Annotated in this window: 42 protein-coding genes (2 of these 42 cut by a window edge); 23 read left to right on the top strand and 19 right to left on the bottom strand. The window is 68.4% G+C overall.

The genetic code is table 11. The annotated features are described in order from the left end of the window. The 8 genes from HUW53_RS05565 to coxB form a co-directional block, all read right to left on the bottom strand. A protein-coding gene (locus HUW53_RS05565) for an SURF1 family protein (RefSeq protein WP_237344759.1) crosses the window boundary here: on the bottom strand, positions 1 to 398 show its 5' portion. It extends 346 nt beyond the left edge of the window; only the first 398 of its 744 coding nucleotides appear in the window; the start codon lies at positions 396 to 398; its stop codon lies beyond the left edge, outside the window. A gap of 160 nt (positions 399 to 558) precedes the next feature. Further along, complete coding sequence (locus HUW53_RS05560) at positions 559 to 948, bottom strand: DUF983 domain-containing protein (protein WP_237344758.1); 390 nt, start codon at positions 946 to 948, stop codon at positions 559 to 561. Positions 949 to 962: 14 nt separating this feature from the next. Continuing rightward, on the bottom strand, positions 963 to 1,832 hold the full coding sequence (locus HUW53_RS05555; protein WP_237344757.1) for a cytochrome c oxidase subunit 3: 870 nt from the start codon (positions 1,830 to 1,832) through the stop codon (positions 963 to 965). Between the two features lie 56 nt (positions 1,833 to 1,888). Further along, positions 1,889 to 2,464, bottom strand: a complete 576-nt coding sequence (locus tag HUW53_RS05550) for a cytochrome c oxidase assembly protein (RefSeq protein ID WP_237344756.1) — start codon at positions 2,462 to 2,464, stop codon at positions 1,889 to 1,891. Between the two features lie 15 nt (positions 2,465 to 2,479). Next, positions 2,480 to 2,767 (bottom strand): hypothetical protein, encoded by a 288-nt coding sequence (locus HUW53_RS05545; RefSeq protein ID WP_237344772.1) that lies wholly within the window; start codon positions 2,765 to 2,767, stop codon positions 2,480 to 2,482. Then, positions 2,761 to 3,732, bottom strand: a complete 972-nt coding sequence (gene cyoE / locus HUW53_RS05540; protein WP_237344755.1) for a heme o synthase — start codon at positions 3,730 to 3,732, stop codon at positions 2,761 to 2,763. Before cyoE ends, HUW53_RS05545 begins: the two co-directional genes overlap by 7 nt. A 94-nt stretch (positions 3,733 to 3,826) precedes the next feature. Further along, on the bottom strand, positions 3,827 to 5,431 hold the full coding sequence (gene ctaD, locus HUW53_RS05535; protein WP_237344754.1) for a cytochrome c oxidase subunit I: 1,605 nt from the start codon (positions 5,429 to 5,431) through the stop codon (positions 3,827 to 3,829). A gap of 219 nt (positions 5,432 to 5,650) precedes the next feature. Then, positions 5,651 to 6,487, bottom strand: coding sequence for a cytochrome c oxidase subunit II (gene coxB, locus HUW53_RS05530; protein ID WP_237344753.1), 837 nt, complete (start codon positions 6,485 to 6,487; stop codon positions 5,651 to 5,653). 678 nt (positions 6,488 to 7,165) lie between these two features. Between coxB and HUW53_RS05525 the strand changes: the two genes are divergently transcribed. From HUW53_RS05525 to HUW53_RS05515, 3 genes are all read left to right on the top strand, one after another. Further along, positions 7,166 to 7,642 (top strand): invasion associated locus B family protein, encoded by a 477-nt coding sequence (locus HUW53_RS05525; protein ID WP_237344771.1) that lies wholly within the window; start codon positions 7,166 to 7,168, stop codon positions 7,640 to 7,642. A 281-nt stretch (positions 7,643 to 7,923) separates the two neighbouring features. Continuing rightward, positions 7,924 to 9,765, top strand: a complete 1,842-nt coding sequence (locus HUW53_RS05520) for a monovalent cation:proton antiporter-2 (CPA2) family protein (protein ID WP_237344752.1) — start codon at positions 7,924 to 7,926, stop codon at positions 9,763 to 9,765. A gap of 294 nt (positions 9,766 to 10,059) precedes the next feature. Next, entirely contained in the window at positions 10,060 to 11,118 is a 1,059-nt protein-coding gene (locus HUW53_RS05515; RefSeq protein WP_237344751.1) for a DUF937 domain-containing protein, read from the top strand. An 85-nt stretch (positions 11,119 to 11,203) separates the two neighbouring features. On the opposite strand, the gene HUW53_RS05510 is transcribed toward HUW53_RS05515, so the two are convergent. Beyond that, the gene (locus tag HUW53_RS05510) at positions 11,204 to 11,530 is read right to left on the bottom strand and encodes a DUF1127 domain-containing protein (RefSeq protein ID WP_237344750.1); all 327 of its coding nucleotides are present in this window, start codon (positions 11,528 to 11,530) and stop codon (positions 11,204 to 11,206) included. Positions 11,531 to 11,844: 314 nt separating this feature from the next. On the opposite strand from HUW53_RS05510, the gene HUW53_RS05505 reads away from it, so the two are divergent. The 4 genes from HUW53_RS05505 to sseA all read left to right on the top strand — a co-directional run bounded on the left by HUW53_RS05505 (position 11,845) and on the right by sseA (position 16,346). After that, positions 11,845 to 12,726, top strand: coding sequence for a LysR substrate-binding domain-containing protein (locus tag HUW53_RS05505; protein WP_237344749.1), 882 nt, complete (start codon positions 11,845 to 11,847; stop codon positions 12,724 to 12,726). 125 nt (positions 12,727 to 12,851) lie between these two features. Further along, positions 12,852 to 14,288: a cryptochrome/photolyase family protein gene (locus HUW53_RS05500; RefSeq protein ID WP_237344748.1), complete on the top strand. Its 1,437-nt coding sequence runs from the start codon at positions 12,852 to 12,854 to the stop codon at positions 14,286 to 14,288. Positions 14,289 to 14,365: 77 nt separating this feature from the next. Continuing rightward, complete coding sequence (locus tag HUW53_RS05495) at positions 14,366 to 15,394, top strand: cysteine synthase A (protein ID WP_272903773.1); 1,029 nt, start codon at positions 14,366 to 14,368, stop codon at positions 15,392 to 15,394. Positions 15,395 to 15,506: 112 nt separating this feature from the next. Further along, positions 15,507 to 16,346 (top strand): 3-mercaptopyruvate sulfurtransferase, encoded by an 840-nt coding sequence (gene sseA, locus HUW53_RS05490; RefSeq protein WP_237344747.1) that lies wholly within the window; start codon positions 15,507 to 15,509, stop codon positions 16,344 to 16,346. A 12-nt stretch (positions 16,347 to 16,358) separates the two neighbouring features. Here the strand turns inward: sseA and HUW53_RS05485 are convergent, their stop codons facing one another. Continuing rightward, entirely contained in the window at positions 16,359 to 18,131 is a 1,773-nt protein-coding gene (locus tag HUW53_RS05485) for a capsular polysaccharide export protein, LipB/KpsS family (RefSeq protein ID WP_237344746.1), read from the bottom strand. Positions 18,132 to 18,560: 429 nt separating this feature from the next. Between HUW53_RS05485 and HUW53_RS05480 the strand changes: the two genes are divergently transcribed. The 5 genes from HUW53_RS05480 to HUW53_RS05450 all read left to right on the top strand — a co-directional run bounded on the left by HUW53_RS05480 (position 18,561) and on the right by HUW53_RS05450 (position 31,878). Beyond that, the gene (locus HUW53_RS05480; RefSeq protein WP_237344745.1) at positions 18,561 to 19,703 is read left to right on the top strand and encodes a polysaccharide pyruvyl transferase family protein; all 1,143 of its coding nucleotides are present in this window, start codon (positions 18,561 to 18,563) and stop codon (positions 19,701 to 19,703) included. An 11-nt stretch (positions 19,704 to 19,714) separates the two neighbouring features. Further along, on the top strand, positions 19,715 to 21,034 hold the full coding sequence (locus tag HUW53_RS05475) for a glycosyltransferase family 4 protein (RefSeq protein ID WP_237344744.1): 1,320 nt from the start codon (positions 19,715 to 19,717) through the stop codon (positions 21,032 to 21,034). A gap of 578 nt (positions 21,035 to 21,612) precedes the next feature. Beyond that, positions 21,613 to 29,124: a type I polyketide synthase gene (locus HUW53_RS05470; protein ID WP_272903772.1), complete on the top strand. Its 7,512-nt coding sequence runs from the start codon at positions 21,613 to 21,615 to the stop codon at positions 29,122 to 29,124. Beyond that, complete coding sequence (locus HUW53_RS05455) at positions 29,121 to 30,512, top strand: aminotransferase class I/II-fold pyridoxal phosphate-dependent enzyme (RefSeq protein WP_237344743.1); 1,392 nt, start codon at positions 29,121 to 29,123, stop codon at positions 30,510 to 30,512. The genes HUW53_RS05470 and HUW53_RS05455 overlap by 4 nt, the downstream gene beginning before the upstream one ends. Positions 30,513 to 30,588: 76 nt before the next feature. Then, positions 30,589 to 31,878, top strand: a complete 1,290-nt coding sequence (locus HUW53_RS05450; protein WP_237344742.1) for a glycosyltransferase family 4 protein — start codon at positions 30,589 to 30,591, stop codon at positions 31,876 to 31,878. Positions 31,879 to 32,193: 315 nt separating this feature from the next. Here the strand turns inward: HUW53_RS05450 and HUW53_RS05445 are convergent, their stop codons facing one another. After that, entirely contained in the window at positions 32,194 to 33,726 is a 1,533-nt protein-coding gene (locus HUW53_RS05445; RefSeq protein ID WP_237344741.1) for an LTA synthase family protein, read from the bottom strand. A gap of 769 nt (positions 33,727 to 34,495) precedes the next feature. Between HUW53_RS05445 and HUW53_RS05440 the strand changes: the two genes are divergently transcribed. The 7 genes from HUW53_RS05440 to HUW53_RS05410 all read left to right on the top strand — a co-directional run bounded on the left by HUW53_RS05440 (position 34,496) and on the right by HUW53_RS05410 (position 42,131). Further along, positions 34,496 to 35,689, top strand: a complete 1,194-nt coding sequence (locus HUW53_RS05440) for a glycosyltransferase family 2 protein (RefSeq protein WP_237344740.1) — start codon at positions 34,496 to 34,498, stop codon at positions 35,687 to 35,689. Beyond that, positions 35,686 to 37,077, top strand: a complete 1,392-nt coding sequence (locus tag HUW53_RS05435) for a cytochrome P450 (RefSeq protein WP_237344739.1) — start codon at positions 35,686 to 35,688, stop codon at positions 37,075 to 37,077. Before HUW53_RS05440 ends, HUW53_RS05435 begins: the two co-directional genes overlap by 4 nt. A 7-nt stretch (positions 37,078 to 37,084) precedes the next feature. Further along, complete coding sequence (locus HUW53_RS05430; RefSeq protein ID WP_237344738.1) at positions 37,085 to 38,080, top strand: class I SAM-dependent methyltransferase; 996 nt, start codon at positions 37,085 to 37,087, stop codon at positions 38,078 to 38,080. A 101-nt stretch (positions 38,081 to 38,181) separates the two neighbouring features. Continuing rightward, positions 38,182 to 39,243 (top strand): dTDP-glucose 4,6-dehydratase, encoded by a 1,062-nt coding sequence (gene rfbB / locus HUW53_RS05425; RefSeq protein WP_237344737.1) that lies wholly within the window; start codon positions 38,182 to 38,184, stop codon positions 39,241 to 39,243. Continuing rightward, positions 39,243 to 40,133: a dTDP-4-dehydrorhamnose reductase gene (rfbD, locus tag HUW53_RS05420; protein ID WP_307500038.1), complete on the top strand. Its 891-nt coding sequence runs from the start codon at positions 39,243 to 39,245 to the stop codon at positions 40,131 to 40,133. The genes rfbB and rfbD overlap by 1 nt, the downstream gene beginning before the upstream one ends. 137 nt (positions 40,134 to 40,270) lie before the next feature. Then, positions 40,271 to 41,047 carry a ferredoxin--NADP reductase gene (locus HUW53_RS05415; RefSeq protein ID WP_237344736.1) on the top strand — a complete coding sequence of 259 codons (777 nt, stop codon included), beginning with the start codon at positions 40,271 to 40,273 and terminating at the stop codon, positions 41,045 to 41,047. A 172-nt stretch (positions 41,048 to 41,219) separates the two neighbouring features. Then, complete coding sequence (locus HUW53_RS05410) at positions 41,220 to 42,131, top strand: NAD(P)/FAD-dependent oxidoreductase (RefSeq protein ID WP_237344735.1); 912 nt, start codon at positions 41,220 to 41,222, stop codon at positions 42,129 to 42,131. A 15-nt stretch (positions 42,132 to 42,146) separates the two neighbouring features. Here the strand turns inward: HUW53_RS05410 and HUW53_RS05405 are convergent, their stop codons facing one another. The 3 genes from HUW53_RS05405 to HUW53_RS05395 are packed head-to-tail and all read right to left on the bottom strand — an operon-like array spanning position 42,147 to position 44,754. After that, entirely contained in the window at positions 42,147 to 42,929 is a 783-nt protein-coding gene (locus tag HUW53_RS05405) for an ABC transporter ATP-binding protein (RefSeq protein WP_237344734.1), read from the bottom strand. Positions 42,930 to 42,932: 3 nt separating this feature from the next. Beyond that, positions 42,933 to 43,742 (bottom strand): ABC transporter permease, encoded by an 810-nt coding sequence (locus tag HUW53_RS05400; RefSeq protein ID WP_237344733.1) that lies wholly within the window; start codon positions 43,740 to 43,742, stop codon positions 42,933 to 42,935. A 10-nt stretch (positions 43,743 to 43,752) separates the two neighbouring features. Then, positions 43,753 to 44,754, bottom strand: a complete 1,002-nt coding sequence (locus HUW53_RS05395) for an ABC transporter substrate-binding protein (RefSeq protein ID WP_237344732.1) — start codon at positions 44,752 to 44,754, stop codon at positions 43,753 to 43,755. A 176-nt stretch (positions 44,755 to 44,930) separates the two neighbouring features. Between HUW53_RS05395 and HUW53_RS05390 the strand changes: the two genes are divergently transcribed. Beyond that, the gene (locus HUW53_RS05390; RefSeq protein ID WP_237344731.1) at positions 44,931 to 45,827 is read left to right on the top strand and encodes an amino acid ABC transporter substrate-binding protein; all 897 of its coding nucleotides are present in this window, start codon (positions 44,931 to 44,933) and stop codon (positions 45,825 to 45,827) included. A 116-nt stretch (positions 45,828 to 45,943) separates the two neighbouring features. Then, positions 45,944 to 46,927, top strand: coding sequence for a zinc transporter ZntB (locus tag HUW53_RS05385; RefSeq protein WP_237344730.1), 984 nt, complete (start codon positions 45,944 to 45,946; stop codon positions 46,925 to 46,927). 190 nt (positions 46,928 to 47,117) lie between these two features. Here HUW53_RS05385 and HUW53_RS05380 read toward each other — a convergent pair whose 3' ends face one another. Further along, on the bottom strand, positions 47,118 to 48,758 hold the full coding sequence (locus HUW53_RS05380; RefSeq protein WP_237344729.1) for an ArnT family glycosyltransferase: 1,641 nt from the start codon (positions 48,756 to 48,758) through the stop codon (positions 47,118 to 47,120). A 376-nt stretch (positions 48,759 to 49,134) separates the two neighbouring features. Then, positions 49,135 to 49,731, bottom strand: coding sequence for a superoxide dismutase (locus tag HUW53_RS05375; protein WP_237344728.1), 597 nt, complete (start codon positions 49,729 to 49,731; stop codon positions 49,135 to 49,137). 253 nt (positions 49,732 to 49,984) lie between these two features. On the opposite strand from HUW53_RS05375, the gene HUW53_RS05370 reads away from it, so the two are divergent. Then, a complete protein-coding gene (locus tag HUW53_RS05370; RefSeq protein WP_237344727.1) occupies positions 49,985 to 50,935 on the top strand; it encodes a hypothetical protein in 951 nt (316 codons plus the stop codon). A gap of 280 nt (positions 50,936 to 51,215) precedes the next feature. Here HUW53_RS05370 and HUW53_RS05365 read toward each other — a convergent pair whose 3' ends face one another. Both HUW53_RS05365 and HUW53_RS05360 read right to left on the bottom strand, forming a co-directional pair. Next, entirely contained in the window at positions 51,216 to 51,869 is a 654-nt protein-coding gene (locus HUW53_RS05365; protein WP_237344726.1) for an invasion associated locus B family protein, read from the bottom strand. 756 nt (positions 51,870 to 52,625) lie between these two features. After that, positions 52,626 to 53,030 (bottom strand): HesB/IscA family protein, encoded by a 405-nt coding sequence (locus HUW53_RS05360; protein ID WP_237344725.1) that lies wholly within the window; start codon positions 53,028 to 53,030, stop codon positions 52,626 to 52,628. Positions 53,031 to 53,253: 223 nt separating this feature from the next. Here HUW53_RS05360 and HUW53_RS05355 point away from each other — a divergent pair, with 223 nt between their 5' ends. Further along, the gene (locus HUW53_RS05355; protein WP_237344724.1) at positions 53,254 to 56,934 is read left to right on the top strand and encodes a sensor domain-containing protein; all 3,681 of its coding nucleotides are present in this window, start codon (positions 53,254 to 53,256) and stop codon (positions 56,932 to 56,934) included. A gap of 411 nt (positions 56,935 to 57,345) precedes the next feature. Here HUW53_RS05355 and HUW53_RS05350 read toward each other — a convergent pair whose 3' ends face one another. Then, positions 57,346 to 57,671: the 3' portion of an SUF system Fe-S cluster assembly protein gene (locus HUW53_RS05350; protein ID WP_237344723.1), read on the bottom strand. 85 nt of this gene lie beyond the right edge of the window; the window shows 326 of its 411 coding nt (coding positions 86-411); its start codon lies off the right edge, out of view; its stop codon occupies positions 57,346 to 57,348.

Below are 57,671 nucleotides of genomic sequence, written 5' to 3'. Positions count from 1 at the left end.
GGCCGGGTTGCCGGGTCGCGCCGCGCCTCGGGTACAAAGCCGCGATTGACCAGGATCGGGGGGCCGTCCGCGCGCATCAGCGGCGTGATGACAAGCGCCCCCGGCCCCTGCGGCGGCCCCGCGTCACCGCCACGGACGGTGAAGACCAAGGTTTCGCGGGCGTGGTCGAAGACGCCGCGCAGGTGCACATGGCGGTATTCGTCGCCATCGCGGGTCAGCGCCGGCCATTGCGCCACCGGCGGCACCTCCTGGGCCGGCGCATGGGCCCGTGCCGCCACCATGCCGATGAGATGCGCCTTCCAGGCGCCGCGCTGCATCTGCCAGGTGCCGAGCCCCACCAGCAGCAGACACGCGACGGCCACCGTCGCCGGAGCCACCAGCCATCCGCGCCGCCTCATGGCACACGCCACGGCCCGATGCCGGGCTGCGATGACGCCTTTGACGGCCCGATGCCGGGCCGCGATGACGCCTTTGACGGCCCGATGCCGGGCCACGATGATACCTTTGACGGCCCGATACCGGGCCGCGATGACGCCTTTGACGGCCCGATACCGGGCCTCATGGCGGCCCGCCCCGGTCGAACCGTCCCTCCGCTGCCCGGTTGCGATACTGAAGCGCCACCATCACCCCCTTGAGCGGGCGCAGCAGGCCGAGCGTCACCGCCAGGATGGCGGGAATCCACAAAAGCGCGTGCACCCATAGCGGCGGCGCATAGGTCGCTTCCACCCATAGGGCCAGCGCCACCACCACCCCGCCGCCGATGAGGATGACGAACACCGCCGGCCCGTCCCCGGCATCGGCAAAGCCATAGTCGAGGCCGCAGACATCGCAGCGCGGGGCAAGGTTCAGGAAGCCCTTGAACAGCCGTCCCCGGCCGCAGCGCGGGCAATGCCCGGAAAGGCCCGCCGCGAGCGGAGAAGCGCCGTGCGGGTCGAAAGAGCCGGGCATGGATGGCACCCTCTTCAATGGGCCGAACCGCCGATGGAACCCCAGACATAGATGAAGGCGAACAGGAACACCCACACCACATCCACGAAATGCCAGTACCAGGCCCCCGCCTCGAAGCCGAAATGGCGCTCCGGCGTGAAATCCCCCCGGTACGCCCGCAACAGGCAGACCGCCAGGAACACCGTGCCGACGATCACATGGAAGCCGTGGAAGCCGGTGGCCATGAAGAAGGTGGCGCCATAGATGTTGCCCGCGAAATCGAAATGGGCGTGCATGTATTCATAGGCCTGGACCAGCGTGAACAGCGCGCCGAGCCCCACCGTGCACCACAGGCCCCATTTGAGCCCGTCGCGGTCGTTCTCGATCAGGGCATGGTGCGCCCAGGTCAGCGTCGTGGCGGAGGTGAGCAGGATCAGGGTATTGAGCAGCGGCAGATGCCAGGGGTCGAGGGTCTCGATGCCCTTGGGCGGCCACAGGCCCCCGGTCACCTCGGTGCGCTGGAAATTGATCGCCTCGCCCGGAAACAGCGACGCATCGAAGAAGGCCCAGAACCAGGCCGCGAAGAACATCACCTCCGAGGCGATGAACAAGATCATGCCATAACGCAGGCCCAGCACCACCACCTGGCTGTGAAAGCCCTGGTGCCCCTCGCGGATCACGTCCCGCCACCAGCCCACCATGGTCAGGAGGATGCCGAGCCCGCCCAGCGCCATGAACGCCGCGCTGCCGCCATGCATCCACACCACCGCGCCGGCGGTGAGCACCAGCGCCGAGACCGAGCCAAGGATGGGCCAGGGGCTCGGATTGACGACGTGATAATCGTGCCCCTTGAGGTGCCCATTGGCGTGCCCCTCGGTATGCGCCTCGACATCCGTGTGAGCCATGGCGAAGGTCCTCCGTGCCTTATGTTCCCGGCGTCGCGCCGGCATCCTTCAGGCCCCTACAAGGGCTTCTTGTCCCGCGCGCTTCCCGCCGATGCCTGCGTCCGCGCCGGGAAGAAGGTGTAGGACAAGGTGATGGCCGGCAGTGTCCTCAGGTCCGGATCGTCGAGGATGGCCGGGTCCACATAGAAAGCGACCGGCAGCTCCGCCGCCCCGTTCGGGCCCAGGTGCTGCGCCTCGAAGCAGAAGCACTGCATCTTCACGAAATAGGCGCCGGCCTGAGGCGGGGAGACGTTGTAGCTGGCGCTACCCGCCGTCTCCCGGCCGGAGGCGCTGCGCGCGCGATAATAGGCAAGGCTCGGCGCGCCGATCTTCACCACCATCTCCCGCGCATCGGGCGCGAAGGTCCACGGCAGGCCTGAAGCCACGTTGGCATCGAAGCGGATGGCGATCTCGCGCTCCGCCGCCTGCCGCGGCGGAGCGGCGGCCACGCGGGTGCTGCCGCCGAAGCCGGTCAGGGTGCAGAAGGCCGCATAAAGGGGCACCGAGGCATAAGTGACCCCCACCATGGCGGCGATGAAGGCCGCCAGGCCCAAGGCCACCAGCCGCCCCCGATCCGTCCCGTTGCATGCCATCGCCGCCTCCTTTGCTCACAACGGCCGGTTCAGCACGCCGGGGCCGAGCTTCACGAGGGTCACCGCGTAGAACAGCACCACCAGCGCGCCGAGCACCACGGCGATGGCGAGGGAGCGCGCCCGGCGGCTCCGCTGCTGCTCGGGGGTGAGCACCACGCCCGCCTCCGCCCCGTCCTTGCGCGGCAGGGGGATCACCACGGCCACCCGCGCCCCGTCATGAGGGCCACCCTGGGGGCCATCCCGGCGCTCATCCGCGCCGGTGAAGGCCGGTCCCGGTATCACCTTCCTGCTGCGCGTCACCATGGGAGAGCCTCCGCAACCTGCGGCGCCAGCGCTTCCCCGAGCAGGGTCGCGAACAGCGCGAAGAGATAAAGGATGGAAAAGCCAAACAGCCTTTTGGCCGCCGTCACCGCCGCCACGCCCTGCCGCTGCCGGAACACTTCCCACGCAAGGCGCACCATGACCGCCCCGCACGCCAGGGCCACGGCGCCATAGGCCGGACCGGCGAAGCCCAGCACCGCGGGGCTGAAGGCCAGGGGCACGAGAAACAGGGTGTAGAGCAGGATCAGCAGCCGCGTCTGGTCCGGCCCCGCCACCACCGGCAGCATGGGCACGCCGGCCCGCGCATAATCGTCGGTGCGGAACAGCGCGAGCGACCAGAAGTGCGGCGGGGTCCAGAAGAAGATGATGGCGACCATCAGCATCGGCTCGAGCGACACCGTGCCCGCCGCCGCCGCCCAGGCCACCAGCGGCGGCAGGGCACCGGCGAGGCCGCCGACAACGATGTTCTGCGGCGTCACCCGCTTCAGCCACATGGTGTAGACCCCGACATAAAAGGCGATGGTGAAGGCGAGCAGCGCCCCGGCCACAAGGTTCACCAGGAGCCCCAGCGTCACCACCGAAAACGCCGCCAGCAGGAGCCCGAAGGCCCGCGCTTCCCCGGCCGACACCCGGCCGGCGGGAATGGGCCGCCGCCGGGTGCGGTCCATCACCGCGTCGATATCAGCATCCCACCACATGTTGAGGGCGCCCGCCGCACCGGCACCGGTGGCGATGCACAGGAGCGCGGTGAAGGCGAGCAGGGGATGCAGATCACCCGGCGCCCGGACCAGGCCCACCACGGCGGTGAACACCACCAGCGACATCACGCGCGGCTTCATGAGGGCCAGATAATCGCCCGGCGTCGCGAGCCCCTCGGCGAGCTCCTCGGCGTGCCCCGCGCTGAGGCCGCCGCGGGGAATGGAATGGCCGATGCCCAAATCGCTCATGACGGAGATCCTCGCGACACGCCTTCACGGCTTGCGAAACGGGAGACTGGGAAGCGGCGGCGTCTGCCCGCGCCGTCGCTTCCCCTCGCCATCCTCAGCGGATCCGCGGCAACACCTCGAACTGGTGGAACGGCGGCGGCGAGGACAAGGTCCACTCAAGCGTGGTGGCGCCCACGCCCCAGGGGTTGTCGCCGGCCTTCTCCTTGCGCAGGAAGGCGAGCGTGGTCCCGGTCAGGAAGATGAGCACCGCCACCCCGGAGATGTAGGATCCCACGGAAGAGACGAAGTTCCAGGGCGCGAACGCATCAGGATAGTCCGCATAGCGGCGCGGCATGCCGGCGAGCCCGAGGAAATGCTGGGGGAAGAAGACGAGGTTCACCCCGACGAAGGTGACCCAGAAGTGCAGCTTGCCCCAGAACTCCGGGATCATGTAGCCGAACATCTTGGGGAACCAGTAGTACCATCCCGCGAAGATGGCGAACACCGCCCCGAGTGACAGCACATAATGGAAATGCGCCACCACATAATAGGTGTCGTGCAGCGAGCGGTCGATGCCGGCGTTGGAGAGCACCACGCCCGTCACGCCGCCCACTGTAAAGAGAAAGATGAAGCCGATAGCCCACAGCATCGGGGTGCGGAACTGGATGGAACCGCCCCACATGGTGGCGATCCAGGAAAAGATCTTCACCCCCGTGGGGACGGCGATAATCATGGTCGCGGCCACGAAATAGGATTGCGTGCCGGCGGAAAGCCCCACCGTGTACATGTGGTGCGCCCAAACCACGAAGCCCACCACCCCGATGGCCACCATCGCATAGGCCATGCCCAGATAGCCGAACACAGGCTTGCGGGCGAAGGTGGACACCACATGGGAGATGATGCCAAACCCTGGCAGGATCAGGATGTAGACTTCCGGGTGACCGAAGAACCAGAACAGATGCTGGAACAGGATCGGATCGCCGCCCCCGGCCGGATCGAAGAAGGTGGTGCCGAAGTTGCGGTCGGTGAGCAGCATGGTGATGGCCCCCGCCAGCACCGGCAGCGACAACAGCAGCAGGAAGCCGGTGACGAGCTGCGACCATACGAACAGGGGCATCTTGTGCAGCGTCATGCCCGGCGCGCGCATGTTGAAGATGGTGGTGATGAGGTTGATGGCCCCGAGCAGCGACGACACGCCGGCAAGGTGCAGCGCGAAGATGAGCAGGTCCATGGCCGGGCCGGGGTGGCCCACCTTCGACGACAGGGGCGGATAGATGGTCCATCCCCCGCCGAAGCCGTTGGAGCCCGGCGCGCCTTCCACGAACAGGGACGAGAAGGCCAGGATGAAGGCCGGCGGCAGCAGCCAGAAGGCGATGTTGTTGATGCGCGGAAAGGCGGTGTCGGGCGCGCCAATCATCAACGGCACGAAGTAATTGCCATAGCCGCCGATGAGCGCCGGCATCACCATGAAGAAGATCATGATGAGCCCATGGCCGGTGGTGAAGACGTTGAACACCTGCGGGTCGGAGAAGATCTGCAGGCCCGGCTGCTGCAACTCCAGCCGGATGCCGATGGAGAGCACCCCGCCCACGATCCCCGCCATGATGGCGAAGATCAGGTACATCAAGCCGATGTCCTTGTGATTGGTGGAGAACAGCCAGCGCCGCCATCCGGTGGGGATGGCGGCGTGATCGGTGCCGGACACCGCATATGTCGACATGCCCGTCTCTCCCTTGGTGGGTGTTCCCCAGTGGGTGTTCCCCGGATGCGGGCGCCGCGCCCGCCGGGGTTTCGGGGCTCCTCGGGATCTTACGCCCCGATGGAGCCCCGCCCCTCTGCCGTGACTGACTTCGCTCCGTGGCGCCGCCGACCAGCGGACCGGCCGCGGCACCTCCCGAAAGCCTCAAGGCGCGGGCCGCACCTGCGGCGCGCGCCCTCTTCAGCGCGCGTCCACGAGGCGGCCCTGCGCGTCGGATGACGCGGCAAACCTGCCCTTGGCGCTCGCCGCCCAGGCCTCGAAATCCTTTTCGCTCAGCGCCCGCACGGCGATGGGCATGAAGGCGTGGTCGCGCCCGCACAATTCGGAGCACTGGCCGTAATAGACGCCCTCGGTGGTGATCTTGAACCAGGTCTCGTTGAGGCGCCCCGGCAACGCGTCGATCTTGATGCCGAAGGAGGGCACCGCGAAGGAGTGGATGACGTCGGCGGCGGTGACCTGCATGCGGATCACCTTGTTCACCGGCACCACCAATTCGTTATCCACGCTGAGCAGGCGCGGCTGCCCCGCCTTCAAATCCTGGTCCTGCAGCAGCATCGAATCGAAGCCGAACCCGCCATTGTCCGGATATTCGTAGGACCAATACCACTGGTGCCCCACCGCCTTCACGGTGAGGTCGGCGGCCGGCACCCGCAATTCCAGGTGCAGCAGGCGGAACGAGGGAATGGCGATGGCCACCAGGATCATCACCGGCACCACGGTCCACGCCACCTCGATCAGCGTATTGTGACTGGTGCGCGAGGGGACCGGATTGGCCCTTTCATTGAAGCGCACCGCCACGATGGCGAGCAGCACCAGCACGAACAGCACGATGGAGATGATGATGACGAGCAGGAACGTGTTGAAAGAGCGGATGCTCTCCATCACGGGCGTGGCGGCGCCCTGCAGGTTCATCTGCCAGGGAGACGGTTGACCGGTGCCCGCGAGGGCGGCCGGAGCGAGAAACAGCGCCGCGGAGAAACTCGACGCGACGCAAGCGGCAACGCCCTTGCGCGACATCTCTTGTTCGCCCCTTCCCTGCCTCGGCTATTGATTGCCGATGAGCGTGCCCGTTTCGGGCGTTCCGGCTTTCGCCGCAATTGCCGGATCTTCGCCGGTCATGCTCAGGCTGCCACTATCGAGAAAGTTCGGCAAACACATTCGTTTGTGCTTCGCAATGAGCGACGGCAAGTTTGCACTGCGACACAGTACCGCTTTCGCTTGGAGAGGCTGGACCGGGCGCCGAGCGGCCCCGCCCCACGCAAAAATCCTTCAATCCAGACAAACACCTATCGCGAAACGCGCCATTCCGTAACGCTCGGACCCGCCGCCCACGCCAAGCCTTAGCGAGACAATTTACCGCAGAGCAACCCATCAAATCTGGACCGCGGGCGCTCCCACGCCTCACGGAGACGCGATAAGCCCCCTCTTCCGCCACCGGGCGCGCCAGCGGGGAATCGCCCCATTGTTGACAGGAACGCCTGAGCATTAAGGCAATCGTTGCGAAATGCCGCTATTCGAGATGGAGCTCGGCCCGAGGTCGAGGCGCCCGCAGCTTCCGGAGTCGTGTTGATGGTCGTGTCGTCCCGTGGTCTCCCCCTTTTCCCGGCTTCGCGTGGCGTGGCCTCGCACGGCGGAGCCGGGCGGTGGACGTCGGCCTTCGCCGCCTCCGGCCTGTTCAAGGGCCTGCTGCTGGCCATGCTGCTGCTCGCCGGCGTGCTCGGCCTGTCGCGTCCCGCGGCCGCTCAGGGCGTGGTGAAATCGGTGCATGGGGAATGGCAGATCCGCTGCGACACCCCGCCCGGCGCCCAGGGCGAGCAATGCGTGCTGCTCCAGTCGGTGCAGGCCGAGGACCGGCCCAACGTGGGCCTGACCGTGATCGTGCTGAAGACCGCCGACCAGAAGAGCCGCCTGCTGCGCGTGCTGGCGCCCCTCGGCGTGCTGCTGCCCGCCGGCCTCGGCCTCAAGATCGACGACCAGGATGTGGGCCGCGCCGGCTTCGTGCGCTGCCTGCCCAACGGTTGCGTCGCCGAGGTGGTCATGGATGACACCCTCATCTCGCGCCTCAAGACCGGCAAGCAGGCCACCTTCATCATCTTCCAGACCCCCGAGGAGGGCATCGGCGTGCCGCTCAGCCTGGAAGGCTTCGGCCCCGGCTTCGACGCGCTGAAGTAGCGCCCGCACGAGAGCCCCTTGCGGCCGGACACCGTGTCCATACTGCCGCACCGCTCGCGTTTCGGGACAGCGCCCCCGGCCTGCCCCATCCTCGGCACGGTTTGGACACGCTTTGATGCGCTGTTGGTCGGCGCCGGGCGCACGACATGTCATAACGACAGGGTATCTCGCGTTTCGGATCCGCAGGACCTCCGCCGGACCTTGTCGCCGGTGTCCGGCCCTTCGGACGAACAACGCATGGTGACGGGTCCGCCCGACGCGGCGGCACGGGAGAGTGACGGATGCACGGGGAAGATCACGCGCTGTTCGTTTCAGCGCTCGCGCTTCTTTCAGCCGCGGTGATCTCGGTTCCCCTCGCCCGGCGGCTTGGCTTCTCTCCGATCGTGGGCTACCTGCTGGTGGGCATCGCCATCGGTCCGGTGGGCCTCAATGTGGCCGACCCGTCCGTGGTGTCCACGGTGGCCGAGCTCGGCGTGGTGATGCTCCTGTTCCTCATCGGCCTGGAGCTCAAGCCGTCGCGGCTCCTGTCCATGGGCCGCTACATCTTCGGGCTCGGCGCGGCGCAACTGCTGCTGAGCGGGCTCGCCTTCGCGCTCCTGGCCTATTTCGTGTTCGGATTCGGTGTCGCGGCGGCGCTGGTGAGCGGCATGGCGCTCTCGGTGTCGGGCACGGCGATCGCCCTCCAGCTGCTCAACGAGCGCAACGACCTCACCTCCCCCTATGGCCAGCGCACCTTTTCCATCCTGCTGTTCCAGGATATCGCGGTGGTGCCGCTGCTGGCGCTGGTGCCGCTGCTGGCGCCGGGCGAGAGCACCCTGGCCCAAGACCCCATGGCCGCCCTGCTGCGCGCGGGCACGGCCATCGTCGCCCTCGCCGTGATCGTGGTGGCGGGGCGCTATCTGCTCAATCCGCTGTTCCGGGTGCTGGCGCGGTCCGGCGCGCGCGAGGCCATGACCGCGGCGGCGCTGCTGGTGGTGCTGGGGGCCGCCGGGCTGATGGAAGCGGTGGGCATGTCCATGGCGCTCGGCGCCTTCCTCGCCGGGCTGCTGCTGTCGGAATCCACCTTCCGCCACGAGCTGGAGGCCAATGTGGATGCCTTCCGCGGCCTGCTGCTCGCCATGTTCTTCATGAGCGTGGGCATGTCGCTGAACGTGGCGGTGGTGGTCCACAACATGGGCCCGCTGCTGATCGCCACGCTGCTGGTATCGCTGACGAAGTGCGCGGTGGTCTATTCCGTCTTCCGCAACGACAACATCCCATCGCCGCAATCCGCGCTGGCGGCGGTGGTGCTTCTGCCGGCCGGCGAGTTCGCCTTCGTCTTGTTCCCGCTCGGCCTGAGCACCGGCATCCTGAAGCCCGACCAGGCCGACCTTCTGATCGCCATGGCGGCGCTGACCATGATCATCGGCCCGCTGCTGTTCGCCGCCATCGCCCGGCTGCTGCCGCGCCTGGCGCCAGCCGAACCGGAGCCCGAGGCCGATGATTTTTCCGATGCCGACGGCTCGGTGCTGGTGATCGGCTTCGGCCGCTTCGGGCAGATCGTCTCCCAATGCCTGCTGGCGGAGGGCGTGAGCGTCACCATCATCGACAACGATGTGGAGATGATCCAGAGCGCCGGGCGTTTCGGCGTGCACATCTATTATGGCGACGGCACCCGCCTGGACGTGCTGCGCGCCGCCGGGGCCGAGAGCTGCAAGGTCATCTGCGTGTGCGTGGACGACAAGGAGGACGCCAACCGCATCGTCGAGGTGGTGAAGGCCTCCATGCCTGGAACCGAGCTGTTCGTGCGCAGCTTTGACCGTATTCATTCCATGGAGCTGATGCGGCTCGGCGTGGATTTCGAGATCCGCGAGACCCTGGAATCGGCGCTCGGTTTCGGCGGGCGCACCTTGCAGGCCATGGGCGTCAGCGCCGAGGCGGCCGGCGCCCGCGTTGCCGATGTGCGCGCCCGCGACCGGGCCCGCCTCGAACGGCAACTGGAGGAAGGCATTTTCGCCCCACCCGAACCGCAGCGCCCGCGCAAGGTGGAGCCGGAACCGCTTCACATCCCCGAAAAGCCGGCGCGCCCGCTCAATGCGGAAGCCCAGGACATTCTGTCCCACGAGACGGAATTTTCCGGCTGATCGCCGGGCGACGATACATTCGTGCTTTTGACGCCCCTTTGGCGTACTCTCGCTCTCGGGCCATGCGGAGATTGCATTCCCGAACGGAACCGCGCCGGTGGCGATGGGCCGGGGGAGCGCCGGAGCCGTGTGGCCAGGGCTTCCCCCCCATCGCCGGCAAGCCGATTTGACCGGTTGCAAAGAACGACGCGGCGCACCATTCAGGTGTAAAGGCCAGCGAGTCGCGGCGCGGAAACAGACCGGAACGGCCGGAGGCATGACAGCCCTTCGGTGACAGCCGGCGAAGGAGGGGGGATGGATCAGTTCGTGGAGCTGCTGCGCGCGGCTCAAGGGGGACACGGGATGGAGAATCTTGCACGGGTCTACGGCCTGTCCACGCAACAGGCCAAGGCTGTCGCCGATGCCCTGATGCCCGCCTTCGCCGACAATTTTCGCCACGTCACCCAATCGCCGGAAGCCATGGCCTCGCTGATGGCTTTGATGCTGAACGGCCCCTACGGCGCCTATTACGGCAACCCGAACGGCTTCGGCGCGCCTTACGGGACGCAGCAGGCGCCGCCGCCGCCCCCCCGCCAACCGCAGCCGGACATCAACCAGATGGGAATGGACGCGCTCAACGCGGTGTTCGGCTCCAGCGAGGTGAGCCGCGCGGTGGCCAGTCAGGTCGCGGCCACCACCGGGCTCGGCATCGCCATGGTGCGGCAGATGATGCCGACCTTCGCGAATCTGTTCGTCGGCGGCCTCGCCAAGTCGCTTGCGGCGTCGGGCGCGCTCCAGACCGTGACCGCGGCGCTGCTCAGCCGGCTGCCCATCGGCCAGCCGGAAGCCCGGCCGGCGCCCATCTCCTCCGGCAATCCCTGGATCGACGCCTTCCTCGCCTTCTCCGCCACCAGCGCGAGCGCCCCCTCTTATTCTTCGGGCAACCCCTGGGCGGATGCGTTCGCGCGGGTGATGTTCCAGCAGGCGGCGCCGGCCTCGCCGCAGCAGCGCGCCAATCCGGCCAACGCGTGGCAGGACGTGGTGAACGCCATGGCGAGCACCCTCGCGCAGACCGGCGCGCCGGCCCCCAGCCCGGTGGCCCCACCGGCGCCGCCCGCGCCCTCGCCGCAGCCTTACGCGCCGCAGGACGCCGCAGCCAACCCGCTTCAGCCGTTCCAGGAGTTTTTCGCGAAGATGTTCGCCCAGGGCTTTCCGCCCAACTTTCCGGGCGCGGCGAATCCGGAGCGGCCGCCTTACACCTTCCCGGAATTTTGGATGGACGTGCTGGCCCGTACCCGCCAGCCGGGGACCGAGGCGGAAATCATCCCCCCGGAAAAGCCTCGTCTGGTGAAGAAGGACGGCGACGAGAAATAAATGAAAAAGGACCCGCGCCGGTTGCGGTCGGCGCGGGTCCAGATACGGCGGACCCGAGGGGCGTGCCCGCCGAAATCGTCAGCGCTCAGCCCAGGCCCAGTTCGCGGCGGGCGAGCTGCCGGGCCGCGCGGCGCTCGCTCACCCGCAGCACGAGCAGCCGGGTGGGATCGGCGCCGAGGGGCGCCGACACCGCATCGCGCACATCAGCGCGGGTGATGCCGATATCCTTGAGCATGTGATCGTCGAGGGTGGCGAGAGCGGCCATCGCGCGGCGGCGTTCGAGCATGTGGCCGAGGGCGTCGGCCCGGCGCTTCGCACCATAGGCAGCCGCAACCGTCATCATCAGCAGCGATGCCAGGGCCTCAGCCACCGGGGCGACCACCAATCTGCGCGTTTCGCCAGACATGCTCATGACCATCTCCCTCACTGCGACACGGATGCCGCACTCCTCTGCTCGAGCGTTCTCCGTTCGCCTTGGCGCACGTCATCGGCCCTCGGTTTTGCATCGATGCATTTTCTTCACGCGAACCGGAAACCACTTCGCTTGAAAATGCTCCAGGTCGCTTCTTCTGGATCAAGACCCAGAGCGTCGCCACCCGATTCCGGCCGCCTCAGCGACGGCACGGCCTCTTGTGCCGCGCCTGGAAAGATCACACTAGCGAATGTTATTCATTCCAGATATCAGTCTGCGTGATGAATGAACCGAAAGCCGCCGCGGAAGCCGCCATGACCGTTCTGCTCGACCCCGACCAGTTGCGCACGTTCGTCGCCATCGCCGAGACCGGCAGCTTCACCCGCGCGGCGGAGGTGGTGCACAAGACCCAGTCGGCCGTGTCCATGCAGATGAAGCGGCTGGAAGATCGCGTCGGCCGGCCGATCTTCGCCCGCGACGGGCGCGCCTCGCGCCTCACCGAGGACGGCGAACGGCTTCTGGACTTCGCCCGCCGCATCGTGCGGCTGAACATGGAGGCGGTCACCAGCTTCGCCGATGCGGAGCTGTCGGGGCGGGTGTGCCTCGGCGTGCCGGACGATTATGCGGACCGCTACCTGCCGGACATCATGGCGCGCTTCTCGCGCACCCACGCCTCGGTGGAGCTGACGGTGATCTGCGAGCCCACCAACGAGCTGGTGCAACGCATCGCCGCCGGCACCATCGACCTTGCCATCATCACCGCCACCGAGATCACCGCGCGCAACGCCCAGGTGATCCGGCGCGAGCGGCTCATGTGGGTGACATCGGCGCGCCATGCGGTGCATCAGGAGCCGGTGGTTCCCCTGGCGCTGGGGCGAACCACCTGCCAGTGGCGCGACATCGCCGTGACGCGCCTCGCCACCGCCGGGCGCGGACACCGCATTTTGTATTCGAGCCCCAACAGCGGGGCGGTGGCGGCGGCAGTGCTGGCCGGGCTCGCGGTTTCGGTGTTTCCCGAATCAGCATTGCGGCCGGGCATGCGGGTGCTCGGCACCGCCGATGGCTTTCCGGCGCTGCCGCCCTGCGATATCGGCCTGCTGCGCAACCGCCACGAGGCTTCTCCGCTGGCCGACGCCCTGGCGCAACATGTGATCCAGGGCCTCGACAACCTGACCGAACAGGACGCCGCGCAATAGTCCGGTGACGCTGGCGCGCATCGGGCACACGCTGCATGCCTTAGCGTAGCCGCTTCTTGCGCTGGCCCCCTTGCGCGGGCGACCGAACAGCGGAACTCTCATCGCCTGCCCGATGCGAGCGATCGATGACCCGCCATCCCGCCTTGATCTGGTTTCGCGACGACCTGCGCCTGTCCGACAATCCCGCTCTTCTGGCCGCGGTGGCCAGCGGTCGGCCCCTCGCCGCCGTGTTCGTGCTGGACGAGGAGGCGCCGGGCCTGCGCCCGATGGGCGGGGCGGCGCGCTGGTGGCTGGCGGGCGCGCTGCGCGCCCTTGCGGCGCAATTGGGTCAACACGGGCTGGACCTGATGCTGCGGCGCGGCCCCGCCACCCGCATCGTGCCCCACGTGGCGGCGGAGCTCGGCGCGGAACTGGTGGTATTCAATGATCGCGCCGGCGCGGCCGAAGCCAAGGTCGATGCCGCGGTGGTGGCGCGCCTGCGCCAGGAGGAGCGGCAGGTGGAGCGCTTCTGCGGCCATCTGCTCCACGCGCCGGGCACAATATTGTCGGGCGCCGGCCGCCTGCCCCGGACCTTCTCGGCCTTTCACCGTGCCGCCCTGCGGCTGCCGCCCCCCGGCGCGCCGCTGCCGCCTCCGGGACATTTGACACCGGCGTCACCGCTCGACAGCGATCCGCTGGAGGCATGGGAGCTGGAGCCCTCGCATCCCGACTGGGCCGGCGGGCTGTGCAAAGCGTGGCGACCGGGGGAGCGCGCCGCCCAGGCCCGTCTTGCCACCTTCGTCGCGGACGGGCTGAAGGGCTATGGCGAAGGCCGCGATATCCCGGCGCTCGACCATGTGTCGCGCCTCTCGCCCCATCTGCGTTTCGGCGAGGTCTCGCCCCGGCAGATTCTGGCCGCCGTCACCCATGCCGAGGCGGCGGGCGGCGTGCCGGAGACGGATGCCGCCAAGTTCCTGGCGGAACTCTATTGGCGCGAGTTCAGCCACCATCTGCTTGCCGCCACGCCCGACCTTGCCCGGCGCAACATCCAGCCGGCCTTCGACGCCTTCCCCTGGCGCGACTGCCCTGGCGAGCTGAAGGCGTGGCAGGCGGGCGCCACCGGCTACCCGCTCGTCGATGCCGGCCTGCGCGAGCTGTGGCAGACCGGGTGGATGCACAACCGCGTGCGCATGGTGGTCGCCTCGTTCCTGGTCAAGCACCTGCTGATCGACTGGCGCGAGGGTGAGGCGTGGTTCTGGGATACGCTGGTGGATGCCGACCCCGCCAGCAATCCCGCGAGCTGGCAATGGGTGGCGGGCACGGGCCTCGACGCCGCGCCCTATTTCCGGATTTTCAATCCGGTGCTGCAAGGGGAAAAGTTCGACCCCGACGGCGCCTATGTCCGCCGTTTCGTGCCGGAGCTGGCGCGCCTGCCCGCGCGCGTCATCCACAAGCCGTGGACGGCGGATGCCGCCACGCTGCGCGCCGCCGGCGTCACCCTGGGGGCCACCTATCCGCACCCCATCGTGGACCACGCCGCCGCTCGGGAACGGGCTCTGCGCGCCCTCAAATCCACACACTAATTCCGGATATTTTGACTTGATACAGCCATCTTTGATGAGTTAGCCTAAGGCCAGTTTATTTAAAGGCTTAGCCCATCATGATCCGTAATGGTCTTGTGGAATCCATTGGCAACACACCCCTTATTCGCCTGAAGCGCGCCTCCGAGGAGACCGGCTGCGAGATCCTCGCCAAGGCCGAATTTCTCAATCCCGGCCAGTCGGTGAAGGACCGCGCGGCCCTCGGCATCATCACCGACGCCATTGCTCGCGGGGAACTGCGCCCCGGCGGCGTCATCGTGGAGGGCACCGCCGGCAACACCGGCATCGGTCTCGCTTTGGTGGCGGCGCCGTTCGGATTCCGCACCGTCATCGTCATTCCCGAGACCCAGTCCCAGGAAAAGAAGGACATGCTGCGGCTCGCCGGCGCCACGCTGGTTGAGGTGCCTGCCGTCGCCTATTCCAACCCGAACAACTACGTGAAATATTCCGGCCGCCTCGCCGAGGCGCTGGCGAAGACCGAGCCCAACGGCGCCATCTGGGCCAACCAGTTCGACAATGTGGCCAACCGCCAGGCCCACATCGACACCACCGGCCCTGAAATCTTCGCCCAGACCGATGGCAAGGTGGACGGCTTCGTCTGCGCCGTGGGCTCCGGCGGCACGCTCGCCGGCATCGGCATCGCGCTCAAGAACCGCAACCCGAACATTCAGATCGGCCTCGCCGATCCGCCTGGCGCGGCGCTCTATTCCTATTACACCACCGGCCGGCTCCACGCGGAGGGCTCGTCCATCACCGAGGGCATCGGCCAGGGCCGCATCACCGCCAACCTGGAGGGCGCGCCGGTGGACATCGCCTTCCAGATCCCGGACACCGAATCGGTGCCGATCGTGTTCGACCTTCTGGAGCACGAGGGCCTGTGCGTGGGCGGCTCCTCCGGGGTGAACGTGGCCGGCGCCATCCGCCTCGCCAAGGAGATGGGGCCGGGCCGCACCATCGTGACCATCCTCGCCGACTATGGCACGCGCTATCAGTCGAAGCTGTTCAATCCGGAATTCCTGCGCTCCAAGAACCTGCCGGTGCCGGCCTGGCTCGAACGCAAGACCGAGGTGCCCAGCGTCTTCCTGTGACGCCTGCGACGCCGGATCTGTGGATGACGCCGCCGGCCCGCGCCGACGGCGGCGCCCCGCAGCGCTAGAACGGGACAGAAGTGCCCCGCCGGATGGACAAGGAGACTGCGCCATGGCCGACACCCCCCCGTTTGTGTCCACCGAATGGCTCGCCGCCAATCTCGGCGCGCCGGACCTCGTCGTGGTGGATGGTTCCTGGCACATGCCGAACACCGGCCGCAGCGGCGCCAGGGAGTTCGAGGCACAGCACATTCCCGGCGCCGTCCATTTCGACCTCGACGCCATCGCCGACCACGCCACCGACCTGCCCCATATGCTGCCCGACCCCCACGGCTTCTCCCAGGCGGTGGGGGCGCTGGGCATCGGCGACGGGCTGCGGATCGTCGTTTATGACAGCGCCGGGCTGTTCTCCGCGGCCCGCGTGTGGTGGACCTTCCGCGTCTTCGGCGCGCAGGATGTGATGATCCTCGACGGCGGCCTGCCCAAGTGGCGCGCCGAGGAACGCCCGGTGGACAGCGGCCCCGCCCGGCGTCCGCCGGCCACCTTCACTGCCCGCCTCGACCACTCCATGGTGGCGAGCATCAGCACCGTGGAGCGGGTTCTGAACGCCGGCAGCGCCCAGGTGCTCGACGCCCGCAACGCGGCCCGCTTCCGTGGCGAGGCGCCGGAGCCGCGCGAGGGCCTGCCCTCCGGCCACATGCCCGGCGCCTTCAACCTGCCGTACGGCGAGCTCATCGTTGATGGCCGCCTGCTGCCGCCCGATCAGGTCCGCCCCATCGTCGAGGCCACCGGGCTCGATCTCTCGCGCCCGGTCATCACCTCCTGCGGCTCGGGGGTCACCGCCGCCATCCTGTGGCTGGCGCTGGAGACCATCGGCAAGCGCCCGCAGGCGCTCTATGACGGGTCCTGGACCGAATGGGGCGCCAGCGGCAAGCCCATCGCCGTCGGCTGAAAGCGCGCCGCCTTAACGCGCAAGGACGGCGCGATCCGCGCCGGTGAGGGGTGACGCGCCGGCGGGCCGCAGCAACAGCAGGGCCTCAGCCTCCCCCGGCGCCGCCGGAAGCGGACCGGCGCCGGACCAACCGAACACGTCCACCACCAGGTCGGGGGCCGCCTCGGCGAGCATTCCCACGGCGTCAGCGCCGCTGATCTGCTGGATGATTCGCCCGCTCGGCGGGCGCCGGCGCACCAGCACCAGACGGGCCCCCAGCCGCGCCCGCGCGGCGAGGTCTTCCAGCGCCGCCGCCGGGTCGTGCACGGCCTGAAGGTCCAGCGCGTCGAAGCGGACCTTGCAGCCGAGCCGCGCGCCGAAAGCGCGGGCCACCGCCAGCCGGCGCAGCAGGCCCCACACCTCCAGCCGGGGCGCGCCGCGGCAATGCCGCCGCAACGCCCGCGGGCCGAACCGCTGTTCCAGGGTGGCGCGATCATCCCGAGGCAGGGTCCGAAGCGCGGTCGCCATGCCACGATTGGCCGCCAACGCCCGGTTCAGCGCCACGCCGGCCGCCGCCAGCCGGCGGATGGGGGCGCCATACCACGGCAGACGCGGCTCCGGCGCCACCGACGAGGCCTCCGCGATGCGCTGCCGCAAGGCCGCGCCATCCCCCTGCCGCACCAAGCCCTGCTCCAGAATGTGCCCAACCAGGGCCGCGACCTTGCCGGGATCGGGTGGCACCGGTGGCCCTGCCGCCAGCACCCGCCCCAGGTCCGCGCCATCGGCAATGTCGAGGGTCAGTCCCTTGCGCCCGTAATAGGGATCGCCCCAGGCGATCACCGGCCGCCCGGCCATCAGGGCCTCAAGCCCGACATTCGAGGAATGCAGCGCCACCACGTCGCACAGGGGAAAGAGGTCGTGGATCGACACCTGCCGCACCAGCCGCACATGCTCCGGCAGCCCCTCGGCACGGTCGGCGTCGGGACCGCGCGGATGGGGCTTGAAGATGACCCGCCAGCCCGGCGGCATGGCAGCAAACACCGCGCGATAGATGCGGCCGAGATTCGGATAGTCGCGCAGGCTCACGGTGATGCTGGCGTCGAAAGCGATCTGGCCAGGCACGAACAGAACCGGCCCCGCCCGCTCCCCCAGCCAGCCCCTGAGCGCCTCCAGCTCGGCCGGAGCCGTGGTCTGGCGGTATTTGGTGATGCGCTCGGCGCGGGCGCGGGCGATGAAATCGCGGGCACGGGCGACCGCGCCGTCCTCCGCCGCCGCGACCCCGGCCCAGGTGCGATCGATGCGGTGCGCCCCGCGAAAGAAGTGCGGCGCAAAGGGATCGACGAAATGATAGCCGGGGAAAAACGGGCTTTCCCAATAGAGATAGGGGATGGCGAGATGCGCCGCCGTCTCCGCCAGCAGCCGCGAGAGCACTTCCGCCCCATGGGGAACGAACACCACGTCCGGCGCCAGGTCCGCCATCACCGCGATGGCGCGCCCGGCCACGCCCCGCAATTGCTGGCTCCAGACCGATTCGGTCAGCAGGTTGTCGATGCGCGCATCGCCGATGGCGAGGCTGTGGGCCGACAGTTCGATCAGGTCGGGGCTGAAGCCGTACCGGGCGTGGAAGGCGAAATCCGACAGTCGCGGCGCAAAATCGAAGCCGCCGTCGAGCAGCGTCGGGGCACCGGCATCCCTGGCCGCGTGGGCGTCATCGGACCAGAAGGGAACGGTGACCACCTCCAGGCCGGCGGCGCGCGCGGTGCCTGCCAGCAGGGCCGCATTGGCGGCGGATTCGTCCCCCGTCATGCGGAAGATCAATGCCCGTCTTGCTGTCCCCCCGTCCATCGCCCCATCCACCCGGCTCCGCGCCGCGCACATATAGACCGTGCCGGCCCCTGTCACACCCCTTCCGCACCGTGATTACGCCCATCACGGAACGCATCGCACGTAAGGCCACCGAACCGGATATAAATCGGCGCCGGCGCGCGCACAGCGGCGCATCGTCATGTTTCCGGGATGCCCTCACGCCAAAATGCGGCTATCAACCGGAACTATCGACGCTCCCGACCGGTCGCCCCTGCGGCATCGGCGACCCGATCGGGGTGTGATACCCATGGCCCGGCGGGCTCCGGAGCAGGCCCGTGGGCCGACGTTCCAGGCTGTGCCTGCGCGGCGCCGGAGCGACACTCTCTCGGCACCGGTCGAAGACCGGGGCCAATGGTCTGATGTGGAGGCATGATGGAGCGGTCCCCCCTTCGAGCGAGAACTGCGGCCCTGGGCGCGGTTCCGCTGGTCTGGGCCGCGGCGACAGCGGATCAGTCCCACGTCAATCTCGGCGACGCCCTGAGCCCGGTGATGGTGGCCCTGCTGTCGAGCCTGCCCGTCGTCCACACCAGTCACAGCGCGAAAAGCAGCCGCATGGCCGCGGTTGGCACCATCGGCCACATGCTGAGGAACGGCGAGGTCACCCTCTGGGGCACCGGATCGTCGCGCTATTGCAATCCTCATGTGGCGCCGGGCGAGGAGCGGATTACCTTCGCCCCCTATCCCGGCACGCGCTATCGCGTGGCGGCCACGCGCGGGCCGGTGTCGCGCGCCCTGTTCGGCGCGGAAAACACCCTCGGCCCCGCCGTCTTCGGCGATCCGGTCTGGCTGCTGCCCCAGTTCTACCGCCCGCCCATCGCGAAGAAATGGGATCTCGGGGTGATCGTCCACCTGTCCGAGCTGAACGGCGACGGGCTCGACACCGAGGTGCGCCCGGAACTGCTGCGCTACCACATCCCCGAGGACTTTCGCGGGTCCATCCACATCATCCAGACCCGCACCGCCATCTCAGCCGACGCCATGCGCGAGCGGCTGGATGAGATCCTCGCCTGCCGCCGGCTCGTCTCCACCAGCCTGCACGGCATGGTGTTCGCCGAGAGCTACGGCATTCCATGCCTTTATTTCGCGCCCAAGGGACGCCGGCGCGGCCTGGTCCCGCGCCCGCTCGATCCCGACGACGGCAACGACCTGCGCATCACGGACCTGTATCAGGGGCTCGGCCTCAAGCAGCTGCATGTCTACGTGCAGCCCCGCCTGCTGCCCACCAATTGGGCCCATCTGATGCGCTCCATCGACCGGGTGTGGGAACCCAAGCCCTTTGATTATGAGCCCCTGCTCGACGCCTTCCCGCTCGCGGTCGCCCCGCTTCACCCGCAGCCGGGGGAGAGCGTGTTCGACCACCCGCTGATTCGCGCCATCCCCTTCCAGCAGCCCGGACGGGGCCAGGGCGAGGAAGACGCGGCGGGTCCCGGCCTCAAGCGGCTGGCCCGGCGCCTCATGAAGCCGATGGCCGATCGCCGCCCCGCGCAGCCCCACACCCGGAGCCCCCAGTGACAGGACATCCCATGCCCGCCGCCAGCCGCTCCGCCCCCGCGCGCCGCACCATCATGATCGACGGCTACAATCTCGCCTTGGAGCGGGGGACGGGCGTTGCGACCTATGCCCGTAATCTGAGCTACGCCTGCGGCAGCCTCGGCTACCGCACGGACCTGCTCTACGGCATCCCGTCGTCCACGGCGAAGGACCCATTTTTCCGCGAAGTATCCTTCTTCGCCACCCAGCCGGAGCGGGCCAAGTGGTCCACCCGCTTTGCCCGCGACCTGCACAGCTTGACCACGCCGTTCCTCAACCCGCGCGCGCTGTCCATTCCGGTCAGCGGCCGGGTCATCATCGACCAGTTCGCCAACCAGATGCCCCATTTCGATCACATCTGGAATGTGGCGAACCTGTTCGACCGCGCCTTCACGCTCTATTACGCTTACCGTCTCTTCAGCACCGTAACCGGCATGGACCGACCGGACCTGATGCATTGGACCTATCCTCTGCCAATTCGCCTGAAGAACACCAAGAATATCTATACGATCCACGATCTGGTGCCCCTGCGCCTGCCCTATACGACGCTGGACAACAGAAAATATTATTTCAGCCTTATCAATAATCTCCTGAAGCGCGCGGATCATATCGTCACCGTCTCGGAATCGTCCAAGCGCGACATTGTCGATATCTTCGGCTATCCGGAAGAAAAGATCACCAACACCTATCAAGCCGTCTCCATCCCCCAGCCCCTGCGCGACAAGAGCGACGATGTGGTGCGGCAGGAAGTGGAGGGGGTCTTCAACCTGCCCTACAAATCCTATTTCCTCTTTTTCGGCGCCATCGAGCCGAAGAAGAACGTGGGTCGGATCATCGAAGGTTACCTGTCGAGCCAGGTGAAGGAACCCCTGGTGCTGGTGGGCAAGCCGGCCTGGAAGGCCGACCGCGAACTGCGGGTTTTGTCCGAAACATCGCACGGCGACCGGGTCCGCCGATTCGAATACGTCTCGTTCCCGTTCCTGGTCAGCCTCATCCGCGGCGCGAAGGCGGTGGTGTTCCCCTCGCTGTACGAGGGCTTTGGCCTGCCGATCCTCGAAGCCATGCTGCTCGGCACGCCGGTGCTGACGTCGGACCGCTCCAGCATCCCCGAGATCACCGGTGACGCCGCGATCCATGTCGACCCCTACGACACCCGCGCCATCGCCGACGCGCTCCAGACCCTGTCCGCCGACAATGCGTTGTGCGCCGACCTGAGCACCAAGGGCCGCCGGCAAGCCGAGCTGTTCTCGCCCGAGCGCTACCGGGAGCGAGTCGCCGCCCTGTACGATCGCCTGCTCGGCCCCGCCCCATGAACGCCCCGCCACCCGAAAGAGCAGCTCCCCAACACCCTTGGGCGAGAGCCGGCACTTGTGCTACCTACCGCTGGCGGAGGTGAACGTGACGGCAGTCGACCGATCCGGCCTGTGGAACACTGTGAGTCCGATCCGGTGTCGAGGTCGCCTTATGGTATTTTACAACCTCCGAAATGCGCGATTGCGATATCGGCACCCTAACGTCGGTACGTCAATACAGGCGATCCCCCAGGATGCCAAAGGTTGGCTCGATCTCGCCTTGCCGCTCTGGCGGCCCAAGCGTCGAAGAGGTATCTCGACTTGATTGACGCGGTGGGCACCAAGATCGTAACGGAACGACTCCGAATCGCAGCGCAAGATGGACCGTGACAGCATTCCGTTGCGTCATGTCCATTGCGATGCAGCATAAACGGGACAGGACGATCTCCGGCCCACGGCCGGATGGGGCGAACGCCGGTTCCGGCGGGGCCCGATGCCAAGGCGGGGACGGGAATACGGCATCCCTCCCCTGCTCGAGCGGATGACGATTGAAGTTGGGTACGTCGGGCCGCGGCGGATCCGGGGCGAAGAGGGAATGTATGACGAACCGCATCAGCCGTGCCCAGACGCCGATGCCCGAGACTGGATCGACCCACGTTGCAACCATTCTGGGCTACGCCTGCCGGCTGCCGGGGGCTGCGAACGTGGACGCCTTCTGGTCCCTGTTGTCGGAAGGGCGGTGCGCCGTCACCGAGATCAGCCCCAACCGGTGGGCGAAGGAGCGCTTCCTGCACCCGCGCTCGGGCGAGCCTGGCCGAACCTATACGTTCGCCGCCGGCGTTCTCGACAACATCTATGATTTCGACGCCGGCGCGTTCGGCCTCTCCCCGCGCGAGGTGGAGCAGGTGGACCCGCAGCAGCGCATCCTCCTGGAGCTGACGCGCGAGGCGTTCGAGCACGCCAACCTGCCGCTGTCGGAGGTCGAGGGGAAATCGGTGGGCGTGTTCGTTGGCGCCTCCTCCCTCGATTATTCGGTGCGGTTCGCCGCCGACGTGTGCTCCATCGACCCGCACTTCGTCACCGGCAACGCGCTCTCCATCATCTCGAACCGCATTTCGTTCGCGTTCGGCTTCACCGGGCCGAGCCTGACCATCGACACCGCCTGTTCCTCGTCCCTGGTGGCGTTCGACCGGGCGGTGCGCGCCATCGAGAGCGGCGAGGTGGAAGTGGCCGTGGTGGCGGGCGTGAACATTCTCGCCAGCCCCTACAATTTCGTGGGCTTCGCCCGCGCCGGCATGCTGTCCCCCACCGGCCGCTGCCGCCCGTTCTCGGCGCAGGCCGATGGCTATGTGCGCTCGGAAGGCGCCGTCGCGATGGTGCTGCGCCGGCTCGACGCCACCCGTGGCACCCTCCAGCCACCGCGCGCGGTGGTGCTGGGCACCGGCACCAATTCCGACGGGCGCACGGTGGGCATCGCCCTGCCCAACACCAGTGCCCAGCAGGCCCTGATCGAGACCGTCTATGCCGCGCGCGGCATAGACCCCGATGCGCTCGCCTTCGTGGAAGCCCACGGCACCGGCACCCGCGTCGGTGATCCGGCCGAAGCCAACGCCATCGGCAATGCCATCGGCCGGCGCCGTTCCGCGCCGCTGCCGATCGGCTCGGTGAAGTCGAACCTCGGCCATCTGGAGCCGGCATCGGGCCTCGCGGGCCTGCTCAAGTCGCTGCTGGCGCTGGACCATCGGGTTCTGCCCGCCTCGCTCCACCTGGACGAGGTGAACGAAAGCATCCCATTCGATGCGCTGAACCTGTCGCCGGCCCAGGCGCCGGTGCCCCTGCCCGAGGGCGCGAACGCGGCGGCGGTCTCCTCCTTCGGCTTCGGCGGCACCAATGCCCATGCGGTGGTGCGCCTGCCACAGGCAAGCGAGATCGACGCCCCGGCCGTGGCCGACGACGCCACCTTGCCGGCCGCCCTCGCCCTTTCGGCCACCAGCCGCAAGGCGCTGGCCGAGCTGGCGGACGCCTATGCGCAGGCGATCGAGGCCGGCGCCGACGCCGCCACCCTCGCCAATGCCACCGCCCACGGCCGCGCGCCGCTGGCGCATCGGCTGGCGCTGCCCCTGGACACCGGCATGCCGCTCGCGCCGGCCCTGCGCCGCTTCGCGGAGGACCAGCCCGAACCCGGCATCGTCAACGGCGTCTGCGACCGCGCGGCCCGCGTTGCCTTCGTGTTCGCCGGCAACGGCGGGCAATATGTGGGCATGGGCCGCACCGCCCATGTGAAGAACGCGGCCTTTCGCGACTCCATCGCCCGCATCGACGGTTTCTTCATGCCGCGCGCCGGCTGGTCCATCGCCGAGGCGCTCGAGACCCCGGCCGATCAGGACCGGGTGGCGGCCACCGAGGTGGCGCAGCCGCTGCTGTTCGCCATCGGCGTCGCCCTCGCGGAAAGCCTGATGGCCTATGGCTGCCAGCCGTCCGCCGTGCTGGGCCACAGCGTGGGCGAAATCCCGGCCGCCTACATCAGCGGCGCGCTCGACCTGAAGGACGCGGTGGACGTCATCTATTGGCGCTCCAAGCTCCAGGAGCCCGCCCGCGGCACCGGCACCATGGCGGTGCTGATGGCCTCCAAGGCGGATGCGAACGCCCTCATCGCGGCCTCCGACGCGCCCGGCATGGTGGTCGCCGCCGTGAATAGCCCGAGCGTGGTCACCATCGCCGGCCCCCGCGCGGAGCTTGAGGCGCTGCTGCGCCGCGCGCGCAAGAACGGCATCGCCGGCAAGCGGATGGATCTCGACTATCCGTTCCATTCGCCGCTGATGGCGCCGGTGGAGGCGCCCCTGCGCGAGGCCCTGAAGGGGCTCTCTCCGCGCGCGGGCTCCATCCCCTTCTTCTCGACGGTGACCGGCGCGCTGATCGACACCAGCGGCCTCGACGGCGAATATTGGTGGCACAATGTGCGCGAGCCGGTGCTGTTCGCCGATGCGGTGGTGAGCGCCGCCGAGCGCGAAAAGATCGACATCTTCCTGGAGATGGGCCCGCGCCCGGTGCTCACCGGCCACATGCGCGAAACCCTGGAGCCCCTGTCCGGCAGCCATGTGGTGCTCGGCTCCCTCCAGGAGAAGGCGCCGTCCCACCGCGACCCGGTTCTTCACACCCTGCTGTCGTGCTTTGTGGAAGGCGCGCCGGTGGCGCGCGACACCCTGTTCGGCACGCCGCGACCTCTGGGTGGGGTGCAATTGCCGCTGACCCCCTGGCAGCGGCAGACCATCCTCGTTCCCGACACCATCGAGGCCGCCGACGTGGGCGGCAGCCATCGGGTTCACCCGCTGCTCGGTGCCCGCCTGCGGCAGGATTCCCAGGAATGGCACGGCCTCGTCGATCCGCAGATCGTGCCCTATCTGGCCGACCATCAGGTCAACGACACGGTGGTGGTGCCCGCCGCCGCGCTGGCCGAAATGGCGCTGGCCGCCGGCCGCGAGATTCACGGCGACGTGCCGCTGGCGCTGGAAGAGTTCGACATCCTCCACGCCCTCGCCCTCGGTGACGAGGGGGGCCGCGAAAGCTTGGTCCGCGTGTCGCCCACCGGCCTCGTCGAGATCCTGAGCCGTCCGCGCCTGACCACCGACTGGACGCTGAACGCGCGCGGCCATCTGGCGCCCTCCGCCTCCTCCCCCACCGGCCGCCCGCCGGCGGACGAGCCCGCCGATGCCCCCGTCCTGCCGATGACGGCGGACGATCTCTACGCCGCCGCCGACCGCATGGGCCTGCACTATGGGCCTCAGTTCCGGCTGGTGACCGAGGCGACGAAGCGCGGGCGCACCATCACCCTGGAACTGATGGGCGAGCACGCCGACCAGGGCGCCTTCGGTGGCCGGCATGTGCTGCACCCCACCGTGCTCGACGCCTGCCTGCACGGCCTGCTGCTGGCGGTGGACCCGGCGAGCCTCGACGACGGGCGGGTCTATCTGCCGGCGCGGTTCGGGGCGCTGCATGTATTCTCCACGGCGCCGGTGGCGCGGGCCGAGTTGCTGGTGGTGCGTTCCAGCGCGCGTTCGCTGCTGCTCGACATTCGCCTGCTCGACGCCGAAGGCGGGCTGGTGGCCCGTCTCGACGGCGCCCGCCTGCGCGCCGCCACCCTCTCCAACATGGCGGAGGCGGAAACCGACTACCGCCAGCATGTGGAAGCCCTGCCGGCCGCGGTCGCCGACATCGCGGTCGTGGAGCAGGTGGAAGCCGCCTTCAGCGGCCTCGACGACAGCGCGGACGCCGGCGATGCCTTCATTCTGCTGAACGCGTTCAGCACCGCCCTCGCCCACGAGGCGGTCACCGGCCTGTTGAAGGGCGAGACCACGCAGCTTGCAGCCGTGAACGCCGACGATCTGGTGGAACGCGGCATTCTCGCCGATGATGCCCGCCCGACGCTCCTCGCCTTGCTGGCGATCCTCGCGAGCGGTGGCCTTGCCGCCCGCGAGGGGCAGGTGTGGACCGTGGCCGCGGACAGCGGCCTGCCCGACAGCGCCAGCATCCTGGCCGAAGTGCTGCGCGACGCGCCGGAGCGGGCCGCGGAAGTCACCCTCGGTGCCTATCTTGCCGACGCCCTGCCGTCCCATCTTGCGAAAGGCGCGCCCCTGCGCCTCACCGGCGCCCTGCTCGAACACTGGGAAACCGCAGCGCCGGGGGCGCGGGCGCTGCAAAACACCGCGTTCGCCCTCGTCAGCGACCTGAAGAGCGATCTGGACCGCGCCACGCCCGCCCGCGTGCTGGTGGTGGAACGGACCGGGGTGCTGGCACTGGCGCTGCTCCCACTGGCGCAGTCGGGCCGCATCCGCCTCGCCGTGGACGGGGTCGACGCCACGAGCCGCGAGGCGCTGGCCGCCCGTCACCCGGCGCTCGCGCCCCTGCTGGCGCCGGCGGCCACCGATGACGGTGCCGAGGCGCGTTACGACGTGGTGATCGTCGGTGACCCGCGCCCGCTGGTGCTGGAGACCGAGGGCCTGGCCGCGCGGCTGGCCAAACGCGTCTCGGGAGGCGGCCTGCTGGCGGTCCTCCAGATGGAGAGCCATCCGCTCGCCGCCCTCATCACCGCCGCCGCCGATCCCCAGAAGGACGGCGCCAGCGCGCTGCGCCCCATGAGCGAGACCGCCCAGCGGCTGGCCTCCACCGGCCTTCTGGGCGTGAAGACGCGCCGCTGCGTCCGGCCCGAGGCCGCCGTGGATGTGCTGCTCGCCCGCGTGCCCCTGCCGGATACGGACACCCCCGCCGCCGAAGCGGCGCTGGCCGAGGCTCTGGCGCTGGAATTCGGCCACAGCGCCGCTGCCGCCACCCTCATCATCGCCATCGACGGTTCGGGGCATGTGGCTGCGCTCCACCGGGTCGAGGCCGCTGGCCCGCTCTGGTCGGACCTGCTGGCCGGCTCCGGCGACCATCGCACCCTGGTGGTTCACCCGCTGATCCCCGCAACCGCCGACCCGGCGGCGCTGGCCGCGCTGTTCACCCGCACCACGGCGCTGCTGGAGGCGGTGCGTGCGCACGCCGGCAAGGCCGAGGTGTGGGGCCTCACCCGCGGCGGCGCGCCCGTGGCCGGCACCCCGCTTGCGAGCGCCTGCTGGGGCTATGGACGGGTCGCCATCAACGAGTTCGCCGATCTCGACCTGCGCCTCGTGGATGTGGCGCCGGAGCTGGATGCGGATACCGCCGCTGGCCGCCTCACCGCGCTGCTGCTGACGGCGCCGGACGAACGGGAATTGGTGATCGGCGCGGGGCCGGTGGGCGCGGTGCGCACCTCCACCGGCACCGCGGCGCGGCAGGCGAGCCTTCCCGTGGGCGAAGCCACCACCACCATGTCGCGCCTCGTGTCGCGGCCCGGCTCCATGGATCGCCTCACCTGGGTCGGCGCCCCGCGCGCCCATGTGGCCGCGGACGCCGTGGAGATCGAGGTGGCCGCGAGCGCCCTCAACTTCCGTGACGTGATGTTCGCCCAGGGCGTCATCGGCGACGAGATGCTGGAGAACGGCTTCACCGGCCCCTCGCTCGGCTTTGAATGCTCCGGCGTGGTCTCGCGCGTCGGCTCCGGCGTGACCGGCGTGAAGGTGGGCGACCGGGTCATGGCCTTCGCCCCCGCCGCCTTCGCCTCCCATGTGGTGGTCGCGGCCAGCATGGCCATGCCGGTGCCGGACAATGTGCCCCTGAAGGCGGCGGCGACCATTCCGGTGGCCTTCCTTACCGCCTGGTATGGCCTCGTTACCCAGGCCCGCCTGAAGCGCGGGGAATGGGTGCTGGTCCACGGCGCCGCCGGGGGCGTCGGCCTTGCCGCGCTCCAGATCGCCAAGTGGCTCGGCGCCCGCATCGTCGCCACCGCCGGCACGCCGGAGAAGCGCGCCCTGGCCACCCTGGCGGGGGCCGACCTGGTGCTCGATTCCCGCTCGCTCGCGTTCGTGGACGACATCCGCGCCGCCATCGGTGGGGTGGATGTGGTGCTGAACTCCCTGGCCGGCGAGGCCATGGAGCGTTCCATTTCCGTGCTGAAGCCGTTCGGTCGCTTCGTGGAATTGGGCAAGCGCGATTACATCGGCAATACCGAGATCGGCCTGCGCCCGTTCGCCCGCAACCTCTCCTATTTCGGCGTCGATACCGACCAGCTCATCGCAGCCCGGCCGGACGCGCTCCAGGACTTGTTCGGCGATCTGGTGCGGCTGCTGGCGGACGGGACGTTCACGCCCCTGCCCTATCGCGAGTTTGCCGCCGACAGCGCCCCGGAAGCGTTCCGCCTCATGCAGGGCGCCGGACACGTGGGCAAGATCCTGCTCACGCCCCCGGCCGCCCCGCCGCCGGTCGCGGAAACCCCGGCGCCGTTCCGCGCGGCACCGGATGGCGTGCACCTGGTGGTGGGCGGCACCGGCGGCTTCGGCTTTGAAACCGCCATGTGGCTGGCCGACCATGGCGCCACCGCCATCGTCGCGGCCTCGCGCAGCGGCACGCTGACGCCGGACGCCGCCGCCCGCGCCGCCGCCCTCGCGGCGCGCGGCGTGACGCTGACCTCCGAAAGCCTCGACGTGCGCGATGCCGGCGCGGTGCAGCGGTTCGTGGACGGGCTCGTCGCCCGCTACGGGCGGCTCAGCGGCGTGGTTCATGCGGCCATGGTGCTGGACGACGGCCTGCTGCGCGACCTTTCCGCCGCGCGCTTCGAAAAGGTGCTGGCGCCGAAGATCGAGGGCGCGAGCCACCTCGACGCCGCCACCCGCACCCTGAAGCCCGAGGCGGCGCCCGATTATTTCGTGATGTTCTCCTCGGCCACCACTCTGGTGGGCAATCCGGGGCAGGGCAATTATGTCGCCGCCAACGCCTTCCTGGAGGGTCTTGCGCGCGATCGCCGGGCCGCCGGCCTGCCGGCGCTGGCGGTGTCATGGGGCGCCATTTCGGACGTGGGCGTGCTCGCCCGCGAGACCGCCATCAACGAGAAGCTGAAGCGCCGCATCGGCCGCCACGCCATGGCCTCCGCCACCGCGCTGAAGCACCTCGGGGCGTTCCTGTCCGAGGGCGACGCCATCCACCCGCCGGCCGTGACCTGCGCCTATATCGACTGGTCCACCGCCGGCGAGCTGGCCCTGGTGAAGGCGCCTACCTTCACCGGCCTGCTGACCGATGGGCGCGGCGAGCGCACGCTCGGCAAGAGCTCCGACCTCGAAAGCCTCATTTCCGGCCAGAGCGACCATGAGGCGCGGCTCACCATCGCCCGCCTGCTGGCGGAGGAAATCGGCAAGATCCTGCGCCTGCCGCTGGAAGCGGTGGACCTGACCCGTCCGCTGATGGACATCGGCATGGACTCCCTGATGAGCCTTGAGCTCGACATGGAAGTGCAGCGCCGGTTCGGGGTGGAACTGCCGGTGCTGGCGCTGGGCGCCGGCTCCACGCTCATGGACGTGGCGGACAAGGTGCTGCAGCAGGTACGCGGCAGTGCCGAGGCCACCGGCTCCTCCGCCGAGCAGGTGATCGCCGAGGCTGGCATCATGGACAAGCATGTGGACCTCGACCTCGACAAGGACGCCATCGCGCGGCTGAGCGCGAAGGTGGTGAGCGAGCGCGAGCACGCCAGCGGAGGCATTCTGTGAGCGGCACCAACAATCAGGGACGTCTTTCCGCCGACGCCAAGGCGGCGCTGCTGAACCGGATGCGCAGTGCATCTCCCGGCGTCGCCGCCCCGGCCACGGCCGCGACGCCCCACTATGATACCTCGTTCGCCACCCTGCCGGGCTTCGAGCAATTGAAGCTCATGCACGCGGCCACCAACGCGTTCGGCATTCCCAACCCCTTCTTCCGCACCCACGAGGCTCGGGCCGGCGCCACCTCCGTCATCGACGGCAAGGAGGTCATCAACTTCGCCTCCTACGACTATCTCGGCCTCAACGGCGCACCCGAAGTGATGGCCGCCGCCCACGGGGCGGTGGATGCCTTCGGCACCAGCGTGTCGGCGAGCCGCATCGTGGCCGGCGAGCGTGCCTTTCATCGCACTTTCGAACGCGAATTGGCGGACGTCTACGGGGCCGAGGACGCCATCGTCTATGTGAGCGGGCACGCCGCCAACGTCGCCACCATCGGCACCCTGGTCGGTCCGCGCGACGTGGTGTTCCACGACGAGCTGATGCACAACAGCGCCATCGTCGGCGCCCAGCTCTCCCGCGCCCACCGGCGCTGGTTCGCCCACAACGATCTCGACGCCCTGGAGACCATGCTGGCGGCCGAGCGCGCCAGCTACGGCCGCGCCCTGATCGTGGTGGAGGGCAATTATTCCATGGACGGGGACGCCCCCGACCTCGCCCGCCTCATCGACCTCAAGCAGCGTTATGGCGCGTGGCTGATGGTGGACGAGGCCCACGGCCTGGGCGTGCTGGGGCCGAAGGGCCTCGGCGTGTTCGAGGCCCAGGGCCTCGACCCCAAGGCCGTCGACATCTGGATGGGCACCCTCTCCAAGACCCTGGCGAGCTGCGGCGGCTATATCGCCGGGTCAAAAGACCTGGTGGACTATCTGAAGCTGTCGGCGCCGGGCTTCGTCTATTCGGTCGGCCTGTCGGCCCCGGCAACCCTCGCGGCCCTCACCGCCCTGCGGCTGATGCGGCAGGAGCCGGAGCGGGTGGCGCGGCTCCAGGCCAACAGCGCCCAGTTCCTGGCCGCCGCCAAGGCGGCCGGGCTCGACACCGGAGCCGCCGATGGCCATGCCATCGTGCCGGTCATCGTCGGCGATTCCCTGAAGGCCGTGGTGCTGTCGAACCTGATGCTGGATCGCGGCGTGAACGTGCTGCCCATCATCCATCCGGCGGTGCCGAACAAGGCCGCGCGCCTGCGCTTCTTCGTGACCGCCGCGCACACGCCCGAGCAGATCGACGCCACCGTGGCGATCCTGAAGGAAGAGCTACCCAATACCGACGTGTTCATCCGCAAGCTCGCCTTCGCCGGCATCTCGGACATGCTGGAAGGCGGCGCCGGCGCCGCCCGCGGCTGACGCGCTTGCCGCCAAGACGGCACGCGGCATCCGGCACGCGTCGCGCCGCGTCGGGCCATGATGTGAAGGAGATGCGATGACGATCCTGATGGACATCACCCGCATCTTCCGGCGCGCCCTTCAGTTCACCCCCACGGGCATCGACCGGGTGGAACTCGCCTATGCGCTCCACCTCCTCCAGGTGCCGGCGGACGTGCACTACATCGTGCGCTACCGGTCCCATGTCTGGCCCCTGCGACCGGCGGCGGTGCCGCGCTTCCTCGCCACCCTCGCGGCGCGATGGGAGGGGGCGGACGCGGCAGCGAAAACGGACGAGATCGCGCGGCTGGAGCGCTTTCTCGGCCTGCCGGCGGGCGCCCTCGCGGCGCCCCCGGCCCGCCGGGCGCCACCGGCACCCGACATCCGCCCTCTGTTTGCCACCCTGTTCTCCCCCGGCGCGGGGATCACCGGGGCGCTGAGCCGGCCGGTGGGGCGCGGGGCGGTCTATCTCAACGTGTCGCACGAGGGACTGACCTTTCCCGGCGAGGTCGAGCAGCTCGCGCGCGCGCGCGGCTGGAAGCCGGTCTATCTCATCCACGACCTCATTCCCCTGACCCACCCCGAATATGTGCGGGAGGGCGACGAGGCCAAGCACGACGCGCGCATGTCGCAGGTGCTGAACACCGCCGCCGCCATCATCTACAATTCGCGCGACACGGAAGAGGCCATGGCCGCCTTCGCCCGGCGCAAGGGGCGCGCCCTGCCGCCCGGCATCGTGAGCCTGCTGGGCATCGAGGCGAAATTTCAATCGCCCGCCGATGCGCCGCCGCCGGTTGCGGGCCATCCCTATTTCGTGATGCTGGGCACCATCGAGCCGCGCAAGAACCACCTGCTGCTGCTGCATGTGTGGCGGCGCCTCGCGGAGCTTAAGGGCGCCGCCACCCCCAAACTGGTGCTGGTGGGCCGGCGCGGCTGGGAGAATGAGAACATCCTCGACCTGCTCGACCGCGCCACCGGCCTCAAGCCCCACGTCTTTGAATGCAACCGCCTGCCGGACGGACACCTGAAGCGCCTGTTGCAGGGCGCGCGGGCCATGCTCTTTCCCTCGTTCGCGGAGGGCTACGGACTGCCCTTGGCCGAGGCGCTGGCGCTCGGCGTGCCGGTCATCGCCTCGGACCTGCCCGTATTTCAAGAGATCGCCGGGGACCTCCCCTGCTATCGCGACCCCATCGACGGGCTCGGCTGGATGGCGGCCATCGCGGACTTCGGCGCCCCGCAGTCGGTGGCGCGCGCGGCCCAGGTGGCGGCCCTGCCGGGCTTCCGCGTGCCCACCTGGGCACAGCATTTCGCCGCCACCGACGCCCTCATCCTCGGCCTCGCCCCCTGACCGGCGCGCCGCGGCCGGCATGTTCGCGCCGTCCGAACCATGAAGCCCCGGCGCGTCGTCCGCGCGTACGGATGCCCGACAATCGCTTCAAGCCATCGTTCCGAGGGGCATCGTTCCGAGGCATCGTTCCATGGCCTTGGCATTCCCGCGCTTCGTCACGCGAACCGGAATCCACTTCGCTTGAAAATGCACAAAACTGTTCGCTGGCGCATTTTCTTCACGCGAACCGGGATCCACTTCGCTTGAAAATGCATAAAACTTTTCGCTGGCGCATTTTCTTCACGCGAACCGGGATCCACTTCGCTTGAAAATGCACTATTCCCGCCCCAGCATCCGCCGCAGGATGGCATTGAGCCCGTCCGGGGCGCAGTCCCCCGGCGCCGCGCCGCCGGCGCCGCCCCGCGCCGCGCCGTGGCCGCACTCGATGACGATGTAATCAGTGCGCGGATCGTCGGCGAGCATGTCGAAGCCGGGCAAGAGCGGCGCGTGGTCGCCATAGAACACCAGCAACGAGCGCTCGGTGAGCGCATCGAGCGCCTCCACGGTGCTGGCGAGCAGCGCATCGGCATGGGCCGCGTGGCGGCAATATTGCTCGAGCGGGTCGTCGGTCTCCGGCAGGCGGCCGGCGCCGTAGGGATCGTGCGCCTCCATGGTCACCGCCATGATGTAGAGCGGGCGCGCCTTGTCGCGCGCGGCGGCGATCTCCGCGCGCATGCGCTGCCCCACGGCGGCATCGGCCACATAAGGCCCGAACCGCTCCTTGCCCTGAAAATCCGCCTCGGTAAGGAAGCGCTGAAAGCCCAGCAGGGGGACGGCGCGCGCGCGACTGAAGAAATGCGGATCGTAAGGGTGGATGAACATGGTGTCCCACCCGTCGGCCACCAGCTCCCCCGGCAGGGCATGGCCGGCGAAGCGCCGCGCCCGCAGATAGGGATGGAATCGGTCCACCCCCTGGTCGGCGAACGCAAGGCCGGTGGAGACCGCGAACTCCGGTCGCAAGGTGTAGGCGCCATAACACGGCACCACCAGCCGCCCATGGGCCAGCGCCCGCCCCTTGAGGGCGTCAAGGCCGGCAAGGTCCAGCATCACGCCCTGGCGCCGAAGGTCGTAGAAGGATTCCGACTGGATCACGACCACCGCGTCATAAGCCGAGCGGGCGTCAGCCACATGCGCCGCGGCGGGGCTGCCGTTGGCGGCCGGCGCGCGGATCGGGCGGGGCGCCGGCGCGGGGAAGGCGCGCAGCGCCAGCCCCGACACCATGAGCGAGGGTACCAGCCCGAGGCGCGAGACAAATACCCGCGCCGGCTCCAGGGAGACGAGGCCGAGCGCCTGCGGCCACGGCGCCAGCAGCAGACGCGGGACGGCGAAGGCGAGGCCAAACAGCAGCAGGAGCACGCCAAAGGCGATGCCCTGCCCGGCCCAGGTCAGGGTCCGCGGCTCCAGAATCATCCAGCCGACGATGAAGGCCACGAGCCCACCGATGGCCGCGAATACCCCGACCGTCTTGCGCCAGCCGAGATAGAACAGGTCGGGATGCCGCACGAGATGGGTCAGGAAGGCGAAATCGGTGATGACGAACGGCTCTTTCAGATATCGCGTCTTCTCGCCCGAGATCACCAGGAACACCGCCGTGGTGATGATGCTCGCCGTCGCCGCGAACGCCTCGCGCGCCGAAAGGGCCAGCCAGAACAGGAACAGCACGGCGAAGGCGGCAAGGCGCAGCGCCAGGTAGCGGCCCACCGCTCCCGCCCGCCGCGGCGAGGGCGTGAACACCCGCTCCATGAGGTCGCACACCAAAGCGGCGAGCACCCCAGCGGACACGCCGACAGCCACCGTCGCTTGGATCATACCGCCATCGCCCCCGCTCAGCAGGAGAGGGATCCCCCCGCGCCACATCGCCGCCGTCGCCAGGCGAATACATTCGCCATCGGGCGAAATTGGGTTTCCACATAGCGTGTGGGCGATCCGCCCTCGTTCCGTCAACCCGCAAAATGCGGCCGGACCCGCTCCACCCTGCTGCGGCCTGCGGGTGCGTAACAGGTTTCGGGAACGGCGGGATGACACCCACGCCACCGCCGGAGGTTCACCGGTCCGGGACCAACCCCGGGGCGAAATCAAATTGAAGACGGGGACTCTTGTGCTATGGCTTCCGCCGCTTCCCCGTATGTCCTCCGCTGGGTACCTGGATTCGTGGCCATGATCGGCAAATGAGCGCGTGCATGTCAGACTTCGCCCTGTCGGCCCGGCCACACCGCTCCCGTCCAGCGGCAGCGTGCGGCGCATCGGAGCCGAAGCTTGCTTGTCGCCGCGCGCATGCTCCGTCCTGCATAAGGGAATCCGCGTCACCGATGCGAAAAGGCCACGCGTGCCGGCCCGTCATCGGCACCGTGCCCGGCCCCACCGCCGGGGCCTTGCAGCCGAGCCATTTTCGACGGATGGACGGCGGCGTGTCCGCCCCCACATCATCACCGCGGGGCCGCCCGCACATTCACCATCTACGAGGCACGCCCACCGCCACCGGGGCGGACGGCAACCGCGCCCGCCGGGGAAAGGCCGCCCGCCGGCAGCGATCCCCCCGGCGCACGCATGGCCTCGGCACGCAATTGGGTGCTTGATCTTGGACGTTCTGCTCGTCACCGTGGTTGTGCTGGGCCTCGCCATGAGCGTCGCCTCCGTGGCCTCCGCCGTCCGCAAGATGCTGTGGATGCATCTGCCCAAGGAACCAGCGCGGGCGCGGGTCAGCGTGATCCTGCCGCTGACCGGGGCGGTGCCCCAGCTCGGCGAGCTGGTGCGACTGCTGGCGGAACAGACCCTGCCGCCGCGCCGGCTCATCATCTCGGTGGAATCGGAGGACGACCCGGCCTGCGGCGCGGCCCGCACCATGGTCCAGGACGCACCCTTCCCCATTGAAGTCGTCGTCGCCGGGCCGGCCACCGACCAGGCGCAGAAGTGCCACAACCAGCAGGTGGCCCTCGACCAGATCGACGTGAACGACGACATGATCGCACTCATGGATGGAGACATCCGCCCGAGCATCCATTGGCTGTCGGGACTGGTGGCGCCCATCCTCTATGAGGATTTTCACCTTGTGACCGGCCATCGCTGGCAGCAGGTGACCGCGCCGCGCCTCGGGGCGCATCTGGTGACGGCGGTGGACCGGGCGGTAACGCTCACCCCGCGCCTCGACCGCGACGGCACGCGGGTGGTCTGGGGCGGCAGCATGGCCATTTCGGTGGATTCCGCCGCCCATATGAACCTGCGCGGCAGCCTGGACCATACCCTCTCCGACGACCTCTCCGTGTCCCGCCAGGCCGCCGAGAGCGGGCTCAAGCTGGTGACGCGCGGCTCCATGCTCGTCGCCTCGCCGTCGGACCTGCGCCTTATCCCCGCATGGCGCTTCGCCCGGCGGCAATATCAGATCTGCCACATCTATCGCCCGTGGCTGTGGCGGCTGGCCCTTCTGCTCATCGGCCTCCGGCTCGGCGCCTGGGCGGCTGGGGTCGCTCTGATCGCCACCGCCTCGCCCTTCGCCGAATGGGCGGTCAGCGCGCTTCTCACCTTGTCGGTGCTGGGTTTCGCGAAACAATACCTGGTCGGCGTGGTGGCCGCCTGGGCCGAGGTTCCCGACCCTGCGTCGGTTCGTCTCGGTCAGCTCGCGCTCGGGATCGTGCAACCTGTGGCCGACGCCTTCCATTTCAGCGTCATCCTCGGGGCGGCCTGGACCCGGACCGTGCGATGGGGGCATGTGACCTACGATGTCCAGGGGCCTGATCGCATCCGGGTGAAGAGGAGACGGCCATTCTCACATTGATCCGGGCGTTCGCCGGCACCTTCGGCCGGCTGCCCTTCGCGGCCAAGATCGCCGGCCGCTTTCTGGGCGACCCCATGCTGCTCCTCGGCGGCAAGCCGCTGGTGGGCTGGCAGACCGTGTTCACCTTGCCGTTCCGCCGCATGGCCCTGGTGAGCGACAACGCCACCGCCGAGGCGGTAATGCTGGACCGTGCCGGCAAATTCCCCAAGAGCACCGTGCTCCACGCCTTGCTCAAGCCGCTGATCGGCGAAGGCGTGTTCGGCCAGCCGGGCGGCGACACGGTCAAGGAGACCCGGCGCGTTCTGGCCCGCGCGCTCGCGGCCATCCCGCCCGCGCACATCGCCGAGGTCACCCGGACCCTGACCCAGGAGTACATGGACGGCTGGCTGGCCCGGAAGGGCGCACCGGCCCCGGTGGGCGTGGATCTCTCGCGCCTGACGGTGGACGTGGTGTCGGTGTGCACCATGGGCCGGCGCTTCACCGCTGAGGAATCCCAGCGCTTCACCGACCTGTTCTCCATCTACCACCAGCGCGCCAAGGCCACCTTGCTGCTGCTCGCCCACGCGGACGAGGCGACCCGCGCCCGCATCATCCACGAGCTCGGCCTCGAGGAGATCGGCGCCGAGATGCGCGCCCTCATGCGCGAACGCTTCCTGTCCGCCCCCCTCGGCCGCGACGGCGACGAGGCCATCTTCTCCCGCGCCCTGGCGGATGCCGGATATGCCGCGCCCGGCCACGACGAGCGGGCGCTCGACGAGATCGCGGTGATGCTGCTGGCGGGCCACGAGACCACCGCCTCGACCTTGAGCTGGCTTTGTCATGTGCTCGCCGGCGATTCCGCCCTGCAGGACGCGGCGGCGCAGGCGGTGGCGGCGGCGCCCGGCACACAGGTGGCGGACGACAAATCGGCCCGCTTCGCCGGCGCCACCGGCGAGGACGTGCTCTCGGCGCTGACCCAAGAGGCGCTGCGGCTTTACCCGCCCATCGGCTTCTTCCTGCGCGAGAACAAGGAAGAGGTGGCGCTCGAGAACCGCACCCTGCCCAAGGACAATTTCATCGTGGTGGCGCCGCGCGTGCTGCACCGGCATCGCGCCTATTGGAAGAAGCCCGACACCTTCTGGCCCGAGCGCTGGCTGGAGACGCCGGAGCTGCCGGCCCGCACCGCCTTCATCCCGTTCGGCATGGGCGCGCGGGTGTGTCCGGGCGCGCAATTCGCCAATATCGAGATGGCGGAGATCACCCGGCTGCTGCTCACGCGCCTGCGGTTTGGCTTGACAGCGGGCGCCGAGCCCCTTCCTCTCGGCAACCTGACCTCGCGGCCCGAGCCAGACATCGTGCTCACCGTCACGCCGCGCGCCGCGCCTGCATCATCCGCTCAACGGAGCTGACCTGCTCGTGTCCGACATCCAGACGACCAAGCCCAAGCCGCAGAAGACGAAGCCCGATCCCGCGCTGGCCGGTGCCCTGCCCTGCCCCATCACCGGCCTGCCGCCGGTGCGGCGCATCCAGTCCATGTCGAAGGAACTGGTCCAGGATATCTGGAAGATCGGCCAGGGCGTGGACGTGAGCCACCTGCTCGCGGGCATCGACCGCTTCAGCCTCTACGAATCCCCCACCGGTCTCGTCTATTTCGACCCCATCGTGGTGGGCGACGGCGCCTTCTACGGCAGCTATTACACCAAGTGGGAGGTGCACGACGCCCTCACCTACCGCTCGGACACGCGCGTGGACTTCGTGCACACCGCCAAGCATGTGCCGGCCGGCGCCAAGGTGCTCGACATCGGCTGCGGACCCGGCGTGTTCCGCCGCCACCTGACCCATGCGACCTATGTGGGCCTCGACCCCTACGCCAGCGCCGACGTGGACGACGTGGTGATCCGCGAGACCCTGGAGGAGCACGCGGAAAAGAATCCCGGCGCCTATGACGTGACCTGCGCCTTCCATGTCATCGAGCATGTGCCCGACCCGCGCCGCCATGCGGAGCTGATGGCGAAGCTGGTGAAGCCGGGCGGCCTCGTGGTGCTGGGGGCGCCGCTGTACCCCTCGCCGCTCACCGAGGTGCCCAACTTTCCCCTCAACATTCCCCCCCACCATGTGACCATGTGGAACCCGCAATCCTTCAGCGCCCTCGCCAAGGAATTGGGGCTGGAGGTGGTGGAGGCGACCACGACGCCGCCCTCCCCGCACCAGAACATGTTCTTCTGGATGCACAAGCTCCTGTTCCGCCGCACGGATCAGGCCACGGACCCGCGCATCTACGCCCACCGCTGGTCGTGGCACGCCTCGGTCGCGCTGGCCTATCTGGGCGCGAAGATCGTGAGCCCGTTCCTCTCCATGCCCGCCTCCGCCCGGCCGATCGACGCCTATCTGGTGGCGCGCAAGCCGCTCTGACCGGGGGCGTCAGCCCATCCCGCAGCCCCGGTTTCGCACGGAATGCTTTGGCGCCCCCGATGGTGTATAGGGGCGCCAGCAACGACAGGCGTGAAGGCAAGATGCGGGTTCTGATCACGGGTGGCGCGGGCTTCATCGGCTCCGCGGTGGTGCGATATGTGGTGGGCCTCGGACACGAGGCGCTCACCTTCGACAAGCTGACCTATGCCGGCAACCTCGCCTCCCTGGCGCCGGTGAGCGACAATCCGCGCCATCGCTTCCTCAAGGCCGACATCTGCGATGCCGCCGCGGTGCGGGCGGCGCTCGCCGCATTCAAGCCCGACCTGGTGATGCACCTGGCGGCAGAATCCCATGTGGACCGCTCCATCGACGGGCCGGCGGCCTTCATCACCACCAATGTGGTGGGCACCTTCGCGCTGCTGCAGGAGGTGCTGGACTATTGGCGCGCCCTGCCCGAAGCTCAGAAGGTCGCTTTCCGCTTCCACCACATCTCCACCGACGAGGTATTCGGCTCCCTGGGGCCGGAGGGGCTGTTCCGCGAGGACACCCCCTATGCGCCGAACTCGCCCTATTCGGCCTCGAAGGCGGCGTCCGACCATCTGGTGCGGGCCTGGCACCACACCTATGGCCTGCCGGCGGTCATGTCCAACTGCTCCAATAATTACGGGCCCTACCACTTTCCCGAAAAGCTGATCCCGCTCGTCATCCTCAACGCTCTGGAGGGGGCCGAGCTGCCGGTCTACGGCACCGGCGAGAACGTGCGCGACTGGCTTTATGTGGAGGACCACGCGGAAGCGCTGTTCACCATCGCCACCCGTGGGCGGCCGGGCGAGAGCTACAATGTGGGCGGCGCCAGCGAGCAGCGTAACATCGACGTGGTGCACACCATCTGCGCTGCCCTCGACGCCAAGGTGCCGGACACCGCCGGCCCGCGCGCGCGCCTCATCCGCTTCGTGGCCGACCGGCCGGGGCATGACGCGCGCTATGCCATCGACTTCTCCAAGCTCCATCGCGAGCTTGGCTGGTCGCCGCGCCATTCGTTCGAGGACGGCATCGCCAGCACTGTTCAATGGTACCTCGACAACCGCACCTGGTGGGAGCCGCTGCGGCAGCGCTACCAGGGCCAGCGGCTCGGTCTCACCCCCGTGGAGAAAGCCTCCTGATGCGCATCCTGCTGTTCGGCGCCGGCGGCCAGCTCGGCCGGGAGATCACCGATCTGGCCTCAGGGAAGGAGCTTGAGCTGATCGGGCTCGACCACACCGCCCTCGACATCTGCGATCCGGTGGCGGTGGCGCGCGCCCTGGAGGCGCAGCGGCCGGACGTGGTGGTGAACGCCGCCGCCTATACCGCCGTGGACAAGGCCGAGAGCGAGCCCGAGCACGCCGCGCGCATCAATGCCTTCGCACCCGCGCACATCGCCGAGCGCTGCGAGCGCTACCGCACGCCCCTTGTCCATGTGTCCACCGATTACGTCTTCGACGGCACCAAGCCCGCGCCTTATGTGGAGCAGGACCCGGTGGCGCCGCTGGGCGTCTACGGTCGCACCAAGGCGGCGGGCGAGTCCGCCGTGCGCTCGGCCACCGAGCGCCACGTCATCGTGCGCACCTCGTGGGTCTATGGCGCCCATGGCCACAATTTCCTGAAGACGGTGCTGCGCCTCGCCCGCGAGCGGGACCGCCTGACCATCGTCGCCGACCAGCGCGGCTGCCCCACCGCCACAAGGGACCTTGCCGACGCCCTGCTGACGGCGGCAGCGGCCGCCGCCGGGGGCGACGCCCGTTGGGGCACCTATCATTTCGCTGGAGACGGGGCGACCACCTGGCACGGTTTCGCGGCCGAGATCGTGCGCGTGGCGGGCCCGCGGCTGGGACGGACGCCAGAGGTGGCGCCCATCACCACCGCCGACTATCCCACCCCGGCCAAGCGCCCGGCCAATTCGCAGCTCGCCAGCGACCTGTTCCACCGCACCTTCGGCGTGCGCGCTGCCCCCTGGCAGACGCGGGTGGCCGAGGTGGTGGAGACCCTGCTCGCCGAGCCCCCGGCGGGGGCCTGAAGCGGGGCGGGCGGACACGCCGTCGCACTTTTTCGCATCGCGCGCATCTTGTACGGTGCGGCGCGTTTTTTCCTGATGCGCCCTGAAACCGTCGCCAGCGGGCGAGCCGTTCGGGGCATGCCCTGCCGGATTTTGAGATGAGCAGCAATTTCCTCGAGGAAACCGTCAAGAGTGTCCACCACTGGACGGACCGCCTCTTCACCTTCACCTGTACCCGCGATCCCGGCTTCCGCTTCCTCAACGGGCAATTCACCATGATCGGCCTGATGGTGGACGGTCGCCCGCTGCTGCGCGCTTATTCCATGGCGAGCGCCAATTACGAGGAAGACCTCCAGTTCTTCTCCATCAAGGTGCAGAACGGACCCCTCACCTCGCGCCTCCAGCACCTCAAGGTGGGCGACAAGATCCTCGTCGGCCGCAAGCCCACCGGCACCCTGATCCAGGACAACCTGTTGCCCGGCAAGCGGCTCTATCTGCTGTCCACGGGCACCGGCCTCGCCCCGTTCCTGTCGGTCACCAAGGACCCGGACGCGTACGAGCGTTTCGAGAAGATCATCCTCATCCACGGCACCCGCACGGTGGCCGAGCTGGCCTATGAGGACTTCTTCACCAAGGACCTGCCGAACGATGAATATATCGGCGCGGAGGTGAAGCAGAAGCTCATCTATTACCCCACCGTCACCCGCGAGCCGTTCCGCAACCAGGGCCGGCTGACGGACCTCATGTCCTCCGGCAAGCTCTTTTCCGATATCGGCATGCCCATGATGTCGCCGGAGGAAGACCGCATGATGCTCTGCGGCAGCCCGGCGATGCTGAAGGACACAGTGGCGCTCCTGGAGGCGCGCGGCTTCAAGGAGGGCAGCCAGTCGGAGCCCGGCCATTATGTGATCGAGAAGGCCTTCGTGGAGCGCTGAACGGCGGCCGGCAGCGGACGCCTGGCGCTAGGCCGTCGGGTGACGCCCAGCGCGACGGCCTCTTGCGTTCGCTGATGCGAGACGCCCTAATGCGGTCACGGGTGATCCGCGACGACGCGGGGCCGCCCGCCACGGACGAAGACCCATCGCGGGGCGCGGGACAGATCGAGGCATGTTCGACGCGGTCATCATCGGCGGCGGCCCCGCCGGGGCCTCCTGCGCCCTGTGGCTCAAGATGCTGGGCTTCCGCCCCTGCCTCATCGAGCGGCGCGCGACCCTGGGCGGCTTGCAGAACGACAACCCCTATCCCAACGAATGGATCGCCTCGGCGCCCAACCGCACCGGATACGAGGTGGCGGGCGACATCCACCACCACGTTCTCGCCCATGACATCGTGTGCCGCCTGGGCGAAGGGGTGAGCACGCTTGATGTGATCGATGGCGGGTTCCGCGCCACCACCACCAGCGGCGCCATGGTGTTCGCCCGCGCCGCCGTGCTCGCCACCGGCGTGCGGCCGGTGAAGGGGGGGCTCGCGGCTTCCGACCAGGTGCTCATCGGCCCCGGCCGCACCATGTTCAACGCCGCCTTCGACGGCCAGGAGGTGGCCATTCTCGGGGGCGGCGACAACGCGTTCGAGAACTATATGTTCGTGCGCAAGCGGGGGGCCGCCACGGTGCACATCTATGCCCGCAGCATCCGCGCCCGCCGCGAGTTCCTGGAAAAAGTGCCCGCCAACGACGTGCGCATCGGCCTCTATCATGTGGAGCCGGAACGCCCAGCCGTGGCCGACCGCCGTTACGACCGCCTGGTGGTGCTCTATGGCTGGGAGCCCTATCTGCCCTATGCCGGCCACCTCGACCTTGCCCGCACCGCGCGCGGCTTCGTCGAGACCGATCCCGAGTGCCAGACCTCCATTCCCAACCTTTACGCCATCGGCGAGATCGCCCAGCGCATGCACCCGTGCTGCATCACCTCCATGGCCGACGGGGTGGTGGCGGCCAAGGCTATTCAGCGCAGCCTGGAGCAGGATGCCGTCACCCGTTTCGTGGAACGGGTCCGGGCCAGCCGGTCCGCGGAGGACTAACGGCGCGCCGTCCGGTCATTCGCCCGCCGCGGGGGCAACCTCGGCCATCGGCGAAGGCGTGACAGCGGCCCGGATCGGGCGGAGCGGCGCCGCCAGCGCGGCGGCCACCTCCGGCCGGCGCATCAACGCCGCCGCCGCCTCATAGATATCGCCAGGATCGCTCGCCGGCGCCTGGGACACCTCGGCCACCACCCGCGAGGGACGCGGCGACAACACCACGATGCGATCCGCCAGGCGCACCGCCTCGGCCAGATCGTGGGTGACGAACAGCACCGCCGTGCCCGCCCGCTCCACCTCCCGCCGCACCAGGGCCTGAAGCTCCTGCCGCAAGCCCACGTCGAGCGCGGAAAACGGCTCATCCATCAACACCAGATCCGGCGCCACCGCCAGGGCGCGGGCAATGGCCACCCGCTGCTGCATGCCACCGGAAAGGGCGGCGGGCCGCTTGCCGAGATCGCACTCCGAAAAGCCGAACCGGGTCAGAATATCGGCCGCCGTCGCATGCCGCTCCGCCCGCGCGTCGCCGCGCGCCTTCAGGCCGAAGGCCGCATTGTCCCGCGCATCGGCCCAGGGCAGCAGCCGCGGCTCCTGGAACACCATGCTCGCATTGGCAAACCCATTGCGCAGGGTGCCGGCGCTCGGCTGCTCGGTGCCGGCGGCGAGACGCAGCAAGGTGGTCTTGCCACAGCCCGAGCGGCCGATCAGCACCACCAGTTCGCCCGCACGCACCTCAAGGTCGATCTGGTCGAGCACCACCCCATCGGCAAAGGCGAGCCGGACGCCGTTGAAACTCAACATGGCTCAGCCTCCCGCCATCGGCACCGCCGCCGCCGCGCTGGTGCGGGCCGCGAGCCAGCCGCGCAGGGGCGCCAGCAGCACCGCATCCGCCAGCAGCAGGAATGCCACCACCAGCACGATCCAGGCCATGGTTTCGGCGAGATCAAGATAAGCCCGCGCATTGGCGATGCCGCCGCCCACCCCGTCCGATCCGCTGAGCACCTCGGCCATCACCGCCACCTTGAAGGAAAACGCCAACGCGGTGGCGAACGCGGGCACCAGATGGTCGGCGAGCGCCGGCAGGATCAGGTCGGTGGCCTGCTGCCAGACCGGCGCACGATAGACACGCGCCATCTCCTGAAGCCGTGGATCACGGCTGCGCACCCCCTGGAGCGCGGCGAGGAACACGATCGGCGCGGCGGTGACCGCCACCGTGAAGGCCGGTGCCCCGCCGCCCGGCCCGAACCACAGCAGCGCCAGCACCACCCAGGCGATGGGCGGCGTGCCAAGAATCATGATGAGCACCGGCGCGGCCATGGCGCCCACCGGCATCACCAGCCCGCCCGCGAACCCCAGCACCAGCCCGGCGGCGCCCCCCACCACGAAGCCGCCGAGCGCATGGCTCGCGGTTGCCGCCAGGGCCGGCAGCGCCAACCCCTCCGCGAACAGCCGCCACAGCGCCCGCGCCGTGTCCTGGAGCGAGGGCAGTACGAACGGCCCAAGGGCGTAGAAGCCCCATTGCCAGGCCGCCAGAAGCCCGAGCACACCCAGCGTGCCCCAGCCCCAGCGCGCCACCCTGCCCCCGAAGGGCGATGCGGAGGCCGATACGCTCATGCCGCCCGCCTCACATGTCGAGATAGAAATCGTCCGGCGGCAGCTTCCCGCCGAGAGCGTCCGGCTGCATGGACAAGATGGTCTCATAGAAGGCGACAAGGCCGGGCTTCAGCGCCTTCGCGCCGGTGGCGACCACGTTGAAATGATCGAGTGAGGCGGCGAAGATGGGGGCCTTCATGCCCATCTTCTCCTGAGCCAGCTCACCGGCGGCGGCGGTGTTGGCCAGCACCCAGTCCTTGGCGGGCACGAGGCCGGTGCGCAGGGCCGCGATCACCTCCGGATTGTCCTCGATCAGCTTCTCGTGCACGGCGATGCCGGCCATGGGCAGGCCCAGGCCGTTGTGCTGATCGCGCCATACCGTCTGAAGGTTCACGGCGCGGTAGAGGCTCTTGCCGGCCTGCTTGGCCATCATGATGGCGGCGGTAGCGGGCGGCTCCGACAGGACGGCGGTGGTCACGCGCCCGGCGACGAGCATCTGCGCCGCCTCCATGGGCGTCTGCACATAGGTGAGCTTCACATCCTTGTCGGGGTCCATGCCCGCCCCTTTCAGGCAGGCGCGGAACACGAGGTCCGGCATGTCGTTGCGGAAGAATCCGAGCACGTCCTTGCCGGCGAGGTCCTTCAGATCCTTGATGCTGTCGTCGGCGCTCACCACCGTGAGATGCCCCATGGAGAGAATGCAGAACAGCTTCAGCGGTAGCCCGCGATTGGCGAGGTTGGCGGGCACATGGGTGGGGGTGGTGAACAGGCGGGTGCGGTCGGAGACGATGGCGGCCCTCAGGTCGTCCGTGTCGCGCCACAGCCGGAAAGTGGAGCCGGGGGCGGCGGCATTCAGCCCGCCAGAGGCCAAAAGGCGCACCAGCACGATGGTGGAGCCGTTCGGCGCCCCGAGAATCTCAAGCCCCTCCGCCGGCTTGGCGAAGGCCCGCGACAGGCCGCCCGCGCCCATCGCGGCAAGGCCGGACGCGGCGAAGGCGCTGAGCATCTGCCGGCGCGAAAGCAATCCACTCATGAAACCGTCCCCCTGCAAACCCGCCCGAACCGGAGCATATGCTATATCCTTACCGATATAACACGAGCCGTCCGCGGACTTCACGCCCGCACCGACCGGCACGATGTCGCGGCCGGGCGCCGCAACCCTGCGACCCGCCGCCGGCCCGGCAGGCGGGTGGCGTTTTGGACGGCAAGATGGCAGCATCCACCGGTCTCAATGACGATGGGGGAAACGCGATGCTGGCCAATCCGATGCGGCTGTTGATCCTGCTGGCCGCCCTGTTGCCGGCATCCGTTTCGGCGGCGGCGGCGCAGACCTTGGACAAGGTGGCCTCCAGCCAGACCTTTCGCATCGGCTATCGCCATTTCGCCCCGCCCTATTCCTATTCGACCGCCGATGGTCAGCCCGCCGGCTACATCGTGGACCTGTGCCGGGAGGTGGCCACCGGGGTGGGCAAGGCGCTCAAGCTGCCCCGGCTGAACATCGAATATGTGAAGGTGACCGCCGAGGACCGCTTCCAGGCGGTGCGCGACGGGCGGGTGGACATCCTGTGCGAACCCTCGTCCATGACCATGTCGCGGCGCGCCATGGTGGATTTTTCGCTGCCCACCTTCATCGATGGCGCCGGCGTCGTCACCCGCGGCGCGCCGGTGAAGGGCCTGGAAGACCTCGCCGGGCGCAAGGTGGGTGTGCTGAAGGGCACCACCACCGAGGAAACCCTGCGGACCACCCTCGGACAGATGCACGTCAGCGCCGATGTGGTGGCCGTCAACGATCACCCCGAGGGGCTCAAGATGCTGGCGGAGGGCAAGCTCGACGCCTATTTCGGCGATCGCGGCATCCTCTATTACCTCATCACCAACAGCCCCTATGCCGGCAAGCTGGCGCTTTCGGACCAGTATTTCACCTTCGAGACCTACGCCCTGGCGCTGCCGCGCGGCGATCAGGCGTTCCGCCTGCTGGTGGACACCACTTTGGCCGACCTGTACCGCACCGAGCGCATCCGCGACATCTATGCCCGCACCTTCGGCAAGTTCCCGCCCGACCAGTTCCTCAACGCCCTGTTCGTCATCAACGGCGTGCCGCGATAGCGCGGGCGGTGCCTCAGGCTTGAAATGCCCTTGCGACACCGACTTCCTTGCGTCGTGCAATCGTGCCAGGAAGGGGCCGAACCTCTTCCCCACATGAATTGCCATACGGATTGCCCATGAACGGTCTGGAAGCTGAAGGCTTGCTCTCCGCCTGGTCCTTTGACGGCAAGGGCGCCGCCACCCCCATCGGCTGGACCGAGATCCTGAGCAATCCGGCGCCGGCGGAGGGTTTCCTGTGGCTCCACTTCCGCCACCTGGAACGCGCGCCGCAGAAATGGCTGCGTGAGAGCTCGGGCATCGACCCCTCCGCCATCGAAGCGCTGGTGGAAGCGGAGGCGCGGCCGCGCTGCGCGGTGTTCGCCGATGGCGCCCTGCTCTCGCTGCGCGGCATCAACCTGCAACGCAATGCGCTACCGGAAGAGCTTATCACCGTCCACCTGTGGATCGACACCAAGCGAATCATCTCGGTGCAGCACGAATCGCTGTCCGCCATCGGCGATTACGAGGACATGCTGAGGCGCGGCCGCTGCCCACGCACCCAGGGCGAGTTCGTAGCCGAGCTCGCCATGCGCCTGGTGGACCGGCTGGACGCCGTGGTGAACAGCCTGATCGACGAGGCCGACGACCTGGAAGACTCTGTCGCCAAGGAGGAAAGCTCGGTCCTGCTGCCCAAGGTGGCGGTATTGCGCCGGGTGGCCATCAAATTGCGCCGCCACATCGCCCCCCAGCGCGAGGCCCTCAACCACTTCTCCCTCGAAGACGACGACTGGCTCGGCCCCAAGGATCGTAACCGCTTGCGCGACGCCGCCGACCGTGTGACGCGTTTCACCGAAGAGCTCGACAGCGTGCGCGAGCGCGCCGCCGTCATCCGCGACCAGATGGTGGACCGCCGCTCCGAGCAGATGAACCAATCCATGCTCGTGCTGGCGGTGGTGACGGTGGTGTTCGCCCCGCTCACCCTCATCTCCGGCATGTTCGGCATGAATGTGGGCGGCATTCCCGGATCCCAGGATGGCGAAGGCTTCTGGATCGTCACCGTGATCCTGATCGCCCTGGGCCTGTTCTTCCTGTGGGCCTTCCGCCGCCTGCGCTGGATCTGAAGGCCGGCCCCGCCGCAGGCCGCGCCACATCGGGTCCAAAGGCATCCGTCGAGGGCTGGCCCGTCGGCGCGGTCGCCGCCGGGACCGGGAGCGCCGACATCACTCCTGCCCCGCCGGCGCAAATGAAAGGCCGGGTGCGGTGCGCCACCCGGCCTTCACAACCCACGACACCGCCCCGGCGACCGCGTCTTCACTGTCCGGAGGCGAACACGCTCGGAAAGGGGCGCCCGCGCACGTCGAACACGCGGGCGTAAGTGACGCCGTCGCGCTCGATCTTCACCAGCACCGGCGCCTTCACCTCGGCGCAATAGAACTCGCCGAGCGCCAGATAGAAATCGGCGGTCTGGCTGTCATAGGTCGTTTCATAGCGCGGACCGAGCTCCGCCGCCGCGGCGAACCGCGGCCCGCAGACCGCCACCCGGAGCTTGCGCCCCTGCGGCAGGCTATGGCGATGGGATTCCACATATTCGTCCAGCTCCTCGGTGGCCTGCTTGAAGGCAAGGCCCCAATAATCGAGCATGAACATCTTCTCGGCGCCCTTGATGCCGCCGACGAAATGATTGTAATAGGTATATTCATACGGGTGAAGCTGATAGAAGCTGGCCGCCGGCAGCAGGACGCCCACCGCGAACACCGCCGCGAGAACGCTGCGCACCGCAACCACGCGTCCCGCGCGCACCCAGGAACTCACCTTGTCCCAGCCCCATCCGGCCGCGAGGCCGCCGAGGATGGCCAGCGAGGGCGAGATGAACACGAAATGGCGGATGCCGTTGTAGACCACCGGCCGGGTGGTCACCACCAGCAGGATCGGAAACAGGGCTGCCATCAGCACCACGATGAGGCGCGCGCGCCGGGCCGGCGTGTCCCGGCCCGCGAACACCGCCACCAAAGCAGCAGCCGCGCCCGCCAGGGTGAGGCCCAGGAACAGTTCCGGCATCTGCACCGAAAACAGCGTCGGCACATAGCTGCGCGGCATGTCCGGCACCAGGATCGGGCGCCCCTCGAACATCTCGCGCCACGGAACTTCCCAGAACTTGGAATAATATTTCAGCGCATACGAGGGGTTGGCGGGGTCCGCCACGCCCCAGGGCCACACCACGCCGAGCACGAAATAGGCCAGCGGCAAGCCGAGCGACAGCAGGAGGACGAACCGCCCCACCTGCGACGCGCTGGCCTTCAGGCCATCGTGGCGCCAGATGACCAGGAACAGAAAGCCGATCGCCGTGACGATATAAATCCCGGTCATGATGCCGACCACGCGCGTGCCCACGGCCAGACCCAGGAAAAGGCCGAACAGCGTCACCGAACGGGGCGTCGGGCTGGGAAACTCGTCGAACGCCCGCACCGTGGCATAGATCAATCCCGCCACCGCCACCGCGAACGGCGCGTCTTTGGCGTTCATGAACATGTGCCCGTAATAGAGCGGGCAGATGGCCAGCAGGGCGATGGCGGCGAAGCCCGCCACCGGTCCCGCGAGGCGGCGCGAGATACGCCACACGAGCACGAAGCCCGCCATTCCGACCACGCCGCCGAGGAAGCGGCGGATGTCGAACACGTCCACCGGCAACACCTTTGCCAGCATGTCCGACAACAGGTCGAAGCCGCCGCCATAATAGTACAGGTTGACGAAGGAAAAGACTTTCCGTTGCGTCATCCCCGACGCGAAATATTTATACAGAAGATCGCCGTATTGCGAATGGGTGAAGTCGTCCCACCCGAGCCCGTAATCGGCGAAGGTCAGGGCGGCGATCGCCGCGAGCAGCAGCAGCAGAGCGATGGAGCAGGCATCGGCGATCGCGCCCGGCCGCCGGCTGTCAGGCAAACTCCACATGAACGCAGGACCCCAAACGAAAAACAGAAAGGAGCGCCCATCCGCCACCCTGCCCCGCACGACGGCACCAGGAGACGGCGCCCCCAGCACCCCACGGAGGACAAGGCCGCGAACGCAGCCGCAGATAAGAACGGCTACCTTGGAACTGCAACAAGATTATGCCGATGAAGGCCACAATTAAGGCATTTTAGACATGGCGTAACGTTAGCCGCACGTTTTGTAAAAGAATATTCGCGCCGCTAAAACGGTAGCTGGCAAAAAAATAGCCACGCTCCCGCGCGGCGTCCCACATCGCGACCAGACTTAAGACCCCGAACGGAAAGGACCGCTCCGCCCCGAAGGCCGGACCGGTCCCCTCCGGCATTTTGTCCGAAAATCAGACTGCCTTGCTATACAGCTCGGCCACATAGTCCCAGTTGACCAGGTGGTCGATGAACGCCTTCAGATAGTCAGGGCGGCGGTTACGATAATCGATATAATAAGAATGTTCCCACACGTCGACGCCGAGGATGGGGGTCGCGCCGTGGATCAGCGGGTTCTCGCCATTGGGGGTCTTGGAGACCTCAAGCTTGCCGTCCTTGAGGGAAAGCCAAGCCCAGCCCGAGCCGAACTGGCCGACGCCCGCGGCGATGAAATCTTCCTTGAACTTTTCGACCGAACCGATGTCCTCGATGATCTTCTTCTCGATCTCACCGGGGATGGCGCCACCGCCGTTCGGCTTCAGCCAATTCCAGAAATGGAGGTGGTTATAGTGCTGACCAGCATTGTTGAAGAGCCCGGGAACCTTGCCGTAGGAACCCTTCACGACCTCCTCAAGGGATTTTCCTTCAAATTCAGTTCCCTTTAGGAGATTGTTGCCATTATTAACATAAGCGAGATGGTGCTTGTCGTGGTGGTACTCCAGGGTCTCACGCGACATGTAGGGCGCGAGCGCATCATAGGAATAAGGCAGGTCGGGCAGGGTAAAGGACATGAAACATCTCCGCAAACGATCCGGCACGAAACTCGGCGCCAGATCGCAGGTCCCAACCTGAGGCCGGGAGATGCGGAGCGACCGAGCTGCGAACTAGATAGGGCGGGGTCGTGCGCCAAACAACCACGATCTCGCCAATTTTCTGGGTGCGCCGCCACCGAGGCGTCACATCCAGGCGGATAGCTCAATGGGGCAACCGGCCGTCGGTCTCTCGCGAACGGACGACGCCGGTACAGCGGAGTGGGGTAGCGGGATGTGGTGGTTTCTAGTCCTTCTCGGCATACTGATCGCGCTCGCCGGACTTTTTGTCATTGCGATCGGAATCTTCGTCTTCGTCACCACCTTCGGGAACACGCTCATCACCACTGGTGCGGTAGCGGCTTCCGGCGGCCTCGTCATCACCGCCATGGGCCTCGTGCTGCGCCAGATGGAACGCCTGTCCCAGCGCATCGAGACCGCCATCGGCCGCGGGCAATTGGTGCGTGAGCCGGCGGAGGAGATCCCGGTGGACGAGATCCCCGCGGATGCGGAGGAGCCGGCCCCGCGCCGACACGGCCGTGTGGACCAGCCAGCCCCCGCCAGCGATGCGCCGCGGCCGGATGACGCGCCGCAGAATGCCTCCGAAGCCGAGCCCCAGCCGGAAAACGAGGCGCGACAGCCGCCCCAGGTCCGCCGGCAGGGTGGATTCGACTTCAGCCACCGGCCATCCCGCGAGCCGGCTCCGCTGACGCCCTCGGCGCCGCAGCCACAGACGGAAGCGCCGGCGGAACAGGCCCCAGCCCCGCAAGCGCCGGTGCCGCCCGGAGCACCGCAGTCGCCGCCGGCCGAGGACCCGATGGTCAGGGCCCGCCGCGAACGGCTGAAGCGGCGCGCCGAAGCGGCCGCCAGGCAGGACGGCGCTCCAGCACCGGCCCGGCCGCGCCCCGGCCTGGACGTTCCGCCGCGGGCGCAACGCCCTGAGGAGCCGCAGCCACAGCAGCCGCCTCAGCCACAGCTTCCCAGCGCCACGCCAGCGCCGGAGCCGGAAGTCGTCGCCCCCCTCCCCGACGAGCCGCGCATCCTGAAGTCAGGCATCGTCGGCGGCATGGCCTATACCCTGTATTCCGACGGCTCGATCCAGGCGGAGCTTCCCGACGGCGTGGTGCGCTTTGCCTCCCTTCAGGAGCTGCGCGACCACGTGGCGCGGGCCCAGCAGATGCGCTGACATCGATCGCCCCGGTCTTTGACCGGTGCCAAGCGGGTATCCCATGGCTCCGCTCAGGCACCGATCAGGTTGACCCAAAGGCCCGCGGCTCAAACCCATGGGCCTTTGGGATGCTCCGCCAAGGGCGCGCGCCGGGCAGGGCGCATCCTGTGGGGAAGCCGGAACCCGCCCATAAAAAAGCCGGGGCGCGCGGCCCCGGCCTTCGAAATGTCTTGGATGCCGCGCCTTGGATGCCGCGCCTTGGACCGCAGTGTTCGGATGCAGCCGGGGCGGCGCCGACTCAGTCCTTGGGATTGAGGGCTGCTTCGGCGGCGGCGGCGAAGCCGTTGAGGGAAATCGGCACCGCGATGCGCTTGTGGGCGCCGTCCACGAATTCCAGCCGGCCGGGGCCCTTGGCCGCCTTGAGGGCGGAAAGCTGATCGGCCTTCAGCTCCGCATCCGCGAAGCAGCCCCGCGGACAGGTGGAAAAGGCGGCAGCAATGCCGCTCTGCGCCTTCTCGTCGAGATAGAGCGTCGTGCCCGGCGGCAGGAATACCCCGGCCGGAAGCTGCACGATGAGGTGCACCGGCTGGTCCTTGGCCGGGCGGCCCACCACCACCTGCGCCAGGAGGCCCTGCTGGCCCTGGGCCTGGACACCCGTCACCGCCTCGCAGACGCGCGGGGCCTGGGGCTGTGGCACCACGCAACGCACCACCCAGTCGCCATAGGTGGCGGTGGTAGCCTGCGGGTTGCCGGCGTCGGCCGTAGCCGCAGGGGCAGCAGAAGCCGGCGCCGTCGCTGCGGGCTTCTTGGCCTGCGCGGCAGCGGGCGTGCCGGTGGCCTGGGCGAAGGCCGTACCGCAGCCCGTCACCAGGGGGAGGCTCAGCGCCGCCGCCAGGAGCGGGACCAGGACCGGGCGGCGACGGGATTCGGAAAGACGAACGGGAGAGGCCATCGAAGGAAACCTCGGATCAAGGCAGGATGACACGATGCGGTGCATCGGCGGAACGCGGGGACGTCACGGCTCCGGCGGGACATCCGACACCGCATCCATCGCCTGCGGTCACCGCGCCGAAATCGCCGCAGGTCCGCATCGAGGAGCACATGTCGAAACCGGCTTCGGTACCGCCGGGCGTGGTATCGACCGATTGATCGAGGCGAGCTAGCACGTTTAGGTTGTATTTTACACCTGCGCGCCGCTTTCCGCGACAGATCTTGGCCGCATCCGCCCGCGGACCGGACCTTCCGGGACAGACGGGGCGCCGTGAAGCCGCGTGAAGAAGCCGCAGGAACATGATTTCGGAAAATGGTTCTGGAACGTGGTGCGGACGACGGGACTCGAACCCGTACTCCCAGAGGGAGGCAGATTTTCGTACCACTTCGGCTTTCGCCGCCGCCCCTGGCGTTCGTGGTCTGGACTGTCCCTTCGCCATGGCCCCGTTTGCCTGTGGCAACGGGGCTTTAGGCGCCGCCCGTCCAGTCTCTACACCTTCCCCCGGCCGGGCACAGGTCTCGGCCGGCGGCTTGGCTCGGGATTGGCCTGGGGCCTTCGCCCGTTAGCGTTCCCCGACTTTGAGCGGTTCTACGCCGCGGATTTCCCCGCGGGCACTCCAATTGAAGTCTGCTGCGTCTACCGATTTCGCCACGTCCGCGTCGCCACCAGCCCCGGCACGATACGCCCACGCGCCCGCCGTGCCCACGCCCGCACCGATCAGGGCTGGGGATAAGCCGACACGTCCGCGGCGGCCAGGGACACCGATTCGCCGCAACCGCAGGAAGACACCTGATTCGGATTATTGAACACAAACTGCGCGGACATTTTGTCCACCTGAAAGTCCATCTCCGTTCCGAGCAGGAACATCAGCGCCTTGGAATCGATCACAACGCGCACCCCCTTGTCCTCGACGACGGTATCCAACGGCCCGATGTCATTGGTATACTCCATTGTATAGGACATGCCGGCGCAGCCGCCGCTGGCGACGCCGAGTCGGACCAGCTCTCCGGGCCGTTCGGCAATGGACAGAAGCTCCTTCAGACGCGTGGCGGCCGCGTCGGTGATGCGGAGTATCGGTGGACGTGAACGTGTGGCCCCCGGCGGCGGAGAAACGTCGCTCATGAAATTGCTCCAGTCCGCGTCCCTCGGCTGGGGACGCTGCTGTGCCCTTAAGTGGTGGCTGGGACCGGAGCCGGCAAGGCACCGGATCCCGCTCATTGGACCATAGGCCATCGTATGTCACCGCGCAGCGCGCGGCCGGATCGGCAACAGGGAGCCTGCGCTGCATTGTTTTGCCATCGACTGACCCATCATCGCCCGTTCCGATCGAGAGTTTGAGTTCGAGATGTTCATTCGCAGTCAAAACCTGGCCCTGACGATCGCCTATGTGGTCACCGCAGGCACTTGGCTGCTCGTTCCGGATGCGTTGCTCTCCCGCCTTATCGGACCGGACGTGGCGACGGCGATCAGCCCCTATCGCAATGCCCTTTTCGTCGCCTTCTCGGCGCCGCTGCTGCTGCTGATCCTGCGGCGCATCAACCGCGGTGGGGCGCGTGGCCGCAGGTTCACGCCCAGGCTCGTGCACGTCGCCATCGCCACGCTGGCTCTGAGCATCGCCGTGGTGGCCGGCATCGCCTATACCTACGACACCGCCTCGCGGCGCCTGCTCAATGACAACCGCCGCTATCTGTCCGGAGTGACAGAGGTACAGGGCCGCACATTGCTGCGGCAACGCGATCTGCGAACCACCGCCACCCAGGCGCTCGCCGCCCTTCCCGCGCTGTCCGCCGCCATCCGCGACCATGAGATCGGCCGCGCCGGCCCCGCCGAAGGCGAGGCGCGCACCCTGCTGCAACAGGCCACCGTCAGCTTCGACTTCTCCGCGTTCCAGGTCTTCGACGCCGGCGGACGGCGGATCCTCGGCACCGCGAAGGGCTGGGCCGCGCCACCGAATCTGCCCGACATCCTGCGCCAGGTGGTCGAGACGCGGCGCCCCGCGTTCGTGCCGCTCTGGGATGCCGGCAACGACGATATCCGCAGCGGCATTCTCGCCCCCATCGTCGATGCCGCCGACAAGACGGGCTCCGTCCAAGGCGTTCTGCTGGCGGAAACAGCGGCGTCGCAATTCATCTACCCGCTGTTGGCGGACACCTTGCGCGGCTCAAAGAGCGCCGACATCTTCTTCATCCGCCCCGCCGCCGATGGACGCTGGGTCATCACCTCGCCGCAGAGGGGCGACGGCGCGGCGCCCTTGCGGACCACCATCAACGCGCGCAGCTATGACTTCGCCGCCACGCCCAACGGCAGCCAGATGGGAATCGGAACCGACCACCTCGGCCGCCCGGTGCTCGCATTCCGGCGCCACCTGCCGGGCACGCCCGCCGATCTCGTCGCGAAGATCGATATCGACGAAGTGCTGGGCGATGCCCAGACCCTCGCCGGCTTGTCCGCGGCGGTGGCGGGGCTGTCCCTGGTGCTCGCGTTCGCCATCGGCTTTGCCGTCACCGAATCCGCCAAGCGGCGGGCGACGGCGCGCATCATGGCCCAGGCACGCGCGCTCGATCACGCGGAGATCCGCTTCCGCTCCACCTTCGAGCAGGCGGCCGTCGGCCTCGCCCATGTCGGCCTGGACGACACATTCCTCAACGTCAATCAGACCTTCTGCGACCTGCTCGGCTACACCAAGGCCGAGTTGTGGGGCCACCTTTACGGCGCGGTGCGCCGGCCCGACGAACGGGCCGACGACATTCGCCTGTGGCGTGCCCTGCTCACCGGCGAGGTGCCGAACGTGCAGACGGAACAGCGCCACACCCGCAAGGACGGCTCGGAAGTCTGGCTCGCCTGCACCACATCCCTCGCCCGGACCGCCAAGGGCACGCCGGACTACTTCATCGTCGTCGCCCAGGACATGTCGGAGTGCCGGGCACAGGAACTGGCCCTGCTCGAAAGCCAGGAGCGTTTCGAGCTCGCCGTGCGCAGCACCGAGCAGGGCGTCTGGGACTGGCGCCGCAGCGGGGCGGCGCTCTATCTCTCCACCCGCTGCCACGCGCTGCTGGGCTTGTCGCCCGATGCCCCGATCGACCTCGCCCGTCTGTGGTGCGACCTGCTGCATCCCGAGGATCGCCCCCTGTTCCGTCAGGCCTGGCACAGCCTGCGCAACGCTGGCCTTGACCTGCTCGAAGTGGATGTGCGCATCCGTCACGTCGACGGCTCCTATCACGACTTCCGGCTCCGCGGCTGGGCCAAGCGTGACCGGAACGGCATGGTCGAAAGGCTGGTCGGGATGCTCGCCGACGTGACTGAGAGCAAGCGCAGCGAACGCCATCTGCGCCTCACCGCGGCCGTCTTCGCCAACTCGAACGAGGGACTGGTAGTCACCGACCTCAGCGGAACCATCTCCACCGTCAACCCCGCATTCACCCGCATCACCGGCTATACGGAAACCGAAGTGGCGGGGCGAAACATGCATGTCATGCGGTCGGGCCGCCACGACGCGAGCTTCTATCACCAGATGTGGCGTGACATTCAGAAGAATGGCATCTGGCAAGGTGAGATCTGGAACCGGCGCAAGAATGGAGAAGTGTTTCTACAGCAGCTCGTCATCAGCACGGTGTATGACGCCGATGGCGCGCCCCAGAACTTCATCGGCGCCTTCCACGACATCACTGCGATCAGGCGGTCCGAGTTCGAGCTGGACCGCATCGCCCACTACGATCCGCTCACCGATCTGCCCAACCGGACCCTGCTTTCCTCCCTCCTCGACCATGCCGTAAACCGCCCCGGCGCCCGCTGCGCCGTGCTGTGCGTCGACCTCGATCGCTTCAAGACGGTGAACGAAAGCTACGGTCATGTGGCCGGTGACCAGGTGCTCCAGATGTCAGCCGCCCGCATGCGTAACGTCCTTGGCGGCAACGGCACCCTCGGCCGCTACGGGGCCGACGAATTCCTCGTCATCCTCGACGAGAGGAAGAGTCCCCAGGACGCAACCGCAACCGCAACCGCCATCATCACCGCGCTCGGCGCGCCCTATGTGTTTCCGGACGGCCATGAAGTCTATGTGGGCGCGAGCGTCGGCATCTCGCTTTACCCGGAGGATGCCGACACCGCCCAGAAGCTGGTGCAGCATGCCAATTCGGCCCTGTTCGAGGCCAAGAGCAACGGGCGCGGCAGCTACAGTTTCTATACCCAGGAGCTCACCCAAAGCGCCAAGTCCCGCATCGAGCTGGAGACCGAGCTGCGCCGCGCCTTGGCGCGCAAGGAGTTCGAGATCCATTATCAGCCGTGCGTGGAGCTGATGACGGGGCATATCCGGGGCGTCGAAGCCCTGGTGCGCTGGCGCAGCCCGACGCGCGGGCTGGTGCCACCCGACCGCTTCATCCCGTTTGCCGAAGAGACCGGCCTTATCGTCCCGCTGGGCGACTGGGTGCTGGAGGAAGCCTGCCGCCAAATGGCGGCCTGGCTCCGCGACGGCATCGTCTGCGACTATGTGGCCGTCAATCTCTCGCCCCGCCAATTCAGCCGCGAGGCCATCTGCGTCAAGGTCACCGAAGTGCTGCACCGGACCGGCCTGCCGCCCGAGCGGCTGGAGGTGGAGATCACCGAGGGCATGCTGTTCGAAGCGCGCGCGGCCGCCGAGCAGAAGTGCCAAGCCCTCTCCCAGATGGGGGTGCGCATCGCCCTGGATGATTTCGGCACCGGCTATTCCTCGCTCGGCTACCTGAAGCGCTTTCCGATCTCCAAGCTCAAGATCGACCGCAGCTTCATCCGCGATCTGCCACGCTCCGCGGCGGACGGCGAGATCACGGTCGCCATCATCGCCGTGGCGAAGGCCCTCGGCATGGAGGTGGTGGCCGAGGGCATCGAAACGAAAGAGCAATATGACTTCCTGCGGCGCCACGCGTGCGACCTCGGACAGGGCTTCCTGTTCAGCCGCCCGCTGATGGTGGCCGACATCGAGGCCCGTTTCCCCGACAAGCAGGTGGCATTGGAAGCACTGACCTCCCTGGAAACGGCCGCCACGTCGTGATGGCGGGCCCCATCGCGGCCACGGCCCCTTGCCGTAGCGGGGGGAGCGAGGGCGGGAGTGATCGAGACGCCCCCGCGAGCCGATGACGGCCCGCGGGCCACCACCAGTCAAGAAAACCTCATGGCCCGGCGGCCGGAACCCGAAGGCTCTGGGTTGCGGCGTGACGGCACGATCATGAACGCAGATCCCGCGCGGTTTCCCGCCGGGTCGATGACGCCCCAAGCGCGCGAAAGGGCGCCTCCGGGGCGCCCTTCATCCACGGCACAGGAGGAAGACCGCCCGCCGCCCCGTCGGCCGAAGCGCGGTGCGGCGGGCGCAGCGGCACGCATCGCGCTTCACGCCCATGAAGGCTTCACGCCCATGAAGACCCGTCTCCAGCACGCGCGGCGGCAGACGGCCGGCGCGGCGGCCTCACCACAGGTTCAAGGTGGCGCGCGCCTCGTCCGACATGCGGCCCTGGTCCCACGGCGGATCGAAGGTGATCTCCACCTTCGCGCCGGACACGCCGGGCACCGCCAGGATCGCGCTTTCCACCATGCCCGGCAGCTCGGCGGCGGCGGGGCAATTGGGGGTGGTCAGGGTCATCAGAATCGCAACCGCGCGATCGTCGGCGATGTCCACCTTGTAGATGAGGCCAAGCTCGTAGATGTCCACGGGAATCTCGGGATCGAACACCGTCTTCAGGCCATCCACAATCGCCTCGGTCAGGCGCGTCAGCTCATCCTGCGGGATGCTGG

The sequence above is a fragment of the Xanthobacter agilis genome (assembly GCF_021730435.1).
Classification (GTDB): domain Bacteria; phylum Pseudomonadota; class Alphaproteobacteria; order Rhizobiales; family Xanthobacteraceae; genus Xanthobacter; species Xanthobacter agilis.
Note: the sequence above shows the minus strand (reverse complement) of the source record. Positions and strands in the feature narration are given on the sequence as shown.

Bases quoted from the DNA above. Each gene is read 5' to 3' on its own strand.
- HUW53_RS05395 (WP_237344732.1), bottom strand. From the start codon at position 44,754: ATGAGTGGATTGCTTTCGCGCCGGCAGATGCTCAGCGCCTTCGCCGCG.
- HUW53_RS05450 (WP_237344742.1), top strand. From the start codon at position 30,589: ATGACGATCCTGATGGACATCACCCGCATCTTCCGGCGCGCCCTTCAG.
- HUW53_RS05480 (WP_237344745.1), top strand. From the start codon at position 18,561: ATGATGGAGCGGTCCCCCCTTCGAGCGAGAACTGCGGCCCTGGGCGCG.
- coxB (WP_237344753.1), bottom strand. From the start codon at position 6,487: ATGTCGCGCAAGGGCGTTGCCGCTTGCGTCGCGTCGAGTTTCTCCGCG.
- HUW53_RS05515 (WP_237344751.1), top strand. From the start codon at position 10,060: ATGGATCAGTTCGTGGAGCTGCTGCGCGCGGCTCAAGGGGGACACGGG.
- HUW53_RS05485 (WP_237344746.1), bottom strand. From the start codon at position 18,131: ATGACGGGGGACGAATCCGCCGCCAATGCGGCCCTGCTGGCAGGCACC.
- sseA (WP_237344747.1), top strand. From the start codon at position 15,507: ATGGCCGACACCCCCCCGTTTGTGTCCACCGAATGGCTCGCCGCCAAT.
- HUW53_RS05495 (WP_272903773.1), top strand. From the start codon at position 14,366: ATGATCCGTAATGGTCTTGTGGAATCCATTGGCAACACACCCCTTATT.
- HUW53_RS05375 (WP_237344728.1), bottom strand. From the start codon at position 49,731: ATGTCCTTTACCCTGCCCGACCTGCCTTATTCCTATGATGCGCTCGCG.
- HUW53_RS05380 (WP_237344729.1), bottom strand. From the start codon at position 48,758: ATGTGGAGTTTGCCTGACAGCCGGCGGCCGGGCGCGATCGCCGATGCC.
- HUW53_RS05405 (WP_237344734.1), bottom strand. From the start codon at position 42,929: ATGTTGAGTTTCAACGGCGTCCGGCTCGCCTTTGCCGATGGGGTGGTG.
- HUW53_RS05500 (WP_237344748.1), top strand. From the start codon at position 12,852: ATGACCCGCCATCCCGCCTTGATCTGGTTTCGCGACGACCTGCGCCTG.
- HUW53_RS05410 (WP_237344735.1), top strand. From the start codon at position 41,220: ATGTTCGACGCGGTCATCATCGGCGGCGGCCCCGCCGGGGCCTCCTGC.
- HUW53_RS05545 (WP_237344772.1), bottom strand. From the start codon at position 2,767: ATGGTGACGCGCAGCAGGAAGGTGATACCGGGACCGGCCTTCACCGGC.
- HUW53_RS05355 (WP_237344724.1), top strand. From the start codon at position 53,254: ATGTTCATTCGCAGTCAAAACCTGGCCCTGACGATCGCCTATGTGGTC.
- rfbB (WP_237344737.1), top strand. From the start codon at position 38,182: ATGCGGGTTCTGATCACGGGTGGCGCGGGCTTCATCGGCTCCGCGGTG.
- HUW53_RS05415 (WP_237344736.1), top strand. From the start codon at position 40,271: ATGAGCAGCAATTTCCTCGAGGAAACCGTCAAGAGTGTCCACCACTGG.
- HUW53_RS05445 (WP_237344741.1), bottom strand. From the start codon at position 33,726: ATGATCCAAGCGACGGTGGCTGTCGGCGTGTCCGCTGGGGTGCTCGCC.
- cyoE (WP_237344755.1), bottom strand. From the start codon at position 3,732: ATGAGCGATTTGGGCATCGGCCATTCCATTCCCCGCGGCGGCCTCAGC.
- ctaD (WP_237344754.1), bottom strand. From the start codon at position 5,431: ATGTCGACATATGCGGTGTCCGGCACCGATCACGCCGCCATCCCCACC.
- HUW53_RS05555 (WP_237344757.1), bottom strand. From the start codon at position 1,832: ATGGCTCACACGGATGTCGAGGCGCATACCGAGGGGCACGCCAATGGG.
- HUW53_RS05390 (WP_237344731.1), top strand. From the start codon at position 44,931: ATGGCAGCATCCACCGGTCTCAATGACGATGGGGGAAACGCGATGCTG.
- HUW53_RS05525 (WP_237344771.1), top strand. From the start codon at position 7,166: ATGCTGCTGCTCGCCGGCGTGCTCGGCCTGTCGCGTCCCGCGGCCGCT.
- HUW53_RS05475 (WP_237344744.1), top strand. From the start codon at position 19,715: ATGCCCGCCGCCAGCCGCTCCGCCCCCGCGCGCCGCACCATCATGATC.
- HUW53_RS05360 (WP_237344725.1), bottom strand. From the start codon at position 53,030: ATGAGCGACGTTTCTCCGCCGCCGGGGGCCACACGTTCACGTCCACCG.
- HUW53_RS05560 (WP_237344758.1), bottom strand. From the start codon at position 948: ATGCCCGGCTCTTTCGACCCGCACGGCGCTTCTCCGCTCGCGGCGGGC.
- HUW53_RS05510 (WP_237344750.1), bottom strand. From the start codon at position 11,530: ATGAGCATGTCTGGCGAAACGCGCAGATTGGTGGTCGCCCCGGTGGCT.
- HUW53_RS05385 (WP_237344730.1), top strand. From the start codon at position 45,944: ATGAACGGTCTGGAAGCTGAAGGCTTGCTCTCCGCCTGGTCCTTTGAC.
- HUW53_RS05470 (WP_272903772.1), top strand. From the start codon at position 21,613: ATGACGAACCGCATCAGCCGTGCCCAGACGCCGATGCCCGAGACTGGA.
- HUW53_RS05400 (WP_237344733.1), bottom strand. From the start codon at position 43,742: ATGAGCGTATCGGCCTCCGCATCGCCCTTCGGGGGCAGGGTGGCGCGC.
- HUW53_RS05520 (WP_237344752.1), top strand. From the start codon at position 7,924: ATGCACGGGGAAGATCACGCGCTGTTCGTTTCAGCGCTCGCGCTTCTT.
- HUW53_RS05365 (WP_237344726.1), bottom strand. From the start codon at position 51,869: ATGGCCTCTCCCGTTCGTCTTTCCGAATCCCGTCGCCGCCCGGTCCTG.
- HUW53_RS05550 (WP_237344756.1), bottom strand. From the start codon at position 2,464: ATGGCATGCAACGGGACGGATCGGGGGCGGCTGGTGGCCTTGGGCCTG.
- rfbD (WP_307500038.1), top strand. From the start codon at position 39,243: ATGCGCATCCTGCTGTTCGGCGCCGGCGGCCAGCTCGGCCGGGAGATC.
- HUW53_RS05505 (WP_237344749.1), top strand. From the start codon at position 11,845: ATGACCGTTCTGCTCGACCCCGACCAGTTGCGCACGTTCGTCGCCATC.
- HUW53_RS05370 (WP_237344727.1), top strand. From the start codon at position 49,985: ATGTGGTGGTTTCTAGTCCTTCTCGGCATACTGATCGCGCTCGCCGGA.